Genomic DNA, 51,953 nt, shown 5'->3' with positions numbered 1-51,953 from the left:
CGGCGCCGAGGCCGAACGCGGTTTCGCTGAACTGCAATTGGTCGAGCATCTGCAGTTTGGCGAAGCCGATGTTGATCCGGTCGAGGTAAGCGGCCAGATAACAGAAGCACAGGAAGGGAATCAGCTTCCAGGTGATCTTGTGGTAAAGCGTGTTAACCGGATCGGCGACCGTGGTCGCGGGCGCTGCATTCGCAATGGGCATCGGGTGTCTCCTGGCGGTGACTTATGGTTTTTATACAGCCGCTTTTGTTTCAGCACTTCGGAATGCTGTCGAAGCGGCTTCCAAAGGCAGTGTCAGAAATGTTCTGCAGGTGCCGTGCTCTGTGGCGCGGTTGGGGGTAAGGCCTTATTGCTCCCTGAACTTGCTCATGGCCTCCTGCTTGCTCACCACGTCGCCGTACTTGCTGTCGATGTCGAACAGGTTGGCTTCATGGGGCGCCGGGTGTCGATCACCGACGCACTCACGCACGACGATGGTGCGAAACCCATGTTGCACTGCGTCCACCGCCGTCGCCCGAATGCAGCCGCTGGTGGAACAGCCGGCCAGCACCACCGTGTCGATACCCTGGGCATACAGCATCGAAGCCAGGCTGCTGCCAAAAAACGCGCTGGCGTACTGCTTGGTGATCACCACTTCATCGGCTTGGGGCAGTACCTCGGCGCAGAACGCCGCCAGTGGGTTGCCTTCGACCATGTCTTTCATTACCGGGGCTTTTTTCACCCAGATACCGCCATCGGCGAAATGGCCGGGATGGTAGCGGATATTGGTGTGCACCACCGCAATCCCGTGCTGACGTGCGGTAGCCAACAGTTCGATGCTTTCAGCCACGGCGACAACCACTTCGGGTGCATATAACGGCGCGCCTTCGGTGGTGTAGCCCTGCATGAAGTCGATCATCAGCAGCGCGGCTTTCTTGCCGAAGCCGATGCGGTTGCCCCACACGCCCTGGTAGTTGGCGTCGGCGGATTGTTCGCTCATCTTTTCAATCCCTCATTTTCGAACAGGGCTCACTTCAGTACGCACCGGAGAGCAGGGCGCCCGCACCGGGAACGATGGGTTCCAGGTCCAAAGCCTTGAGCATGGCGTAGGTGGTGGCGATGGCGGCGGTGAGCACCGGCTTGCCGGTTTGCGCCTCGACCTTGGCCACCACCGGCAGCGACTGCATCTGCACGCAAGCCGACAACACGATCACGTCGACGCCTTCCAGATTCATGCCGGCAACGATGGCCGGCAGGTTGGCCGGGTCGTGGCGGGCCACCTCGAGGTTGTCGGGGATCTCCAGCGCGCGCCAGTCCACCACCTCGAAGCCTTCTTCGCGGATGTAGTTCACCACCAGCTCGGTCAGTGGTTTCATGTACGGCGCGACAATCGCGATGCGCTTGGCGCCCATCACCTGCAAGCCTTCGATCAGCGCACCGGCGCTGGTGATCACCGGGGCATTGGCGTCGTTATCGGCGGTGGCCTTGCGCAGGCGTTGTTCGGATTTGCGGTGGTAACCCAAGCCCATGGCCATGATCGCCACCAGGCACGCATACCCCAGCACGTCGACCTTGGCGTCGGACAGTTCGACGGCGCAGCGGTCGGATTCGCCGTCCATGGCCGCCAGTTCTTCCTTGCGCACTTGCTTCATGCGCATGCGGCTGGAGTGGAAGGTAAAGCGCTCGGGGCGGATCGCCTGGCGTGCGGTGAGCATGGCCGGGATCTCGGTCTCCATGGTGGTGTTGGAGCTTGGCACTATCTGGCCGATGCGGTAGGGCTTCTGCATGGAAGTGTCCTTATTGTTGTGTGAGGAAGTCGCCGAGGGCATCGAAGAAACCTTCAAGGTCATCCCACGGAATCATGTGTCCGGCATTCGGCACGCGGACCACCTGGATGCGCGGTTGCAGGTCCTGGATCTCGGCGATGTCCTCGTCGAGGATCACGCCGCCGCGTCCGGCCACCATCAATAGGGCTGGGGCCATGAGGTGGGGCAGGTCCTGGTGGAAGTCCACCGTGTGGAAGTCATTGAAGGCGCGCACGATGGCGGGCTCAAAGCAGGTGTGCAGCCATTCGGCGCGCAGGCGCAGTTGCTCGTCGGTCCAGGTGGCGCAGAAGGCGCGCATCGCCTGTGCATCCATGCCGACCTGGGATTGACGGATCGAGTCGACGTACCACGGCAATTTGCTCGGATACTCGCGTCGGCCCGGGCCGGATGCCGGTGGGTCGATCAACACCATGCGGTTGACGCCGTGGGGATGCAGCACGGCGCTGCGCGCGGCAAAGCGCGCGCCCATGGAGTGGCCCATCAGGTGGTAGCTGTCCAGGTTCAGCGCATCGGCAAAGGCACCGACGTCCTCGGCGCAGGTATCCGCGCTGTAATCCAGCTCCGGACCCGTCGAGGACAGCCCGCGCCCGCGTACATCCAGCACGTAGGTGTCGAACTGCGCGCCCAGGCGCTCGGCCACGAAGCCCCAGGTGATCGCCGGGCTGGTGATGCCCGGGATCAGAATCAGAGCCGGGCCTTTGCCGCCATAGCGCAGGTAGTGCTGGCGAATGCCATTGGCCTGGACGTTGCCGCCGTAGAGGAAGGTACTCACGCGGCCACCCCCGATTTGAGCGGCTGGGCGTAGAGGTCATAGCCATAGACCCAGGCGGGGTCTTCCTGGGTGCGCAACCAGGTGTTGGCGTTCGATACGGCCTGCACGCGGGATGCGCGCTCCTTGCGGTTGGCTTCGTAGAGTCCAAAGGCCGTGCGGTAGTCGCTGATGCCGGTTTCCTGCAGGCAGCGGGTGAGCATCGCGGCGTCTTCGATGGCCATGCCGGCGCCTTGGGCCATGTGTGGCTTCATCGGGTGGCAGGCATCGCCCAGCAGCACCAGGCGGCCACGGCTCCACAGCGGCAACGGGTTGCGGTTGCGCAACGGCCACTTGGTCACGCTTTCGGTGCTCTCGATTAACGCCTGCACGGTGGGATGGTAGCCCTTGAAGGCGTCGAACATCTCTTCGCGGCTGCTGTCGACGAACGCGCCCTGGAAGTCCCATTCGGCATGGGGCACGCCGGTCACGTAGTAGTACTCGTCGCGCTTACCGGTGGTGTAGTAGACCATCATGTGGCGGTCCTCGGTCCACCATTTGATGCAGTCCTCGAACTTCAAGTCGTACTTGGCCAATTGGTCGCCACGGATCAGCGCGCGGTGCGCGACCCAGCCGCTGTACAACGGCTTTTCCGCGCCGAGCAGCTCCTCGCGGATCTTTGAATTGATGCCGTCGGCGCCGATCACGATGTCGGCATAGGTCACTTCGCCGTCAGCGAAGGTCAGGCGCACCTGGGTGTCGGTTTCTTCGAGGGTTTCCAGGCGCTTGTTGAAGTGCAGGGTGCCAGGCTTGAGGGTGGACATCTGCAGGGCGTGCAGGTCGCCGCGGTGCACGGTGATGTAGGACGCGCCATAGCCGGTGAGCGGGATACGCGAGAGGTATTCACCGCTTTCGCCGCAACGACTGAACCAGTACTCGGGGTGCGAGCCCATCAGGTCCAGCTGCTTTTCGATGCCCATGCGGCGGAAGATTTTCATGATGTTGGGGCCCATGTGGATCCCCGCGCCCAGCCGGGAGAACTCGGGTGCCTGCTCGTAGATGTCGACGTCGAAGCCGGCTTGCTGCAACAGGGTGGCGGCAGCTGCACCGCCCAGGCCGGCACCGACGATAGCGATTTTTTGTGTGCTTCCCATGGGGCGTGATCCTCTGTCTCTTTGATTGTCGGCGGCATCTGTCCGCGAGTTTTTTAGTGTATACGCTACTTTTTTAAAATTGGAAGCCCAGGTTAATGAAATTGTTTTTTGGCTGAATTCGTCATCTGTACTGTATTTATCCGCGTATCTGTTGGGTGTGTGTGAAAGGGTAACGTTTTTGTTCGGTGCTTGCAGTCCGCCTTCAATTCAGGTCTTATCAATATTAATTGGCGTGTACGCTATATAAATGCACCGGTGTGAGGCGCGATGCCTGAACGTGGTGCAGCCCCACAGGAGACAGGAAAATGCCGGTAAGCGATTGCGAACTGACCCAGATGTTTGAACATGTGCTGAAGCTGTCGAAGGTCGATCCGACTCAGAGCGTTGCCGTGCTCAAGAGCCATTACTCCGACCCGCGCACCGTGCGCGCCGCGATGGATGCGGCGCAGCGCCTGGGGGCCAAGGTGTATGCGGTGGAGCTGCCATCGTTCAACCATCCACGGGCGATGGGCAATGACATGACCGCCTACTGCGGCGACACCGCGCTCACCGGCAATCTCGCCGCCCAGCGCGCCCTGGAGGCGGCCGACCTGATCGTCGACACCATGATGCTGCTGCATTCGCCGGAGCAGGAGCAGATCCTCAAGACCGGCACGCGCATCCTGTTGGCGGTGGAACCGCCGGAAGTGCTGGCGCGCATGCTGCCCACCGAGGCCGACAAGGTGCGTGTGCTGGCCGCCGAGCAGTTACTGAAAAAGGCGCGTTCGATCCATGTGAAGTCCCGCGCCGGCAGTGATTTCCGCGCCGCATTGGGGCAGTACCCGTCGGTGACCGAGTACGGTTTTGCCGATGAGCCGGGGCGCTGGGACCATTGGCCGAGCGGTTTCCTGTTTTCCTGGCCCAATGAAGAAACCGCCGAGGGCGTGCTGGTGCTGGATGTCGGCGATATTCTGCTGCCGTTCAAGACCTATACCCGCGAGCAGATCACCCTGGAAATCGAGAAGGGCTTTATCACCGGCATCCACGGCGGTTTTGAGGCCGAGTACCTGCGTGACTACATGAAGTACTTCAATGATCCCGAGGTGTACGGCATCTCCCATATCGGCTGGGGCCTGCAGCCACGGGCGCAGTGGACGGCCATGGGGCTGCACGACAAGAATGACGGCATGTGCATGGATGCGCGGGCGTTCTATGGCAATTTCCTGTTTTCCACCGGGCCGAATACCGAAGTGGGTGGCACACGCAAGACGCCCTGCCATATGGATATTCCGCTGCGTAACTGCGATGTGTATCTGGATGATGAGGCGGTGGTCATTGGCGGGGATGTGGTTGCCCCAAAAGCTTCCCTGGCACGCTGAAAATCCAATGTGGGGGGTCAAGTCCCCCACATGGTTGACCGAGTTTCTTCAGTGGGAAACTTGAGTACATCCAATAACGCGGCCATCATGCCCACCCATCGCCAACCACCCACCGAGCTCGCCGTGCCTGATTCCTACGTTTTTTCTGAACAAGTTGGCCACCTGCTGCGCAAGGCCTACCAGCGCCACCTGGCGATTTTTCAGCAGAATGTCGGCGATTCCCAGCTCACCGCCGTGCAGTTCGTCACCCTGTGTGCGTTGCGCGATCACGGTGCAAGTTCCCTCACTGAACTGGTCAAGGCCACGGCCGTGGACCAGGCGACCATTCGCGGGATTGTCGAGCGGCTCAAGGCCAAGGAACTGATCACCCTTGAGCCTGACCCGCAGGACAAGCGCAAGGTGGTGGTCGATCTGTCTGCCGCCGGCGCCGAGCTGGTCGCGCAAACCACGCCCCGCGCCGCACAGATCAGCGAATTGACCATGAGCAACCTCAACCCTGCCGAACGGATCGCGGTGCTGTTTCTGTTGCGCAAGATGATCGACGATCCCCAGGAATAAAGCCGGCTGGCATCGTTTTTGCTCTGTGTTGATGTAGCAGGCACTTCATCAGTCAAGTGTGTCGTGAGACCCCAGGTTCGCGACGCTTTTTTTTGGCTTATTAATGTAGTGCCTACTTCATCAAATGATTCGGGCGAAGCAAATGATCAGCCAGCACATCACGGTAGCGCTTGAGGTCAATGGGCAAACCAGCGAAGTCAGCGCCATGGCGGATACACCGCTGTTGCTGGTACTGCGCAATGATCTGCAACTCAACGGCCCCAAGTACGGCTGCGGCCTGGGCGAGTGCGGTGCGTGCACCGTGATCATCGATGGCGTCGCTGCTCGGTCGTGTGTATTTCCGCTGTCGGGCGCGGTGGGGCGCGAGATAGTCACCCTCGAAGGCCTCGGTACCCGCGAGGCGCCGCACCCGGTGCAGCAGGCCTTTATCGATGAGCAGGCCGCGCAATGCGGCTACTGCCTCAACGGCATGATTATGGCCACCAAGGCTTTGCTCGACCGTAACCCCAGCCCCAGCGAAGCCCAGGTGCGCCTTGAGCTGGCGGGCAACCTCTGCCGCTGCGGCACCCATATCGAAATCCTTCGCGCGGTGCTGCGAGCCGCGCGCCTGATGAACGTGGATGGATCACCATGACCGACACCCCGCTTTCCCGTGACCAGTGGCTGGCCAAGACCGGCGTTCTGTTGATCGTCGATGACGTGCTGCCGCCTTCGGGGCCGGTGGCCAAGGGGGGGACGCCCAGCGTGAAGCCCAAAGAGCTGGGGCTGTTTATTGCCGTCAACGATGACGGCCTGGTGTACGCATTCAACGGCCATGTGGACCTGGGCACCGGCATACGTACCGCGCTGGCGCAGATCGTCGCCGAGGAACTCGACCTGAGCATGAAGCAGGTGAAGATGGTGCTCGGCGATACCGAGCGCGTGCCGAACCAGGGCGCGACCATTGCCAGTGCCACGTTGCAGATTTCCGCGATCCCACTGCGTAATGCGGCGGCGGAGGCGCGGCGCTTCTTGCTGGCGCGGGCGGCGGGGCGCTGGGGCGTAAGCACGGCCAGCCTCAGGGTGGAAGGCGGCATGATTCACGGCGCCGACGGGCGTACCAGCACCTACGCGGAACTGGTCAGCGGCCAGCACGACCAGTTGCGCATCAGCGGCGATGCGCCCCTCAAGGCCGTCGAGGACTATCACCTGGTGGGCAAGGGCGCTGCGCGGGTAGACATCCCAGGCAAGGCCACCGGTGAATTGACCTATGTGCACGATATGCGTGTGCCGGACATGCTCCACGGCCGGGTGATCCGCCCGCCGTATGCAGGGCTTGATTGCGGTGACTTTGTCGGCAACAGCCTGCTGCGCGTGGATGAAGACTCCATCGCCCATATCCCCGGTATCGTCGCGGTGGTGGTGATCCGCGATTTTGTCGGCGTAGTGGCGCTGCGCGAAGAGCAGGCGATCAAGGCTGCCCAGGCGTTGCAGGTGCATTGGAAACCCTGGAATACCGCGCTGCCGGACATGGGCGATGTGGAACAGGCCATCCGCGATAACCCACGGGTGCGCCGCACCGTGCTTGACCAGGGCAATGTCGACGCAGCCCTGGCCGACGCCAGCCAACGCATGCCGCGTACGTACCTGTGGCCATACCAGATGCATGGCTCCATCGGTCCCTCCTGCGGGCTGGCCGATTACTCGCCGGCCGGCAGCCGCGTGTGGTCCGGCAGCCAGAACCCGCACCTGCTGCGCGCCGACCTGGCGTGGTTGCTGGAATGCGATGAGGCGCTGATCGAGGTCATCCGCATGGAAGCTTCCGGCTGTTACGGACGCAATTGCGCCGACGATGTGTGCGCCGATGCCTTGCTGTTGTCCCGAGCGGTGGGCAAGCCGGTGCGCGTGCAATTGAGCCGCGAACAGGAGCACCTGTGGGAGCCCAAGGGCACCGCGCAGTTGATGGAGGTGGACGGCGGCCTCAACGCCGATGGCAGCATCGCCGCCTACGACTTCGACACCAGCTACCCCTCCAACGGCGCACCGACCCTGGCACTCTTGCTCACCGGCCGCGTCGAACCGCTGGCGGCGATGTTCGAGATGGGCGACCGCACCTCGATTCCGCCCTACGACATCAACAACCTGCGCGTGACCATCAACGACATGGCGCCCATCGTGCGCGCGTCGTGGATGCGCGGCGTGTCGGCGTTGCCCAACACCTTTGCCCACGAGTCCTATATCGATGAGCTGGCCTTCGCGGCCGGCGTCGACCCGGTGGAATACCGCCTGCGCTATCTGAAGGACGAGCGCGCCATCGACCTGGTGAAATCCACCGCCGAACGCGCCAACTGGTCACCGCGCACCGCGCCGATGCAGACCGCCAGTGAAGACCACCTGCTGCGCGGTCGCGGCTTTGCCTACGCGCGCTACATCCACAGCAAGTTCCCCGGCTTCGGCGCAGCGTGGGCCGCCTGGGTAGCGGACGTGGCCATCGACAAGCACACCGGCGATGTGTCGGTGACGCGGGTGGTGATCGGGCATGACGCGGGGATGATGATCAACCCGTCTGGCGTGCAGCATCAGATCCACGGCAATGTGATCCAGTCCACCAGCCGCGTGCTCAAGGAGCGTGTGACCTTTGAAGAATCGACGGTGGCGAGCAAGGAGTGGGGCGGTTACCCGATCCTGACGTTCCCCGAGGTGCCGCAGATCGACGTGCTGATGATGCCGCGTCAGGACCAGCCGCCTATGGGCGCGGGTGAATCGGCGTCGGTGCCCAGCGCGGCGGCGATTGCCAATGCGGTCTACGACGCCACCGGGATTCGTTTTCGCGAATTGCCGATCACCCCGGAGCGGGTGCTGGCGGCGCTGAATGCTGGCACGTTGGGTGAACCGGCCAGGTCGCCGGAAAAACGCCGCAAGTGGTGGTTTGGTGCGCTGTTCGCGACGTTGGGCGCGCTGCTGGCTACGGCCTGGCCGTTTCACAATGAAATCGCACCCATCGCTGCGCCGAGTGCCGGCACTTGGTCCAAGGCCACGTTGGAGCGCGGACGCTTGCTGGCAGCGGTGGGCGATTGCGCGGTGTGCCATACGGCGCCCGGTGGCGCGGTCAATGCCGGTGGTTTGGCCATGGAAACCCCCTTCGGTACCCTGTACAGCAGCAATATCACCCCGGATGTAGAGACCGGCATCGGCGCCTGGTCTTATCCCGCGTTCGAGCGGGCGATGCGCGATGGCATTGGCCGCGACGGGCGCAACCTGTACCCGGCGTTTCCCTATACGGCGTTTCGCAATATCAACGATGCGGATATGCAGGCGCTGTACGCCTACCTGATGTCCCAGGCGCCGGTCAGCCAGGCACCGACGCCGAATGCCATGGTTTTTCCGTTCAATATCCGGCCGCTGATGGCGGGGTGGAATGCGTTGAATCTGCGCCGCGGTGAAATATCGCTGCAGCCTGAGCGCAGCGAGCAATGGAATCGCGGCAATTATCTGGTGAACGGCTTGGGCCACTGCGCCGCGTGCCACTCGCCGCGCAATTTCATGGGGGCCGAGAAGGGCGGTAAGTCCTTCCTGGCGGGCGGCATGGTCGATGGCTGGGAGGCGCCGGCACTGACCGGGTTGTCGAAGGCGCCGACGCCGTGGACCGAGGACCAGCTATTCACCTATCTGAGCACCGGCTATTCCGATGCCCATGGCGTGGCGGCAGGCCCGATGGGGCCGGTGGTGAGCGAGTTGTCGAAACTGCCCAAGGCAGATATCCGTGCGATGGCGGTGTACCTGGCGTCGCTGAAGGGCGAGGCCGTTGCTGAAGTGCAGGTGGCTGCCACGGTGCCAAATCCCAATGGCCGGCGAGTGTTCGAAGGTGCGTGCAAGGCCTGCCACGCCGACGGGCTGGGGCCGAAATTGTTTGGGGTGAGCCCGTCGCTGGCAACCAATACCAATGTGTACAGCGACCAACCGGACAATCTGATCAAGGTGATCCTGCAAGGCATCAGCAAACCTGCGACCAAGGACCTGGGCTACATGCCGGGTTTCAAGGACAGTTTGTCCAACAGCCAGGTGGCGGATCTGGTGGCGTACCTGCGCGGGCGGTTTGCGCCGAATGCGCCGGTGTGGAGTGGGGTGGAACAGAAGGTCGCGCAGCTGCGCGCCAACCCTGGTACTCACTGACACGACAGGGTTAAAGCGGTGGGAGGGGGGTCACGCCGCGCACCACCAGGTCACTGATAAACCCCAGCCAATCCTGCTGCTGCCCTTTGTTCGACAAGTCTTCGCCGAGGAATGAGCTGAGGGTATGGCGGTTGGAGTTATAGAAGTAGCACAGCGAGGCGATCATCAAGTACACGTGCTTGAGGTCGACATCCTTGCGGAACACGCCTTGGGCCTGGCCGGCTTCGATGATCGGGCGCAATACGCCGACCGCTTCCCCCGACAGCCTGCGCAATTCGCCGGACTGCTTGGCGTGCTTGCCCTGGTGCAGGTTCTCGATGCTCAGGATCGCCACGAACTCCGGGTGCTTGACGTAGTAGTTCCAGATAAACGCGACCAGCTCGCGCAGGGCCTGCACCGGCGCATCCAGGTCCAGCTTGAGTGTGCTTTCGGCGTGGTTGAACTGCTCGTAGGTGTGTTCCAGCACGCAGACGAACAGGTGTTCCTTGCTGCCGAAATAGTAATAGAGCATGCGGTCGTTGGAGTCGGCTTCCTTGGAAATGGTGTCGACGCGCCCACCGGAATAGCCGTCGCGGGTGAACACCTTGACCGCCGCCTGCAGAATGCGTGAACGCGTCTGGTCCGCCTGTTGGGCACGAATTCCGGTCTTCTTGATCGCCATGTCAAAGCGCCTTGCAGGACAGTTTGGGCGCGAAATATAGCATGGGCTTTTTCCGCTCCGTTCTGTGACCGACAGGTTCTGTAATAAAAACGCCATTGCGCTGGGGATTAAATTCGGGGCGGGCTATTTTGGTGCGTCTCAATAACTAGAGTAGCCATGGATGAAATACCAACCCTTCAACCGCGCATTAATTGCAACCGCCCTGGTATTGACGGTCAGCGGCGTGCAAGCGGCTTCTCAGGCCCCGGTGGCCGGTGAAAATGGCATGGTGGTGACCGCCCAGCATTTGGCCACGCATGTCGGCGTGGATGTACTCAAGGCCGGCGGGAACGCGGTGGATGCCGCCGTGGCGGTCGGCTACGCGCTGGCGGTGGTGTACCCGGCGGCGGGTAACCTGGGCGGCGGCGGCTTCATGACCGTGCAACTGGCGGATGGGCGCAAGACCTTCCTCGACTTCCGCGAGAAAGCCCCGTTGGCGGCTACCGCTGATATGTACCTGGACAAGGCCGGCAATGTGGTCGAAGGCTTGAGTGCCAAGGGGCATCTGGCTGTCGGCGTGCCCGGCACCGTGTCCGGCATGGAGCTGGCCCTGAGCAAGTACGGCACCCTCAAGCGCGCCCAGGTGATTGCCCCGGCGATCAAGCTGGCGGAAAACGGCTTTGCCTTGGAGCAGGGCGATATCGACCTGCTGCACACCGCCACCGGCGAGTTCGAAAAAGACAAGGATATGCGGGGGATTTTCCTGCACAACGGCCAGCCGCTGCAGGTCGGCCAGAAGCTGGTGCAGAAAGACCTGGCCAAGACCCTCAAGGAAATCTCAGCCAAGGGCAGCGACGGTTTCTATAAGGGTTGGGTCGCCAAGGCCCTGGTGGACTCCAGCCAGGCCGGCAAGGGCATCATCACCCAGGCCGACCTCGACAAATACAAGACCCGCGAACTGGCGCCCATCGAGTGTGACTACCGTGGCTACCACGTAGTCTCGGCACCGCCGCCAAGCTCGGGCGGTGTGGTGATCTGCCAGATCATGAACATCCTCGAAGGCTACCCGATGGCTGACCTGGGCTATCACTCGGCCCAGGGCCTGCACTACCAGATCGAAGCCATGCGCCACGCCTATGTGGACCGTAACAGCTACCTGGGCGATCCGGATTTCGTGAAGAACCCGATCGAGCATCTGCTGGACAAGAACTACGCGGCCAAGCTGCGTGATGCCATCGAGCCGCACAAGGCCGGGGATTCCCAGGCGATCAAGCCGGGCGTATCACCCCATGAAGGCAACAACACCACCCACTATTCCATCGTCGACAAGTGGGGCAACGCGGTCTCGGTGACCTACACCCTCAACGACTGGTTCGGTGCGGGCGTGATGGCGAGCAAGACCGGGGTGATCCTCAACGATGAAATGGATGACTTCACCGTCAAGGTCGGCGTGCCGAACATGTACGGGCTGGTCCAGGGGGAAGCCAACGCCATCGCACCGGGCAAGGCGCCGCTTTCCTCGATGAGCCCGACCATCGTGACCAAGGACGGCAAGGCCGTGATGGTGGTGGGTACACCGGGCGGCAGCCGCATCATTACGGCGACCTTGCTGACCATCCTGAATGTCATCGACTACAAGATGAATATCCAGGAAGCCGTGGACGCGCCGCGTTTCCACCAGCAATGGATGCCGGAAACCACCAACCTGGAGACCTTCGCGGTCAGCCCGGACACCCAGAAGATTCTGGAAAGCTGGGGCCACAAGTTTGCCGGGCCGCAGGACGCCAACCACTTGGCGGCGATCCTGGTGGGGGCACCGTCCCTGGAGGGTAAACCGGTAGGTAACAACCGCTTCTATGGAGCGAATGACCCGCGTCGCAATACCGGCCTGTCGTTGGGCTACTAACCGCCCCGGTGTTGTAGTGAGCGGGGCAAGCCCACTCACTACAACAGCTGTTCTACCGCAGCAAACGCGGCGGTGCGGCGCTCCTCCCAACTCCCCCTGATGACCACCACCGCCTGTCGATGCGCCTGCATCCACGCCAGGCTGTCCTGGAAAAACGCCTGGCGGTCGGCCAGTTCAGGTTGGCAGCGTTGACCGTCGGCGGTCCATTCCACATCATCCGGCGACAGCAGCAGGTGCAGGTCGTACTGCCGGGCCAGCAGTTCGTCGTCGAGCCATGCCGGGTAGTCGCCGAACAGGGTCTGGCTCCACAGTTTATTGGTCAGCAGGTGCGTATCGAGAACCAGCAGGTGCGGCTGCCGGGCGCGGGCGGCATCTTCCCAGGCCAGTTGGCCGTGGGCGATGGCTGGAATATCCGCCAGGGTGGTGTCGCGCTGGTGATGGTCCATGAAATCGCGCACGTATTCACGCACCATCAAACCGCCAAAATGCGCGTGCAGCTCGGCGGCCAGCCAGCTTTTACCGCTGGATTCGGGGCCGGCCAGTACGACCACCTTCATGGTTGCAACGCCGGGTCGGCGCGCCATTCACGCCAGCCTTGCACGGCGATCACGGTGAACAGGGCATAGAGCGCAGCCGTGAGATACAAGCCCTTGTAGAGGAACAGCCCGACGAAAATCACGTCCACGGCAATCCACAGCGGCCAGCACTGCACGCGTTTCTGCGCCATCCACATTTGCGCCACCAGGCTGAATCCGGTGAGGGCGGCGTCGAGCCAGGGCTGGGCGGCATCGGTCCAGTGCGCCATCGCAGCGCCCAGCAGCAGGCTGCCGACCGCACCAATGACCATGCTGGTCATGATTGCGGGCCAACCCAGGCGGGTGACCTGGCGTCCTTGCCTGACCTCGCCGGCGCGGGTCCACTGCCACCAGCCATAGACTTGCAAGGCGGCGTAGACCACCTGCAGCAGCATGTCGGAATAGAGCTTCACGTCATAGAACACCCAGGTGTACAGCAACACCATCACCAGGCCGATGGGCCAGCACCAGGGGTTTTGCTTGACCGTCAGCCAGACAGCGATCACCCCCAGGGCGGCGGCGAACAGTTCAAGCCCGGACATGGCAGTTCCTTGGGAGAGTGGGAGAGGGCGGGGATTGTAACCAGAGGCCAGCAATCTTCAAAACACAGTAGGGCAAATGTGGGAGAGGGCAAGCCCCCTCCCTCATTTGGAGCGGTGTTAGACCTTGAACTGGCGCAAGAGGCCGTCGAGCTGCTCGCTCAGCCCGCGTAAGTGCACGCTGGCCACGTTGGACTGTTCCGCCGCCAGCGCGGTGCTGTGGGACAAGCTCGCAGCCTGGGTGACGTTCTGGTTGATGTCTTCCACCACATGGGCCTGTTGCAGGGTGGCGCTGGCAATCGACGCATTCAGGCCGTTGAGGTTGTGCAGCGCCTGGCCGATGGCGGTGAGGCTGGCACCGGCCTGGCCGGCTTGTTCGATGGTCAGTTGCGAGGCGCTGTGGCTGTCGCTGATCACCTTGACCGCGGCTTCCGAGTGACCTTGCAGACGCTCGATCATCGCCTGGATCTCGGCGGTGGATTTTTGCGTGCGCTGGGCCAGCAGGCGGACTTCATCGGCCACCACGGCAAAACCACGGCCTTGTTCCCCGGCGCGTGCCGCTTCGATGGCGGCGTTGAGCGCCAGCAGGTTGGTCTGGTCGGCGATGGAGCGGATCACTTCCAGCACGCCACCGATCTGTGTGCTTTCGCTGGACAAGGTGCGGATCACTTCCACGGCCTCGCTGATGGTGGTGGAAAGCTGGTCGATCTGCTGCAGGCTACTGTCGATATTGACCTGGCCTTGCTGGGCCTGAGCCTGGGCATCGCGCATTTCGCTGGCGGCGTGTTCGGCGTTCTTGGCCACGTCCTGCACGCCGTAGGTGACTTCATTGATGGCGGTGGCCACCAGTTCCATCTGCTGGGACTGTTGCTGGCTGCGGTCATGGGCCTGGGTCGCGTTGTTGCCCAGTTCCGTGGAGGACTGGCCCAGGGCGTTGGCGCACACCTGCAACTGGCTGACGACCTGGCGCAGCTTGGCAGTGAAACTGTTGAAGTGTTGGGACAGCTGGGTAACCTCGTCCCGGCCGTGGGTGTCGAGGCTGCGGGTCAGGTCGCTTTCGCCGCTGGCGATATTACCCATGGCGTTCACTGCGTCCTGCAAGGGGCGCACGATGCTGCGGGCAATCAGCGATACCAGCAGGGCCATTACCACGGCGATGCCCAGACCGATAAACGAGGCCTTCCACACCTGGCCGTTGAACTCGGCCTGCACATCGTCCACGTACACGCCGGAGCCGATGATCCAGCCCCAGGGTTCGAACAACTGGATATACGAGGTTTTCGCCACCGGCGCATCGGCGCCCGGCTTCGGCCAGCGGTAGTTGATGATGCCGGCGCCCTTGGCCTTGGCGAGGATCACGAACTCGTTGAACACGGCAAACCCGTCGGGATCGCGGATGGCCGAGAGGTTCTGGCCGTCCAGCTTCGGGTTGGCCGGGTGCATGATCATCACGGGGGTGAGGTCGTTGATCCAGAAATAGTCGTCGTGGTCATAGCGCAAGCCGCGCACCGCGCTCAGGGCTTGTTTTTGCGCGGCCTCGCGGGTCATCACCCCGGTGGTTTCGAGACTGTGATAAAACGTCAGGATCCCGCTGGCGGTCTGGACCACGTGCTGGGTCTGCTGGCGCTTGGCCTGGTAAAGGTCGTCGTGGATCTGCTTGAGCATCAGCAAACCCAGGGCCATCAGCATCAGCACGGCGACGATCAGGATCAACCAGAGGCGTCGGCTGATCGACATATTACGCAAACTGTTCATCGTCCTGTCACTCCGGGCTTTTTATAATTGTGGGCGTCGCATCGACTTTTACGCCTTGTCTGATAGGCTTTCGGCCTGAAATCGCAAAACCTGAGTACTGCCTGATTTTTCACAGAATTTTTGCAGACCGGCATTGACCCATGGTCAACACCGGGCCTTCAGTGCGCTCGTCAGTGAACCATTAAAAGATTGATAAGGCATGCCACAGGGCATGACCTTTGGGGGAAGCATGGATTTTTGGACAGCCATTCAGGCATTGATTCTTGGCGTAGTGGAGGGGCTTACCGAGTTCCTGCCGATCTCCAGCACCGGACACCAGATTATCGTCGCCGATTTGCTCGACTTCGGCGGCGAACGTGCCATGGCGTTCAATATCATCATCCAGCTGGGTGCGATCCTCGCGGTGGTCTGGGAATTCCGGCGCAAGATCCTCGATGTGGTCACCGGTTTGCCGACCCAGCGCAACGCTCAGCGCTTCACGGTCAACCTGCTGATCGCGTTCCTGCCGGCCGTGGTGCTGGGGGTGATCTTTGCCGACCTGATCCACCATTACCTGTTCAACCCGATCACCGTGGCCGCTGCGTTGGTGATCGGCGGCATCGTCATGCTGTGGGCCGAGCGCCGCGAGCATGAAGTGCACGCCGAAAGCGTCGATGACATCACCTGGAAAGATGCGCTCAAGGTCGGTTTTGCCCAGTGCCTGGCGATGATCCCGGGTACGTCGCGCTCCGGCTCGACCATCATCGGCGGCCTGCTGTTCGGCCTGTCGCGCAAGACCGCTACCGAGTTTTCGTTCTTCCTGGCCATGCCGACCATGGTCGGTGCGGCGGTGTACTCGGGCTACAAATACCGCGACCTGTTCCAGCCGGCGGACCTGCCAGTGTTCGCCATTGGCTTCGTCACCTCGTTCATCTTCGCGATGATCGCGGTCAAGGGCCTGCTCAAGTTCATTGCCAGCCATAGCTACGCGGCATTTGCCTGGTACCGTATTGCGTTCGGCCTGCTGATCCTGGCGACGTGGCAATTCGGTTGGATCGACTGGGCTGCGGCCAAGGCATGATGATTCAACACCCACGTCTGAAAGCGGCGATTTTTGTGCTGCTGTGCACGGCGCCGCTGCTGGGTTCGGTGTTGGTGTGGCTGCGCGGTGAAACGGTACTTCCGTTGGCGGCCTACGGCGTGGTCAGCGTGCTGGCGTTCTTCCTGTATTGGAGCGACAAGCGCAAGGCCCGCACCGACAGCTGGCGCACCCCGGAGAACATCCTCCACGCCGTGGAGCTGGCGGGCGGTTGGCCGGGGGCATTGATTGCCCAGCAGGTGTTCCGGCACAAGACGCGCAAGGTGTCTTACCAGGTGCTGTTCTGGGTGATCGTGCTGTTGCACCAGGTGTTCTGGCTGGACCAGTTGTTCCTCGGTGGCACGCTACTGTCAGTTTTCTAGCAGCAAGCCGACCTGCGTGCGCTTGGGCAGTTTGCTCACCACCAACTGGTGGGAGCGCTGCAACAAGCCGCGCAGTTCCTCGGCGCCCAGCGGGTAGGGCGTGTTCATGATGATCCACTGCGCGCGTGCCAGGTACGGCGCCGGGTGGATGCCAGGGCGGTCCACATGGCCGAGGAACAATTCCTTGTCGACCTTGAACGCCAGCGAGTCGCCGCGCAGATTTTGCAGGGCGAACATCTTGTTGCCCGCTATCGAGAACACCCGCACGCCACCCCATTTGTAGTCTTCCCGCGCGCCGGGCAGGCTCAGGCAGAAACTCGCGACGTGTGCTTCGGTCATCTTCATAGCAAGCGGTCTCCGCAGCTCTTAAAGCCTTCTTCCAGGTAATCGATCCAGGCCCGAATCGCCGGCAGCACGCCACGGCGATGCGGGTAGACGGCCTGGAGCCAGCCGCCCGGCAACGACCATTGCGGCAGCAGTTGCACCAACCGACCGTTGGCCAATTCCTCTTCGCAGTACATCATCGGCAGCACCGTAAAGCCCAGGCCCATGACGGCGCTGGCCTTGCGCACGATGAAGTCGTCGATGCCCAGGCGGGCTTCCATCGCCAGATCGTGTGGGTTGCCCTGGGGGTCAAGGATGCGCTGATGCACCAGGCGGTCTGGTTCCAGGGCGCCGAGTATAGGCAGTTGCTTGAGGTCGTCGAGGGTGTTGATCTGGCGCCCGCGCATCAGTTCGGGGCTGGCGACCAGCACGGTCTGGGCCTGGCGCAGGCGCTTGGTGACCAGCAGCGGGTCCTCATCACCGAGTTCACGCACGCGCAGCGCCACGTCGATGCCTTCGGCGACCAGGTCGACACGGCGGTTGACCAGGGTCATCTCCAGTTGTACCTGGGGGTGAGCGGCGAGAAATCCGGCGACCAGTTCCGGAAGGATGTGCTGTGCCATGCCCACCGGGCAGCTGACCCGCAGCCGCCCGCGTGGCTCGCTGGACATGCTGGCGACGGCCTCGTCGGCCATTTCCGCCTCCAGCAGCATCGCCTGGCAGTGGCGCAGGTAGCGCTCGCCAACGGCGGTCAGGGTCAGTTGCCGCGTGGTGCGTTGCAGCAGGCGCGCGCCGAGGCGCTCTTCCAGTTCGGCGATACGCCGCGACAGCCGCGACTTGGGAATACCCAAAAGCCGCCCGGCCGCCGCGAAGCCTCCGGCTTCGACGACTTTGGCGAAATAGTAGAGGTCGTTGAGGTCTTGCATGGTCAGCCTATTGTCCTGTCAGTGGGACAAACTATCGCATTTAAGGCGACTTATCGACTATTGGTTTCATGCGTAGCATCACCACCATCTGATCGCCACTGTCGATCCCACACTCGGAGATCCACCATGAAACTGTTGCACATCGATTCCAGCATCCTCGGCGACAACTCGGCTTCCCGTCAGCTCAGCGCTGGCGTAGTCAAGGCCTGGCAAGCGGCCGAGCCAGGTGTGGAAGTGACCTACCGTGACCTCGCCAGCGAAGGCATCAACCACTTCTCCGGCGCGACCCTGGGTGCCCTGAGCACTGCCGCCGAACTGCGTGACGCCGCACAACAGCACGAGGCCGACCTCAGTGCCAAGACCCTGGCTGAGTTCCTCGCTGCCGATGCCGTGGTATTGGCTGCGCCGATGTACAACTTCACCATTCCAACCCAATTGAAAGCCTGGATCGACCGCATCGCCGTCGCCGGTCAGACCTTCCGTTACACCGAAGCCGGCCCTGAAGGCCTGTGCGGTAACAAGAAAGTCATCGTTGTTTCCACCTCCGGCGGCATGCACGTTGGCCAGGCTAGCGGGGTTGCCCACGAGGAATACCTGAAAGTGATGCTGGGGTTCCTTGGCATTACCGACATCGAATTCGTACGCGCCCACGGCCTGGCCTACGGTGATGAAGTGCGCAGCAAATCCTTGAGCGACGCGAACGTACTCATCAACGAACAATTGTTCGCTGCCGCGTAAGACTTGTGTAAATTTCGCCTTCGCTCGGTTTCAATCTGAAGCCGGGCGCCTAAACTCTGTATTCTGGTCGCGTTTAAACGACCGGCGTACGGAGTTTTTTCGTTTACTCGCTGTCATTACTTTGGCCCAGGTTATGCACGCATGGGTTTATCACCCAGTGTGAGTACCTTGAACCATGGACCTTTCAAATAGACATGCCGCGGGTGTTGAACGTGGTCACGTAGCAAAGGTGGACATCCTCATGATGCGTCTTTGTGCCGTTATGGTTCTTTCCCTGCTCGGCGGCCTGATTTCAGTGCACGCCGCGCCTGCGCCGCACCCCCATTGGAGTGTGGGCTTCCATCGTATGACCTTTCTCGACCCGCTGGATCTGCAACCGATGAAAGCGGTGGCGTTCTACCCGTCCACCGACGATGAACACAGCACACAACTGGGTCCCTATCACGTCGCGGCTACCGAAGATTCCAAGATCGCCATTGGGCGTTTCCCGATGCTGATGCTGTCCCATGGCAACACCGGTACGCCGTTGGCCCTGCATGACCTGGCCACCTCCCTGGCGCGCAAAGGCTTTGTGGTGGTGGCGGTGCTGCACCCTGGTGATAACTACAAGGATCACAGCCGCCTGGGCACGGTGAGTAACCTGTACGGCCGGCCGATCCAGATTTCCGAAGCGATCACCGCGACCCTGGCCGACCCGATGCTGTCGCCGTTCGTCAACGTCGACCAGGTGGGGGTTATCGGTTATTCGGCCGGTGGCGAGACTGCGTTGATCCTGGCGGGGGCCAAGCCCGACTTCGATCGCCTGCGCCGCTATTGCCAGGAACGTCCCGAAGATCGTGATGCCTGCACCACCAAAGGCGAGCTGGTGGTGGACCGTGACGACCTGCAACCGCAATCCGACCCGCGTATCCACGCACTCATGTTGATGGCGCCGTTGAGCCTGATGTTCGGCCGCCATACCCTGGCGGATGTGCACGTGCCGGTTCTGCTCTACAGCGGCGACGGCGACAAGTTGGTGGCGGTGGACAAAAACGCCGCCGCCCTGGCGCGCAAACTGCCGGAGCCGCCGGACTTCAAGTTGCTGGCGGGGGCAGGGCACTTCGTGTTCATGGCCCCGTGTGACAGCGATCAACTGGCCGCCATGCCGGCTATCTGCACCGATGCCGACGGTGTCGACCGTGAAGGCATCCACCGCGACCTGATCTCCGAGGCCGGGCGTTTTTTCACCCACACCCTCGGTCAATCTACCCGCGCCGGCTTGCAGACCGCCGATCAGTAAGCGCGGCGCTTGAGCAGCAAGGTCACGCCCAGCGCCGTGACCGACAACAGCGCCGCGCAGAAGAAAATCCAGCTGTAACCCAGGTTCAACGCCACGGCACCCATCAATGGCCCAGCAATCGCCAGGGCCAGGTCGAAAAACACCGCATACGCACTCAGGCCCGCACCGCGGCTGCTGTTGGGCACCTGTTTGATGGCTTCCACGCCCAGCGCCGGGTACACCAGCGACAAACCAAAGCCGGTCAGCCCCGCACCGATCAAGGCCACGCCGGTGGACGGCGCCAGCCACAGTAACGTCAGGCCCAAGGTCTCGATGATCATGCACGCAATCGCTGCCCTGAAGCCGCCAAAACGGCTGATCGCCGAGATGAACACCAGCCGCGAGACGATAAAACATACGCCAAACACCGTGAGGCAGTACGCCGCGCCGACCCAGCCACGATTGAGGTAATACAGGGTGATAAAGGTGGTCAGGGTGCCGTAGCCGATGGACGCCAGGCACAGGCTGGCACCAAACGGTGCGATGCGCCCGAACACCGCCCAGAACGGCAGGCGCTCGCCGCGCACCACCGGCACCGAGGGTTTGTTGCGGATCAGCACCAGGCCCAGCGCCGCCAATACCGACAGCGCGATACCCAGGCTGGTGTAGCCATATTCGGCGACCATCACCACGCCCAGCGGCGCGCCGATGGCGATGGCACCGTAGGACGCAATGCCATTCCACGAAATCGAGCGTGCGGTATGTTCGGCACCCACCTGACCCATGCACCAACTGATGGTGCCCACGCCGATCAGGCCCTGGGCCACGCCCAGCAGCAGCCGGCCGGCAATCAGAATCCCCAGGCTCAGGCTGGGTATGCTGTCCACCAGGGTCGCGAAGAACGTCAACACACCACTGATCAGGATGCCCGCCAGCCCCAGCACAATCGCGCGTTTGGTACCGACGTTGTCGGACATGCGTCCGGCCATGGGACGGCTGAGCAGGGTTGCGAGGTACTGGGAGCCAATGGTGATCCCGGCCACCACCGCGCTGAAGCCCAGTTGCTCATGGACATAGCCCGGGATTACCGCAATCGGCAGGCCGATGCAGATAAAGGCGATGAAGGTGTAGAAGACGATGGAGACGATCTGCAGGGTGATCGACAGTGAACTGGGGGCGGCGGCAGACATGGGCACTCGTTCGCGGGCGGGCGGTGAGCGCATCATGGCAAGGGCTTGGGGGAAAAGGAAGCAGGCTAACTACTTTGACTGAGAAACCGGCTTTTGTGGCGAGCCCGCTCGCCACAAAAGCCCGCTCGCCACAACGAGCCTGTTCCCCACAGTTTCAGGTCACTACTGTTAGAACACCACGCCTTGGCTGCGCAGGTAGTCGTCGTAGGTGCCGCTGAAGTCGATCACGCCGTTGGCGCTCAACTCGATGATACGGGTGGCCAGGGACGATACGAACTCACGGTCATGGCTGACGAAGATCAGCGTGCCCGGGTAGTTCTCCAGCGCCAGGTTCAGCGCCTCGATGGATTCCATGTCCAAGTGGTTAGTCGGTTCGTCCATGATCAGCACGTTCGGCTTTTGCAGGATCAGCTTGCCGAACAGCATGCGGCCTTGCTCACCACCGGAGATCACCTTGACTGACTTGAGGATCTCGTCGTTGGAGAACAGCATGCGCCCCAGGGTGCCACGGATCACTTGCTCGCCTTGGGTCCACTGGCCCATCCAGTCGAACAGGCTCATGTCGTTTTCGAAGTCACTCGCGTGATCCTGGGCGTAGTAGCCCAGTTCTGCCGCGTCGGTCCACTTGATGCTGCCGGCATCTGGAGTCAGTTCGTTGACCAGGGTGCGCAGCAGGGTGGTCTTGCCGATACCGTTCGGGCCGATGATCGCCACGCGCTCGCCGGCTTCAACCTGGAAGCTGAAGTCCTTGAACAGCGGCTTGCCGTCGAAGCCTTTGGCCATGCGCTCGACGATGACCGCCTGGCGGTGCAGCTTTTTGGTTTGTTCGAAACGGATGAACGGGCTCACGCGGCTCGAAGGCTTGACCTCGGCCAGCTGGATCTTGTCGATCGCCTTGGCACGGGAGGTCGCCTGCTTGGCTTTCGAGGCGTTGGCCGAGAAGCGGCTGACGAAGGATTGCAGCTCGGAGATCTGCGCTTTCTTCTTCGCGTTGTCCGACAGCAGTTGCTCGCGGGACTGGGTCGCCACGGTCATGTACTCGTCGTAGTTGCCCGGGAACAGGCGCAGCTCGCCGTAGTCCAGGTCAGCCATGTGGGTGCACACGCTGTTCAGGAAGTGACGGTCGTGAGAGATGATGATCATCAGGCTGGAGCGCTGGGTCAGGATGTTTTCCAGCCAGCGGATGGTGTTGATGTCCAAGTGGTTGGTCGGTTCGTCGAGCAACAGCACTTCCGGGTCGGAGAACAGCGCCTGGGCCAGCAATACACGCAGTTTCCAGCCGGGGGACACTTCGCTCATCGGGCCGAAATGCTGTTCCAGGGGAATGCCCAGGCCCAGCAGCAACTCACCAGCACGGGATTCGGCGGTGTAGCCGTCCATCTCGGCGAACTCGGTTTCCAGTTCGGCCACGGCCATGCCGTCGTCTTCGCTCATTTCCGGCAGCGAGTAGATACGGTCGCGCTCGGCCTTGACCTTCCACAGCTCCTCGTGGCCCATGATCACGGTGTCGAGCACGGTGAATTCTTCGTAGGCGAACTGGTCCTGGCGCAGCTTACCCAGGCGCACATTCGGCTCCAGCATGACCTGGCCACCGGACGGATCGAGGTCGCCGCCGAGGATTTTCATGAAGGTCGACTTGCCGCAACCGTTGGCACCGATCAGACCATACCGGTTGCCGGCGCCGAACTTGACCGAGACGTTCTCAAAGAGCGGCTTGGCGCCGAACTGCATGGTGATGTTAGCTGTGGAGATCAATTACTTTACCTATCAATAGCTTAGGGTGCGCTTATTTGAGCTGGGACCAATTTGGGACCAATCTGGAGCTTTTCCATTTCGCTCCAGTCCGAGCTTGAGTTGATCCAACGCGCATAAGTCGAGAGCAGCATCTGCACACTATGGCCGAGCTGCTGGGAAATGAAGGCGGGGTTCATGCCAGACATAATGCATATTGTCGCATAGGTGTGACGACAGTTGTATGGCGGCCGACGACGGATATTCAGAGCTTTCAGCGTCGGAACCCATTGCTTATGCAGGTCCGACGTCTGCTTCACGTACTCCGAGTTCTTTGAAGGCGGGAAAATGAAGGGCGTTTCCAGTACTTTCCCTTTGCCATTTTTCCGACGCTCCGCGTACTCCCTGGCAAATTTCAGGGCATGCAGGGCGCGGTCATTCAACAAAACGAAGCGGTCACTGCCCGTTTTCGTGCGCTCAACCACTTCCCCCAAGGCGATCCCGCGACATACGTGGGCCGTCCTCTTCTCTTCGTCTACCGCATCCCAGCGCATCGCCAGGGCTTCAGATAGACGCATCCCTGTAAAAAACACAAACTCAAAAAATGCCGCATAAATCGTACTGGGCCAGTGGTCGTGCTCGTACATCTTCGCGATGATCTGGTCTGCTTCTTCCAGCGTGAAGGGGTCGATCTCCTTTTTGCTGCGCTTGGGCAGTTCGAGAATTGCCGCTGGGTTCTTCGGGATCAGCTCTTCGGATACGGCTGAGTTCAGGATGGTGGACAGCTTCGAGATGGCGTTGCGCTTAACGCCCGGCGACTTCCACTCATTGGCGGCCATAACCCGGCGGAGCAGCGTGGTGGTGATCAGGTCGATCCGCACCAGGGCCAGGCCGGGCATCCAGTACCTGTTCAGCGCTCCCTTGTAGTTCCCTTTCGTGCCGGCCACCACCTCACGGCTATCCAGCCAGAGCTGCGCGTACTCGCCGAAGTTGATCTTGCCGCCGGCGAGGTTGCTGGAACTGGGGAAAAGCTCGGCGTACTTGTCGTCGTCGAGCAGCCCCAGCTTGATCAGCCCCTTTACCTGATCAACAACCTGTGAGGCAGACTTGATTCCTTTCTGTGTCGGGGGATAGGGGAGCGTTTCACTCCGCCGGCTGCCGTTCCACATAAAGCGGATGCGGATCGATCCGTGGTGGAGGTCCATTCCTGCGGGCAGACCCATTGGCTTTCGAGCCATTCGTAGTATCTCCTGATGCTGTACATGACGCGGCTGCCTTGCTTGTTCCAGACGCCGAGAGGGATTTGGTTACGGGCGCGCTTTGAGCGCAGGGCGGCGAGGGTGGTGCCGAGGATCTCGGCCATCTGCGCCTCGGGCACTTTGTCGCCCGTGATCCCGTCGTTGAGTTTTTCTGATGCTGACATGGGTGGTCCTGGCCGCGCGGGGCGACGGAAAGTAGCCCACCGGCTTCCGGCAGGCTTATTCAGAGGGGGAATGGCTACATCAAGGAGGCGAGATATGCGCCTGCGATTTGCTGCCGCATATCCTGTCGCGTTTTAAGATCGATGAAGCCCAGCCGAAGCAATCTGTCTGTCCATCGGTCGTACTTGCGGAAGAAGCGATTCCTAGACTTGCGGGTTATTACGGGGGCGATTGCGATGACTGCGTCTGCGAAATACTTCATGAGAGACTCCTTTTTTTGGTGAGCCTCAATGGTTGATGTGTTGGGGTGTCGGTTTCCCGACTATTTATCTTTTTCACCCTTCATCAAGGTCATCCAGTGCGTTTTTTCGCGCTTCCCGGACTTGTGGCCAAACAACGGTTGCTCATCGGTAAGGGCAAGAATCTCGCTGACCCGGATCTGGGTTTCGTTCCACTTAAAGATAAGGAACTGGCCAGGGCGCAACACCCGGAAGCACTCGGCGAAGCCTTTGCGCAGATCGTCGCGCCAATCGTCGGTGAGGATTCCATACTTAAGCCGGAGCCAGCTTTCACGGCCGGCGCGTACCAGGTGCGGCGGATCGAACACCACCATGTTGAAGCTGGCGTCGGGGAATGGTAGGTGCCGGAAATCCATAATGACGTCGGGCTCAACCCTCAACACCCTGCCATCACACAGCACATGCTCTTCATCGCGGATGTCACCGAACAGGGCGCGCTGATCACCCTTGTCGAACCACATCATGCGGCTGGCACTGCAAGGGTCGAGGACTTGTGCATTCATGGTCTTGGCCCCTTGTAGATGAACACGTAGGCGAGCCAGAGGGTGGCGATCATGGCGTCACCCTTTCAGCCGCCTGCAATTCAGCGTGGAGTTCGGCGGCCAGGCCAACCGGCCACCAGTAGCGCGCACGCTGATGATCGGGATAACTCTCCTCTCGAATCACCAGGCCTTTGCGCCGAAGGGCCTTGAAGATGCTCAGCACTGACGGCGCCGATACGCCGAGGCGGTGCGCAACCTGAAAGGTAAGGCCGCCCATGCCGAACACGCATGCCTGGTCGCCCAGTGCCAGCTTCTCGCAATCTTTCTGATGCAGGTACGGCTGGCTGTCTCGATAGAGATGGGCGTTTTTGCGGCCGATCTTGTGCAACTCATGGAGAACGAGCTGCTGTTTCTCTGTGAGCTTCATGGCGTCACCCGCTTGAACTCGACCACCCAGACCCACGGGTTCGATTGCCAGTCGCCGCCGACGGATGACCAGAGCAGTTCGAACGATTTGCGCGGGTCGGCGCTGTATGTCTCGATCCCCTCGACGTGCCACCAATCACCCAGTTCGGCATGATCGGTATACAGCCGCACGCCCTCGGCCTTGGCTTGCTCTTCGCTGAGGTCCAGCAACCGCTCGACGCGCACTTCTGTGATCTCCAGCAGGATGCGGCTGGCCCAGCGCGGCATGTGGATTGAGGGGCGGCTCTTGCCTGGAGTGAGCATCGCGCACCCGGTTTGCCGGAAAGCCCCATCTGCCGGGTACTGGATCGGCTCACCCTGACTCAAGTCTCGCGGTGCTATCGAATCAACCTGTGCATCTGCTGCCCAGGTCTCGCGCACCCACAGCCGGTCGCCGGGCTTGCCGTAGGGGCAAGGTGCGTACACTTCCAGTTCCTTTGCGCACTCTGCTTCGGTCGATCCAAATACGCAGAAGCCATAGCGCGGGTCTCGCTGGCCTATTGCGCTCCAGCGATGACGATCGCCAGTCGGAATGGCGGTGTCCTCGGTAGGGATTTGGAAACCTTTCACTACCCGCCGCGTGACTGTCTTCCGACCTTCCAGGATGGCTCTGATCATCGGCGCCGAGAACAGAATGGGGCGTTCTTTCGGTTGCGTTGAAATGGTCATCAGCATTCGCTCCAGTTCATGGCCTGGATGTATTCGCACGGAACCATCAGGTGGTCGGGGGGCACTGTGCTTTCGGTCTTGGTATCGCCGAAATACGCAATAGCGGCCTGGGCGCGCTCAAGCGAAAGCTGGGCATGGCGCATCTGCCAGGACTTGCGCTGCTTATACGAGCGCAGCGCCAGGGCCTTATCGGTGTAGGCGAATCGCCGGCCATGCTCGCCGCCTTCCTTCAGGACGCGTTTTCGGTATTTCTTCAAATTTGCCTCGCGATGCGGTCCACCGAAGAGGTCGTTGTGAAACTCTTCCAAGATGTACCAGCACTGCTCGGTTTCGCCGATAACCACGTACTTTTTGCACGTGACTTCCAGGCCTTTTGGGTCGAGCTCGTCGACGTAGCGATAATGGTCCGGGCCGAGTTTTATCTTTTCCATGGTCGAGCTCGTCCTTGCCGCTATAGCGGCTGACTTTGGATAGGCTGGAAGTGATTAAAAAATCTTTTTGAATGGGTATATCGCTTACATTCGCCTGAGTCGCATAATCGCCGCCTTAACATCAGAGCAGCGAAAATGAGAAAAAGAGGCAATGTTTATTGGGATTGGGTTGACCCAGCACGACACACTCGTTCAGTGGATGAAAGACAGGTGGATGGCACAACCCTGAATGTGCAAGTCCGCATGTCTCTTCTTGGTAGAACTCAACTGTTTGTTGGGGTCTATGGGGGCAAAGGACAGGTAATCTCAGAAGAATCATTTGAGTCTTCACCGGGAGAGACGATGACTCAGGCTCTGGCGTGGGGGCTTGAGCGGGCGAGGTCGCAATCTCCTATTCGAACCAGCCCCGTGAAGGGCCGGAAGCCTGAGGGCTTGCCCAGAGCTGGCTCAAAGCAAGCTGAGAGGTAACTGCTCTCAGGAATTTTGGAACGTTTGTCCGGACATTTAGTCTTCCAGATGATAGGAATAAAACACGGAGCTTCCGGAGATACCTATCGAGAGGCTATTGAATGAACGATATTGACGATTTCCGCTTCGAGTCTCACAAGCTGCTCGTTGAGCTTGATGCAGCAACAACCAAAATGATGATGTTGGTCGCTTCAAAAAATGTGACCGGGCCAGAATGGCAGGAAGCAACCAACGACCATAAAGCTGCCTTCGATGCCTGGAACTCCTTTCTTAACGCCCCTTGCACCTCTTCGACGGATCAGGCCTGATCCGAGTTTCTTTCCCTTGTTAGAAGATCATGGGCATTTACAACCGTCATGCCGAGGCGTTCGGCGATCAGGACTTCCAGGCGCGCCCCCTGTGACTTCTCCCAGTCAGGCAGCAGGGCGATCACACCGCAGAGGCCCAGGCGCGTCAGGTCGTAGGCCATGTAGTCAGCCCACTGGGCGCCCTCGACGATGCCGTGGTCTGCGGGGTTCTCGACTTCGTAGCCCTTGGCGCGCAGCTGGTCGGCCACGGCGTTGAAGGCCGGGTAGTTGAAGTCGGCGATGCCGGTCATGGGCCCGGCCACATAGACGCGGTTGGCGCGGTCAGCCTGGAGCGTTACGCCGGGCTTGCTGGCGAGTTTCTTTCCCCGATCGAGGCCCATGGCGTAGGCCGCGTCCTGGAACGTCATCAGCTCATCGGAGAAGCGCTCGATCTTGCCCACATAGTTTTGGTGTAGGCGCTCGATAGCGGCGTGGTCTTCAGGGTGGTTTCGGTTTTCTGTAGGCATGGTGAGTCCTTGCCGGGCCATGCCCGGGCGGTGGAGTGGGGGAGTTACGCGGCGCGTGCTTGGCGTTGCTCAGTGCGCCACGGGTCGTTGGCCCTGGCCAGCGCAGCCATCGGCGGTGGGCTGACGCTGTTGCCGCACATGTGCACCTGTTGGGTCTTGGTGAACGGTTTGCCGTCGGCGCCGTGGCTGATGATGTAGTCGGCCGGGAAGCCCTGAGCCTTGTATAGCTCGGACGGCTTGAGCATCCGCAGGCAGATGTCGACGATCACATAGGGCGTGCCCTTCACCATCACGGTGACCATGGCCAGGCGGTCCTTGGTGGTGATCGTCGGCGCGGGCGAGTCGCAAGCGCTGATGTTCTCGGTGCCGTAGTAGCTGATCAGGAAGGCAGCGACGCGCAGGGCGCCTGCTTCATGCTCTGGCGAGAGGGTGGGCGACACTAGCGAACTCTTGCCACCGCCGCCTGCCGTGATGGTTGGCGCCGGCTCTTCCAGGCCCTGACCAACACTGCCCCCGAATGCCCGCTCCATGAATGCGCTGACCAACCCGTGGTGCTGGCCGCCGGCGCTGACGGTGTGCAGCGGGTCGTTCACGTCCCGCGCATCGCAGTTGCCGCGCAAGTGCACCAGGTTCGCCGCCACCAGCTGCTGCTGGCTACCGGTGTTCGTTACGGTGGTCATCGGGTCTTCGATGCTCTTGGCGTCGGTGGTGTTGAAGCCGCCATTCATTTGCGCCATGAACACCGTGGATACGCCCATGGCGTGAGCGGCACCGGCCGGGCGCTGATAGTTGCCGCCGCTGGTGATGGTCGGCAGTGGCTCGTCCAGCGCCTTGCCCGCGTCATCGAAGCGGAACTTCACCAAGTGTGCCGCTGCGATCGCGCGGTGGTTCTGGGTCATCAGCGTGCCCGCCGGCTGGTCCATGCCCACCGGCTTGCCCGAATACTCGGGGCCACCGGCACCAACCATCAACGGGCTGATCAGTGTCAGCTCACCGCGGTTCGCGCAAGTCACTGTCGGCAGCGGTTCGAGTGGGTCGTTGATTCGGTCGCTACCCTGGTGCGTTGCCGGTGCGATGATTGGGCTCACCACTGAGAAGGCGCCGCCCTTTGGATAGGAGGTGATTGTGCGCAGCGGCTCATCGGCAGACTGCACGGTCTCACCTGACCAGTTGGCAATCGGCACAATGAACGGCGCCGCGCTGTCGATGACAAACTTCTTCATGCCCTTGGCAACGCGGCGCAGGGTGGCCGGGGCCAGGTCCTTCTTGCGACCGAAGATGCTTTTGCCCAGGTCGGTGAAGTCGATGCAGTCAGCGGCTGTTTTCCACTTCTGCTGGCCCTTGGTCGGGTTCTTGGCATGGGTTGGCTCCGGCCACACGATCGGCTGACCGTCGCACCGGGCGATCATGAACAGCCGTTCCCGGCTGGTCGGCGCGCCGAAGTCGCAGGCCCTGATCACCTTCCATTCAACGACATAGCCCATGCCTTCCAGCAAGGCGACGAAGCGGCGCCAGGTGCGGCCGCGCTGCTTCGGGTCAGGAATCAGGAACTGCTGGCCAACCGGCACAACCTCACCAGGTGCAGCAACTTCGCCGCCGAGCTTCACCACGCGGCCGGTGGCCTTATCGCGCTTGGCGATCAGTCGGCCCCACTGCAGGATCTGTTTCACGTTCTCCAGGCTGATCACCCGGGGACGCTTCATGCCTGCCCACTTTAGGCCGATCCACGACAGGTTTCGGATCTCGCGCTTGCGCGGTTGGCCGCCGGCGGCCTGGCTGTGGTGCGTGCAGTCCGGTGACATGTGGAACCAGCCCACGGCCTTGCCGCCACACTCGGTGTCCGGGTCACCCTCGAACACGTCGGTGGTGAAGTGTTGGGCGCCTGGGTGGTTCACGGTGTGCATGCTGATCGCTTGCGGGCTGTGGTTCTTCGCCACGTTCACCGCGCGGCCCAGGCCCATTTCCAGACCCGTACCGGCGCCGCCACCACCACAGAAGAAGTCGACAACGATCTCATCGTCCTGAGGGTTGAAGCCGAGTCCGTATTGGGTTTTGAAATCGAAGGGGGGGTTCTTCTGTTTTGCGGACATGGGGGTTCCTCGCCGGGTATATTTACCGATCAAACGTCAAGGTAGGGATGAGGGATGCTGAACGATTACGGAAAAGACCTGTTTAAGCCCTGGCTATCTGTATCGAATATCCTGCTTGTATTGGCCGTACTGTTTGTAATCGCATTGTTCAAGCTCACAAGTAGTGAGCTGGCAAGCTGGGTTCAGGCTATAGGGTCAATAGCGGCAATATGGGGAGCTTTTGCAATTAGTAATAGTCAAGTAGAAAGACAGATTCAACAGGCTAATCAGCGGGTTTTGGATAAGTCAAATGCATATTTTGCTGTGGTTAAATGCGCATGGGATCATGCCAGGACCATGAGAGAGTTAGTTGAAAAGCAGCCGCCCGTTGGAGTCTTCAAGGAGAGCTGGAATCTTGTGTTTAGAGACCTATTCAACTCTTCTTTGAGTTCGCTGAAGAGCCTCCCTGCCTACGAGCTGGGTAACTATGATCTGGTTATATTTCATAATGGAATGTTGGCGGCCATGTCGAATATGTCGTCGAGAGTCACATCGTTTCTTGGGGCTGATGCGTTTATTGAACAAGAGCTTGTTTTGATGTATGAGGATCTTTTTGCTCAGTCGCAGTTAGCTGAGCACTACTGGGGTGAGTATGAACTAGTATTCAATGCGAAGTTTGGAAACGCCTAACAGAGTTATTTAACCGGCCAGTAAACCGATTTAATGGGACACTGGCATGGAGCCGGATCAAGGAGCGAAATTTGAAACGAATGTGGATTGCCTTTTGCGGGTTACTCCCGCTGGTTGTTTCTGCCAGCTAACTGGAGGAGCAATACCCCGCACCATGGGTTAAGGCCGACAACCCAGGTATCACGCGCGCGCTTTCTGAGGCGGATGTTGAGGGTTGTGGTAAATACCGATACCGCGTCAGCAGCGGGAGCAAGTCCGAATTTCTGGTCTACTGCCAGCGCGGCGGAAAAGTCACTCAGGCATTTATGGTTTGGCCCAACATCCATAAGGTGATGGGCCCATATCCGCCTGACCCGTCGCTACCGTGAATCAGCCGCCCGCCCGTTTGAGTTGCTCGGTTAGCTGGGTCGGCAGTCCACGCAAGGTCAGCGTGCCGCCGGCTTCGTCGAACTCGATCTTGTCGCCCAGCAGGTGCGCCTCGAAGCTGATCGACATCCCCTCGGCCCGGCCGGTGAACCGTCGGAATTTGTTGAGCGTCTTCTTGTCCGGCGGCAGTGCCTCGGAAAGCCCGTAGTCCTTCGCCTTGATGAAGTTGTAGAAGTTCTTCGGGCGGTCTTCGTCGATCAGGCCCGACAGCTCGTCGAGGGTGATCGGTTCGCCCAGCTTGGCCTGGGCCATCGAGTAACTGACCAAGGTGTGCGTCTTCTCGCGGGCTGACTCTTCTGGCAGATCCTCGCTTTCAACAAAGTCGCTGAACGCCTTCAGCAGTGTGCGCGTTTCGCTCGGACCGTCGATCCCTTCCTGGCAGCCGATGAAGTCGCGGAAGTACTCGTTGATCCGCCGGCCCTGCTTTCCCTTGAGGTACGAGATGTACTGCTTCGACTGCGGGTTGTTTTGCCATTCGCTGATATTGATGCGAGTGGCCAGGCGGATGTGGTCGAGGTCGAGGCGCTTCACCGTCATCAGGTGCAGTTCTTCGGTCATCGTCACCGCTTCGGTTTCCTGCACCAGGGCGATGACCAGGTAATCGGTCATGCCTTGCTGATAGTGGCAGAAGAGGGCGTGCCCACCGGTGGTGAGGTTTGATTCTTCCATGAGCCTGGTCAGGTGCTCGACGGCTGTGGTGCTGAACGCCAGGAAGTCAGTGACGCCCGCGAGATACTTGCCCAGCCAACCGCTGAATGGGTATGCACCTGACTCTTGATGGAAGAACCCCCAGCCCTTGCCGGCGGTGGCGTTGTAGCTTTCGTTGAGCTGGCTCATCAGGTCGTCGCGGGCCTGGCTTTCGACCTGCTCCGATGCGCCCAGGAACAGAACGGCAGGGCTACCGTCAGGCTTCTTGTCGATCTTGTGGATGACGCTATGGCGTACAGGCATTTCGTTTACCTCGGGTGAGCGCCGCCCTCCGGTGGCCGGTGGTGGCAATTTAGGTTTGGTTGGGGTATCACAGGTGACCGGCTTATAGTCAAATCAAGGAAATAGCGCGTGAGTGATGTCGAATTTGACTTGCAGGATCCAAGGAACGTTATTTATCAGTACGGAGGATTCGATGTTTCGATCGTGTTCGCCTGGGAAAATGTGGCTGAAATACCCAGTGCTGCGCGGTTGAAAATTACAAGGCAAGAGCCATTCGCCTATACCCAGATGGATCAGGTCACTGTCGATTGGAGTAGCTTCGAAGATGCAGTGACCCGCTTAAAGAACACTGCCAAATTCTTAGCCGATGACATGCTTATCAGGAGCTGAGATCGGTACCGCCCATATATGGGGCCTCCGGTTACCGGATGCAGCGAGTAGGGTGGGTTATGCGGGTTCGATGATCTCGTCGCCCGGGTCTTTCTGGATGGCGAGTAGGCTCTTGTTTCTGAATTCCCGCGCCACGTTTTGCGATATCTCGATTTCGTGGAGCGGCGGATTTAACAGCGGCTGGCACTTCGCGGAGCCCATCGCATGCAGGTGATGAATCATCAGCGTCATCGCCTCGCCCTGCTCAGTAATGCCTGACCACTCCATTAGGTCGGTCAGCGCCTGGCGTGTGCCGGGGCGAACCCTGAGCCTCAATTCCTCTTCGGCATTCGCCGCGCGCTTCCTGGCAGTTTTGGCCGAGCGTTCCTGCACAGTCTTTGCCATGGCCTACCTCTTCTATTCCGCTGGCCGGCAGTGCGAGCCAGGTTTGACGTTTGCGTTGCTGGGTACGGGCTATGCGGCGCATGAATCGATCTTTACCTGTCGCCATGCGCCGACGGCCTCGAAGATGCGCGCGGCGTGCGCCTCGTCCAGCGATATCGCTTTGGGAATGGCGATCCAGCCCGAAGCCACCATCTGGCTTTGATTGGCCTCGTCGCGGAGCTTCTTGTAGCAATGCTCGATCACGTCCTCCAGGTGGTCGGAGAGGTAGACGCCATCGGGCGCTACCTCCACCGACTTGTTGTAACGGTCACCGCGGGCGTCGATGCAAAGCGCGCTGAGGTAGATCGTCCACCGGTGGGGAATACCGCAGACGGCCTGGCCAATCTTCCCCGGCGCGATGTTCTTCAGCGACTTGTAGTTGATCATGCCCTGGCGGCCGCTGGGGTCGATGTTCACCACCGCGACGTGATTGGATGCCAGCAGCGAGCGGCAGGACCTGGCGATGCGTGCCTGAAGGTTATGCGGCTTGCGCTTGCTCATAAGGCCTCCGCGAGTTTGCGCAGCGCCTTACGTTCTGCCGCTGTGATAGGCGGCTTGCGGCGCTTGAGGATGGTTTCGGGATCGATCTTAGTGGAGCGCTTCGGCGGTGGCGGGTTGATCGCCGGGCTTTCGCTCAGGCAGATCGTTCCGCCGGCCGCCAGGAACTGCGCCGTGCGCTCCGCTATCGAGTCGGCGTGCTGACGCTGCTGCTCAACCAGGTTGAGGTGGTTGCTGATCATGCTGCCGCCTTGGCGAGTGTCACCCCGGCCATGCTGAAGGTTGATCCCTGCGCCGCGACCATCGCGTCGAGCGCTTCCCAGTTGACCGAAAGGACGCTGATCGGCGCTTGACCATATGCCACGGCTTTCACCAGGGCCTCGAAGTCCGTCACGTTGGCCTGCAGCGTTACCTGCTCCACCACTTGGCTCGATACTGGCTTTGCGGCCTGAGCCACGGGGGCCGTCGTCTGGATCGGCGTGGCGCGGACTGGCTCTGGTGTCGCCGCTTTCTCTACGACCGGCTCTGGCTTGATGGCTGCCAAGCGTTCCGCTTCCTGCTCTTCGGCGATACGCTTCGCTTCGGCCTTTTCTCGCTCCACCTTCTGGTGTTCGGAGATTCGGAATTTGATCAGCGTCACCAGGTCGTCATTGGCCTTGGTAACCAGTTGCTGCACATCGCTGAACAAGAAGGCGTGATCAACGGCGAGCTCAGCCAAACTGGTCAGGTTCAAACGAATGCTATCGGCTGCTTGGCTAGCGTCGATCTTCGCCCGGGCCAGCTCGGTATCAACTGCATCCTGAAGGCTGGCGATAGTGCGCTTGCTCTTCATGGCGCCGGCGAAGTCCGAAACGACATGAGGCAGCGTGACTTTGCCAAGGGTCTTGTTGATTGCGGCGATGTGATCCGCCAGGGCGAGCTCGGCTTTTTGCTTGATGTTGGTCTTCACCAGCAGCTCTTGAGCCTTCACCAGCTTGTCGACCTTCAGGCGAGTCTCGCGAGCATGGGCGCTGATGCGATCCAGCGACGAAAACAGCTCGTCGATGCTTTGGGTCTGCGACAGGGCCTGTTTCTTGGCGACAGCGACAGCTTCCTCGACATCGCCACACCACTTGACCGCTTTCTTGGCGTCGGCGAAGTCCTGATCGGTGGAGAGTGTGGTTTTCACCGAGTCGATGACAGCCAGCGCCGAGTCTTCGAACACCTTCAGGTTGCTGGCGGTGACCATGCCGGTCAGCTCGATGCGCAGGGCTGGCAGCTCATCAGGCGCCTTGCCGACTACGATTGAAGGAGCGTCGGCTATTTCGAAGTTGGCCAGGTCTGCCTCGAACTGTTTCCAACCCTCGATCAACTGGGCCGCGCGCCCGGCGACGGGCCGGTACTCCATGTGCACGAAGTTTTCCGGCGTGCCATCCGAGCAAACAAAGATCACTCGCTCGGCACCGCTCACCAGCAGTTGCTGCTCAAGCTGCCAGTAGTAGTGCGGCGCCAGATCGCCAGTTTTCACCTGGGCCACGACCGACTCATTCCACAGCTTGTGCTCGAACAGGGTCTCTCCGAGCATCGTGGCGCCGTCCATGGAGGCGAGCAGGTTGCCTTCGGTGGCAACGATCGGATAAAGCTCTTCGCCGATAAGTGCTTCGGCCAGCGGGCGAGCCATGGCTTCGGTTGCGTGGCCTTTGTCGAAGATGAACTGCTGAGACGGCGTGACATCGGGCGAGATGCCTGTCTTTTTGGCTGCCAACAGGTCCGTGCGGGTTTGGTACTTCGACGCGCCCATCATTGCTGGTGCTTCTGAAGCGGTGCGGTACTGAGCGCGGAGGGCAAGCCACTCGGCGGAGCCTTGAGCTACGTTGTGAATTTTCATGCTGCGTCTCCATCGAGGGCTTTGAGGTTCGTGATTTTTTCAATCTGCGCCGGGCTCAGCGTGTACTTGCTGCTGATGGTCGCAATGAGGTGTTCAGGGCTGGTGCGGTTCGAGTCGATCAATGGCTGCCACTTCACGATGTTCTCGGTCAGCAGGTCGTCGGAGTAGGCGGGCAGCGCTTCCGGTTCAGGCTGGGCTTGCTGTCGTGGGCTGACATCGCGCGCCGGCTCCTCGAATGCCTTGCCTTCCATCTCGTCGGCCGTTGGCGCCGATCCAACTTCAGGGAATGCTTTGCGCAGGGCCTGTGCCTCGGCGCATTTGGCGAGCTGGGCAAATGCTCGACGCTTCCACATGGCGTTGGGCGCCGCAGTGTCCTTGCTGGCTGTTGCGTAGTTTTCGATCCAGCGCTCGTTGGCCGTGTATTCGGCCACCAGGCCGTTGCTCATCTGCCGCTTGACCGTCACACGACACCATTCGGGATACGTGACTTCTACACCGCTCAACTTCGCAGTCACTGGAGGGCCATATTCTGGTTCGCTGATCCCGGCGTATTGGCCGGTGCGCGCCGCCTGAATGCGGTACAGGCCGATGCCGGGCATCACCGTGTCCTGCATCTTTTTCGTCTTGGAATTCCAGATCGGAACGATGTGCACCGGCTTCAACATCGGGTCCAGGTGCGCGGCCTGGCAGTAGGCCAGGACCATTACAACCGAGTTCTTTTCTGCGCCGGGGTAGAGGCTGCTGCTCAGCACTTCAACGAGCGCGGCCTCCGACATTGCTGGCGCGTTGTCTTCCTGCTTCATTACTGCGGACATGGGGAATCCTTGCCGCGATGCTCGCAGCGATTGAAAGTGTTGGTTATTGGGTGATCAGGCCGCCGATGGCGGGGCCCAGGAAAACGATGGTGAGGAAGGTCAGGCCTACGATGGCCGACAGGACGCGAATGGCGCGGCGCCGGTGCCGCTGGTGGGTGGTCATGGCATACACCACTGGCTGCCGCAGTAGTAGCGACCATCATCAAAGTTCGGGGGGCCGGATTTGCGCCCGCATCCGCACTCAACTTCCTCCTCGATTTCCTCCGCTGACTGATCTGACTGATCTGACTGGTCAGCCAGTTGGCAGTTGGTGCCGCCGCAGTGCGGGCATTCGGTGTGGGTCAAGTTACTGAATGGGCCAACCCAACGAATCCCGGCCTGGTTGCAGTTCCCGCAAATCATCGTCATGGCCGAACCCTCACCGCAATCCGGCCGCCCTTCATGGTTGGCGCCAGGCGCTGTGGCAGATCCCGCACCAGGTCTTCACGCTTGCGACCGATGAGGTCGTTGAAGGGAAGGCCGAAGCCCAGGATGGCAATGCGGCGCTCGATGTCGTCGAGCTGCTCGTCGATCAGCGATTTAACCGGTGCGGTGGTCATGCTGCCTCCTTACGCAGCCGGCTGATCTTCAGTAGCCAGGCGCTGTAGTGGTGGAACTCTTCGGCGTTGATGGCGCCGGTAGTGAAGTGGCGGACAATCAGGCCCTCAGTCAGTGACTCGGCAAGGTCTGTTGTGTCCGGATGCCCAAGCTCCAGCAGGGCGGTGGTTATCGCGACGTGCGGGCTCACAGGCCAGCATCCACGTCGTCTTCTGCCTCTTCCCGCTCTGCTGCTACTGCGTCGGCGGCGTAGGGCCTCAGTAGGTCCATGGCGATCTTCTCGGCGGCTTCGATGGGACGGGGTTGCCCGATCAAGTCAGCAGCGTGACCACGCGAGTCTGCCTGGCTGCCCAGGATCGACGACAGGAACAGCCTGGCGAGCGAATCGCGCTCATCCAGACCATCGATCTGGCGTTGGTTCAGGTGGCCCTGCAAGTAAGTGCAGAACCGGTCGAACGTCACCACCTGCGGCTGTCCGAAGCGGCGCTTCCACTTGATGTCGACGCCGCACACAAGGCGCTCCGCCGAATGCTCAAGCCAGTCCGTCACCACGTCGCTCTCGCTGACCTCTGGAGGCAACTGAGCGTCGTAACGCTCCTGGCATATCTTCAATGCTGCGTTCATGGGCGCCTCCAAAGTGGCGGGTTGTTCACCTGTATTCGTCAACACTCATGCCTCCCGCTGGTTGCCGATGGGCGCGGGGGAGGAGTGCTGACGCAATAGAGGTGGGGAAGGGGGTGGCAGATGGCCGGAGCTGATCCCGGCATGGCTATTAGCGGCCTTAGTGACACCGGAGTTTCACCGGGGCGAAGGTTTCAGCCGCTTATTCTTGGACTCGCCGTGGCCATCTGGGCGCTTACTCACTCTACCGGCCACGATTCCCGCGATCCCTCAGGTCTTACACTTGCCCGTCAGCCCGGGCATTCATCTGCTTGTTGCGGTGATGCAGGTGGGCGGTTATAGGCCGCAGTTTCGTCCGCATCGGAGGTGATCTTCAGTGCTGAGGCCAGGTCCGCCTTTCCGTCGCGCAGGGTTCATACCGCCCGATCAGGAACCACGCCGCATGTGTCGCCCCGTAGGACCGCGTGGCATTACCTTTCAGCTCGACGCCCTTAGACCCTTTCGGGACTGAAGATCACCTCCGATGCGCTCTCATAGAGAGGATCGGGCAGTTAACGACAGGCTGTCGTGGCGCTGGTTGTCAGGCTGCGGCCGGGATCACCACCAATACGGTGTTGACCATCGTTCCGGCTTGCTTGAATGAGGCTTCTGGAAGGGTTTCGATACTTCCGCCGCGCTGCTCTACGATCCCGCGAAAGTCCCGGGTCAGAGCGTCATCGCGGAAGGTCACACCGGAAGGCATGATCGCCACCAGTCGGCCGCCGGGCTTCAGGAACTTCAGTGCGTGAACAACGTGGTGAATATCACTGCGCTTTTTGTCGAAGGGCGGGTTCATCAGCACTCGGTCATAGATGGGTTTAGGCTCGACCTGCAAGAAGTCGCCAGGTTCGGAAACACCCGACAGCGGCAGCTTCAGTTCGATCAGCGCTCTGTGGTTGTCCGGCAGTAATTCGTGCATGTCGACCATTACGCCTACCGCTGCGGAGTTGGCGGCCACCGCCAGTGCGCCACGCCCGGCGCTCGGCTCCAGCACCAACATCCCGTCGCTGATCATTGCGAGGTCCGCCGCCTGTTTTGCAACGTGCGGCGGCGTCGGGAAAAAGCCGAAGTCCTGAGGAACAGTAACCTCGCCGGTCATCAGGATGTTTTCGATTGCGTCGGCGGCGTCACCGGCAAACAAGTGCGCTTTTGCCTTGGTGTTCCACTTGCCCCCGGCGGCCTTCAGCGTCTTGTCGAGGCGCTGGTACAGGCTCTTGTCGAGTTGGCCGCCAGTAATAAACAGCTTGTTGTCTTCGGTTCGCGAGGCGCTGAGCAGCGCCATTACTTCGTTGTCGACTTTCATGTGTTGCTCTCCGTTGATTTCCTGTCAGGCCCTGTTGCGAAGGCCTGCCAGTGAAAGCTTCACTCCGGCACCCTGATCGGATGCTGGTCGATGATCGTGATTGAGCCGCGATCAGTTACCGCGACCCTGGCCGTCAAGCCTGGGTGCATCTCCGCAAGCCTTGGGTGCGCCTTGAAGTCGGCGACCCTGCCAGTGCGATCGCCCAGGCCGAGGTAGATCACGTCACCTATTTGGATTTCGCTCCCGCGCTTCGTTGGCATTTCCGTATCTCCGGTTGTCATCCCAAGCAGCCATCGCGAGAAGGCTGCTCAGTGATGCTTTCCGCCGTGACCCGCATAGCACCTGGCGTCAGTCTCCGGCTTGAATCAAATGTTCTTCCAGCCGCGGGCCTTTCGGCTTGTTCTCCCGCTGGATAACTGTTCTTGGCGCTTTACGCTGCACGCCCGGGTCAGTTGCCAACCCTCTGAACCGTTTAGGCCGGTTCATCGCTGCCTTTGAATCTGGGCCGGTGGTGATTCGGCAAGGGTGAAGCTGTGTGACTAAAGAGCGGGTCGGGCCCTGAGGCCCTGGCGAGTCCCTGTTGGGTGACTCGATGGAGCGAACATTACCGTACGGTAATAAATCAAGTCAATACCGATTGGTAATTAATTTGTGGCACCCACAAAAAAGCCCGCTCAGTGGCGGGCTACGGATTGAGATGTGAGAGCACGGATACGGGCGGGCTTGGGTAGGTCAGTGCGGCACAGGAGAGAACAGCGCCCTTGCGACATCGTCCAGACGCCTCTCGATCTCCGTCAGGTCGGCTTGCTTGATGTCGGTCGCGCATTCGTAGGCGCAGAACAAGCACTGCAGCAGCTCAAGGTCTGAAATCTTCGCAAGCTCGTCTTTCAGGTCGGGGCGCTGGCTGAGTAGAAGCGCTCGAATCTCTTCTGCGGTTTTCGACTTTTCCATAAGTAATTCCTCCAGAGCTCGACCCGATTTTAGCCCATGAGAATGCGTAGTAATGGCCGCTGATCGCCAGATTGACTGAAGGGATGGGTCTAGATACAAGAAGCCCGGCGCTGGGCCGGGCTTGGAGTCAAGCCGCTACAGTGGCTCTAGGGATTTTCGCATCAGGCACAGAGATGCCATCTTTGAAGAACATTACCTCGTCGCCTACATATCGCGCTTGGGCGGTATAGTGCAGTCCGTAAGTCAGAGCCTCGTTCTGGCTGTACATCTCACAGATTTCTGGTGCGCTATCGTACGAGACTACCCATGGTCTCTCAAAGCTGATCGACTGCAACAATTCAGCAATTTGCAGATGATCATCGTGCTTGTAGAAGTTTCGGTACAGGCCTCGCCCTTTAACGTAGTACGGCGGGTCAAGGTAGATCAGTGATTGCTCTGGCAGAAACTCTGCTGCGCGACTGAGCAAAAGAAAAGCGTCCTCGCAATAAACTGAAATCCGATCTGCATTCAGTGCGATTCGTTCAAGCCTGGTTGCAATCATCTCCTTGCTGAATCGGGCATCGAGTTTGTAGGCGCCAGTCTGAGCCTTGCCCCCGATGACTCCACCCTTGAGGATGCCGGATCGGTTTGTACGGTTCACAAAAAGCGTAGCAAAACCCCTCTCGGCAAGGGAGAGCTCAGGGTCCTGGGCAAGCATCACGGAGCGCCAGTGATGCCATTGCTCCATGGTGATTGGCGTGTCTCGGAGTAGTTTTAAGATTCCGTCCGGATCGGTTGTCGCAGCTGACCAGAAGGCGAATACGGCCGGATCGAGATCATTGATATGAATATGCGATGCATGCCCGTCGAAAAGAAGCTCTAGGGCAACTCCGGCTCCGCCAGCAAACGGCTCGAGATAGTGCCCGTCCGCCAGGCCATTAGCCCGCATTACCTCGGCAATGAAAGGCGCAAAGCGAGCCTTACCGCCAGGGTAGCGTAGGGGGCTGTATAGCTTGTTGGAGTACATTAGATCTCATCCTTTGAGGTGCGCGCGACCTCAGTTTAACGGCCGGCAGTATACTTGGCCAGCCCTATTCCGGAACGGTAGCCACTGCTTTTTTTGCCTCAGGAGCGTCAAGAATTTTGAGCAGTGCCGAATCGATACCATGACCATTGATCATGGTGCTCCGGAGGCTTTTCCGGAGACCTTCTCTGAACGCCTCCGCAGACCCGGCGTTATGCTTAACCCAGGCTCTATAAGGATTCTTCGCTGCACCCCCATTGACCATTCCCAAAAAGGTCGCGTTTTTTGCGAAAGCTTTAAAGTGACCCCGGAGACGCTGGTCCTCTGGGCCGGATTTTTTCCGGTAGTTAGCCACGAGCTGCGCCATGTCAATGACCTCGTCGGCCGGGTCAATCTGAAGCACCTCTGAAATTTTATCGCATAACGAAATGAAAACAGGCTTGTTGAATCCAGAGGAGTTTTTCCAATAAGGATCTTCAGGTGGGAGGTTGTAAAGAAACTCAAAGATAAGCTGGTCCGGCGGTAGAGTTCCGGGCAGCTTAAGAATACTGTCCATACCTTTCACCCCCTCGACATCTCCGTCAAGGATGATAATGCTTTTACTGCAAAATTCCGGGATTTTTCGCTTAACGAGCTTTATGTACTCAGAGCAGCCGAGGGCTACATCTTTTAATGCGTTTGTGACTTTTTTGATGTTTCGATCGCTGACTATAGACGCATATAGGTCGTAAGCTTCCTTGTCCTCGAAATACAAGTTTATTTGTGGTAGAAGATTGGTATCTACTGCAATGGTTTGTACGTGGAGGTCGGCATATATTTGAGGCCAGGTTACATTTTCAAAGACTTGAATTGGTCCATAGCTGTCGCTCAAGTATATATTTTGGTAGTTTTCTTTGTCGACCAAGCTTAATTTTTGAAGGTCTTCAATCATTGTTGGTGAGTGGGATGTCATAATTACTTGTAAGTTTAAATCTTTGCATTCCTCTGTCAGGATTTTAATAAGTTGTTTTTGTGCTGCCGGAAATAGTCCTGCATCGGCTTCATCAATAAGTAAAAGCCCGCCTTTGTATTCGGCATACTCCTCTTTTAGTTTTCTAAATGAAAAGATGGCCAGCAATATTTGCCCTGCATTATCTTCGCCGGCTGAAACCGAGTCGTGATCATAGTTGTCCCCGTGCGCGGTAGCAGACTTTATCGTACCGGTGGTTGCAGTTACAGATGTCGCGGAGCGCTTGCTTAGAAGCCTGTTGCTCAGGGCTACGAAAGCACGGCGATGCTCAGATAAAAACTCTATATCATGCTCCGAATATTTCGGACGTTGCGATATGGGTGTCAAACGCTTGAGGCTTAGATAAATAACTGGGTGCGTTGCATTGCGGCTCGTGTTTTCCCCATCGGAAAGTGTATTTCCTCGGACGATAGGTCTAGGCTTGCTTCTATCTTTTGAGTCGTATAGTTTTAAAATTAAGTCGGCTTCTTCAAATGTATAGCCGTCATGTATAGATACCGAAGTTTCCATTGAGTCTGGCTTGTCGAATTTCTTCGATAATCTGAAGTGCTCTGAAACTCTTGACTCAAACTTGGCGCCTGTAAGCGTTTGGAATGAGAGAAACTCATCTTTGACGTAGTCTTTTTCGAAGCTGAAAACCTGAGCTGCAATCCCTAAGATGGAAGATTTTGAGGTGCCATTTTTCCCGCAGAGAAGTGTAATTCTTCTGCCTAGCGGGACAGTTAAATCTTTTAAGCCGCGAAAGTGGGAGATATTTATTTTTTTAATATGGGTGTATTTATCTCTGTTGTTTTTCTGTCCCACTTTAGCGTCCCTGCAATAGATAGAATTTTGGTAAGGTCTTTTAAAATGTTATGAGCGGCGTCGTTTAGGCGGTGTTATTGCTCGACCGAATAATATCTCCCGCCTTCACCTCATCCACATACGCGGCCAGCCGATCCTCGTCCGCATGAAGCACCGTGCACATCTTCAGCACGGCTTGGGCGTCCGCCTCATTCCCGGCAAGGCTCAGGCGCTCTGCAATCCTCATCAGCTCTACGGCTGACCACTTGAGGTCGGAGGCGATGCCTTGCAGGTCGCGCTTTAGGTCTTGGTTGGGTTTAGTGAGGGACATTTAGGGCTCCAAACTCAGTGCGCGGACTGCCATTCACCAGATTCCGCCTCGTACCTATCGAAAGACTCTCTCAGTGCCACAATATCCAGCGGCGACTTCGGGGTAATAGAGCCAGGCTCCTCTGGCACAATTCCATCAGCCTCCATCAATTCGACCAGCTTTTTGCCGCGAGCAATGCCCACGTTCAGATGGTGAGCAACAAAAGCTGCGCTTAGGTGTTTCCCTGTTAGGGCTGCAATAACCGCTCTGCCGTACATAGGGTCGGCAGCGTAGCTATCATGATCCAGGTAGTTTTCCAGCCAGCCAGCGAATCTGCATTCGGAAAGCAGAACGTCTAGATCAGCAATTGTTTGATCGGCGCTCGCCAGCGCCTCCGCCAGGGCATGTTCGTGTTCCTGCTCGTTGGCGGGCACACCCTTGATCAGGTGGCTCGCTGATAGGCCTGTCCCTGGAAGGCCAGCAGTTACCCTTATGCCCTTCTTGCTCTTGTTGACGCTAAGCCCTGGTGGGCCAAACGAAAAGCTGAAGCCGGATTTGCTGATGTTCAGCCAAACCCAAGGGAGGATTTGAATCCGCTTTTGAAATCTCATACCCATTCACCACCTCCTTGTGGTCGTTATAGCTTGCGAGCATTCCAGACAAGCAGAACACGAGCCTGGATATGCACCTTGGCGAGCATATCGCCCTCAATCATGATTGCCGGGTACACCGGGTTATCTGAAATCATGCGCAAGGAGCCCCCGGTCAGGCGCTGAAGCCGCTTAATGAAAAGCTCGCCCTCCAGCGTGAAGACGTAGATCGCGTCGGTACGTATTTCGGTGATGCCACGATCCACTAAGAGGGCATCACCATTACGGAAGGTGCCCTCCATGCTGTCCCCATCGCCATCAATGATGGCTAGGTTCTCAAGCTTGGAATACGAAAGCCCTTGAGTCTTGAGCCAGTCAAGGTGAACGGTAATATCCCTGATCACCTCGATATGGTCGGGCGGCACTCTTCCAGGACCCATTGAGCCGGCCACGTCCAATTGGGGAATGGTGATGAAGTCGGCGTCCTGAGACTTCCTCCGCGAAGCCATAGCAATCACGTTGCTCTCCCTGGCGTGGCCGTTGCCGATCGGCGCATCTAGCGCGTATCGGGCGAGCCCAAACTCGATCTCGATTTCCCGAGCAAAGTCTTCCCCGATGGTTTTTGCTCCATTTTTTTCTGGATCAAAAAGACATCTCGATATGAAGTTTTGAGGCTTCTTTAGCTTTTCTGCTAGGCGCGACTGTGCGCCGCGAGCGCCAACCCCGTATTCGGTGTCCATCAGCTTTTTTAGGTTGTGCCTGCGCACTTCGCGAATATCCATCTTGCGATTCTCTACGGGTCATTACTCATTGGTAAATGACCATCCGGTATTGATTAAATGGTTACCGTGCGGTAATAATTGCGCATCACAGAGGAGAACCGTGATGCGAACTAAGCACATCCAGCTTTTGGAGTGGCTCAAAAACGCTTCCGACGAGGCCGTCGAGCGCACCGGGACCTCTCGCGGCTACTTGAAACAAATTGCCTACGGCAACAAGCAAGCATCCGCTGCGCTTGCGGTTTCGCTTGAGCGTGAGTCGGCGGGCGCGCTGAGTCGCCGGTCGTTGCGTCCCGCTGATTGGAATCTGATTTGGCCAGAGCTTGCCTCCGCCGCCTGAAAACCCTGTCCGCCTTTCCATTGAAGTAATTCTGACCGCAACCGACCCAAGGAAAAACTAGGACATGAAAACGCCCGTACTAGAGACCCGCCGCCAAGTAATGGCAGCTGTGTCCAACGCTTTCCCTGGTGGGATGGATTGCGCAGCTGCTCGCCTTGGGATCAAGGACAAGCGCCTGGAAAACCAAATCTACGAAACCGCTGGATGCAAGCCGCTGAGCGATATCGAGATCCACGTGCTGGAGAGCGAAACGAAAACCGAGTATCTGCCGGACTACATCTGCGCGATGTACGGCGGTGTGTTCGTGAAGATCCCGGAAGCGGGGGAGTTGGACAACGTAGATCTGTACCAGCGCTCTCTGACGGCATCCGCGCAGCGCGGTGCACTTGACCAGATGGTGGCTGCCGCCCTGGAAGATGGCGAGATCGATTCGAACGAAGCAAAGAAGATCCGCGCTCTGCACGCCAAGTACATGTCGGCGAGCCTTGAGGCTATCGGGGCGGTAATTGAGTTGCACAAAGCCCGCGCATAAATCGCAGGCACAAAAAAGCCAGGTTCGTGGCCTGGCTCATTGCTACTTCAGCGAGGCAATAATGAATACACAATCCATCCCCGTCAATAGCCCCAACAATCTCGCGCCACGTTTTTCACAATCTGAAAACGTGGCGCGTGCAATTTCAATGACCAGTTCCGAAATTGCCGGGCTGACCAGGAAGCTGCACAAAAACGTTATTCGCGACATCAGAGAGATGCTCGACGAGCTGAGAAAGGATGGCTCAGATGTGAGCCATGTCCGGGAAGACCTGGATACCCGTGGCTACACCTCAAACTTCCATCTTGATCGCGAGCTGACAGAGCTTCTTCTGACTGGATACAGCATCCCGTTGCGCCTCAAGGTGATTCGCCGCCTCAACGAACTGGAGGCGGAAAACAAGAAGGCCGTCGCTCTCCCGTCCTACGCAGAAGCCCTGCGCCTCTATGCCGATCAGATCGAGCAGACGCAGGTGCTTCGAGTTGAAAACCACCAGCAGGCTACCAAAATCCACTCCCTGGAGAACCCCTTCAAGGAAGGCATGACCCACACCCAGTTCTGCAAGGGCCTAAATGGGGTCAACGTCATGCAGGTGGGTAATTACCTGGAAGCACGGAGTTGGCTCTACAACGAGAGCAAGTCCGGCATCCGTCACCGCGTTGGGTCGTACGCCCGCGACAAGTACATGACCGAGCACCAGGTCGAAGTCACCCCCCACGGAAAAGACCCCTTCATCTCCTACACGCCGATCCTGCTGAGGAAGGGCGCCGCACGCCTGTACGACCTGTACCTGGCCGGCGAACTGCCCATGAAGAAGACATGGGATGGTCTGTTCACCCACGATAAAGCAGTGCGAGGTGCCGCGTGAGCATGGGCCTTATGGTCGCGGCGATGAAGCTTCGCGTCGGCAATCCATTGCGCAAGCTTGTGCTGATCAAGCTGGCCGACAACGCCAGCGACGTAGGCGAGTGCTGGCCGTCTTATCAGCACATCGCCGATCAGTGCGAGATCAGCAAGCGCTCTGTCATGAACCACATCACAGCCTTGTGTGACGCAGGATTGCTGCGTAAGGAAATCCGTAAGGGTGGTCCGAAGGGAAACTCGTCGAACGTTTACTTCCTCACTCTCGATGGGGGTGGTGCACCTCCTGCACCAGGGGTAGTGCAGCAGATTCACCAGGGTAGTGCAGCAGGTTCACCCCCTAGTGAATCTCCTGCACCAGGGGGTAGTGCAGCAGCTGCACCCAGAATCAGTAACTCTTTTGAATCAGTCATAGAACCGGTCATTGAACCAATTACGCCCCAGGCTACCGCCAAGGTCGTGACGGGGCAGGTCGTGCCATTCACTCCCCAGCAACCACGAGTTGAGATTCCCGCCGACATGCCTGGCCCCAAAGACCAGGCCTGCAAAACTTTCAAGGTCTGGGCCAACTACGCCATGGCCTACCGCAAGCGCTACGGTGCCTGGCCGGTGTGGAACGCCAAGACCGGCAAGCAGACGGCGCTGCTGGTCGATCGCCTCGGCGCCGATGTCGCCCACCACGTGGCCGCGCACTTCCTGAAAACCAGCGATGCCGCCGTTCTGCGCAAGTGCCACAGCCTCAACGAACTGCTGGCCAACGCCGAGAGCTACCACACCCAGTGGGTCACTGGGCAGCGCATCAACGGCACAACCGCCCGCCAGATGGAACGGACCGAGGCAAACCTCTCCGCAGCCGAGCAGGCCGCCCAGATGGTTTTGGCCAAACGCCAAGCAGGTGACCGCAATGAATACCTCTGAAATGAACGACCAGCAGGTTGCCGGGCTGGCCGCCGCCATCTGCGCAACGGCCGAGGCCATGGGCCAGGAGATGAACCCCGGTACCGCCGCGATGATGGCCGAAGACCTCTGCGCCTACCCGGTGCCCGTCGTCAAAGCCGCGTTGAAGGCGTGCCGCTTCGAAGTGAAGGGCAAGCTGGGTATGGCTGACATCCTGCAGCGCGTCCAGTCCTCCGATGGGCGCCCAGGCAAGGACGAGGCCTGGGCGATCGCCATGACCACCAACGACGAATTTGAAACCGTGGTGCTGACCGACGAAATTCAGCTGGCTCTGGCCGCGGCGAAACCCATCTTGGATGGCGGCGACAAAATCGGTGCGCGCATGGCGTTCATCGACGCCTACCAGCGGTTCGTGGGCCAGTCCCGCGAGGACGCGAAGCCGGTCAACTGGCACGTATCCGTAGGCTTCGACGCCAACCGCCGAATTCAGGCTGTGACCAAGGCGATGGAGCTGAAGCGAATCCCACGCGAACACGCCCAGAAGTACCTGGCGGACATGAGTGTCGAGCCAATCACCGAGGATGGCCGAGCCATTGCGGGTCTGCTCACTGGCACGGTCAACCGGCCGGAACCGGCACTTCGCCAGAAACTGGAGCTCGTCAAAAGCTCGATGCTGGAGATGCGCAAAGCCAGCGCAGAGCAGAAGGACGAGATACGGATTGCTGCGGCCAACGAGTTGGCTGATCGCCGCGCGCTGCTGATTAAGCAGGCTCAGGAACTGGAAGAGAAGAGGGCGGCGCAATGACCGACAAGATCAGCGTCAACTGCCAGGCCAAGCTCACTGAGGCCATCACATGCCTGACCACCATGTACCGGGACAAGAAGTTTGTGGTGGTCTCTTTGCGCCCGGGCAAGGACCGTACCCTCGACCAGAACCGTTTGTGGTTCGCGATGTACAAGCGAATCGCTGAGATGACCCAGATCGGTGACGCTGCCGAGGCCCGCAAGTACTGCAAGCTGCACATCGGCGTGCAGATCCTGCTGAACGAGGACGCCGGATTCCAGGCCGAGTGGTACCGGGTCATGCGTCATCTGCCATACGAAACGAAGCTGGCCATGATGGGCGAATGCCATTTGTTCGGCCCTGACGGCTTCCCGGTGACCAGCCTGTTCAATCGCGCCCAAGGCGTCCAGTACACCGACCGCATCGCCAATTACTTCACCGGCCAAGGTGTGGTTTTCACTGATCTACTCAGTCAGGAGGCCGCATGAGCCAGTTCAAGCCCGGCGATCTGGCGCTTACGCTCCGCAGTGGCTTCGGCTTCCCGGCAATGACCACGGTGAAGCTTGACGTTTTTCTCCGCAGAGGTGAGACCGCGCAAGAGCCAGATGGCTGCTTCTTCACTCCAAAATTTGACGGTTGGGCCGTTTACCGCGAGGACGAGGATGGCGAGGGCTTCTTCCGGCCTGAGCACCTAATGCCGCTGAAAGGGGATTTTGCGTCAGAGCAGCAGAAGTCGTGGGAGGTGGTCCTGTGATTACTTGGTTCGATGTGATCGTTTACGCAATCGGCTGGGTTGTGCTGATCAGGCTGGCATGGGCAATAGGCAAGGCGATTCCTCGTATCGCTATCGCAATCGGTCGCGCATCCAGTGTTTGCCGATGGACGAAAGCAATCATCCGCGCGCATGGCCTTGAGGGTCGAGCGGGATTGTCGTGGATTCCGTTGTTCTTCTGGACATTCATCGGCGGCCTGAGTGATTCGCCCGACAAGCTGACTCACAAGCACGGGGTTTGGTCGGACATTGGCGATTGGACGGTGTTCCAGCCAAAGGAGGCCGTATGAAGCGCACCCCACTGCAGCGCAAGACCCCGCTCACGTCCGGAGGCCCACGCCGCAAGCGCTGCCCAGAGTGCCGTGTGATGTTCACTCCATCCAGGAACGCGCAGGCGGTATGCGGCGAGATCGAGTGCGCTATCGCTCACGGAAAGTCAGAGAAGGGGCGGGCGATCGCCGGGAAGGCCCTGGCAGAGGTGGGGCGCCGCGAGATCAAGGTCCGCAAGGAGAAGCTGAAGAGCAGGGCGGATCACCTGCGCGAAGCCCAGGCGGCGGTGAATGAATACGTGCGTCTCCGTGACGCGCACCTGCCCTGCATCAGCTGCGACTCCACGCCGAACGATAACGACCTCATGACTGGCAGCCGGTGGGACGCCGGGCACTATCGATCCGTCGGCGCCTGCCCGGAGCTGCGCTTCGAGCCTCTGAACATCCACCGCCAGTGTGTGAAGTGCAACCGCAACCTTTCCGGCAATGCCGTCGAGTACCGCATCCGCCTGGTGCAGCGCATCGGCGCCGAGAAGGTGGTCTGGCTGGAAGGTCTGCACCCAGCCTGCAAGTACACCGTGGATGAGATCAAGGCCATCAAGGCCAAATACCGGGCAATGGCCAAAGAACTGAAAAAGGAGCAAGCCGCATGACCTATCGCAACGTTGTTTCAGCAGTAGTTCGAGCCCTCGCGGCCGAGACCATCAATTCCGCTGGTGGCTGCGACTTTGAGCCCAAGGTGCAATGCGCCAAGCAGAAGGGGGAGATCGTCGGCAAGGAGGCGGCGTTTCTCCAGGACTGCTGGGTGTTCGGCCGGCTGCACAAGGCGCTCACCCCGGCGCACTGGCGAGCACTCGTGGCGAAGTATTCCACCCATGAGGAGCGTAAGCACGGCGCGATTCTGGAACTGCTCAACTCGGTGCGCACGCCTGCGCCGAAACGTTTCCGGGAGTGCGCCGTATTGACCTGGGCGATTCCACAAGTGGCCGGCGCCGAAGGCAAGCGCTCCGCCGCGGTGCTGCCTGCCGCATGGTACGACATCACAAATTGGGACAATGATGGTAAGCCAGAGTCGACCCGGTACCGTTGGCGCTCAGGGATCCGCAAGACGCTTGACGACCAGGTGAACGAGGCGCTCACTGCCGCTCAGGAACTGCTCGACGCGGAGGGATTAATCGAAAGTTGCGCGGCGTAGCAAATAGCCATTGCAATGAGTGAGAAAGTGAGAGAGTATTTACCCATCCTGTCGATCTTGCGCGTTAGGGATATACAACTAGAAGCCCGGCCATTGAGCCGGGTTTTTGCGTTATGGCTGCTCGACGTAAGTTACGTCGGTAAAACCCTCAGCAATACACATCGTTTTGAAGGTTTGTGGCGTTTTATCGTCTCTGTGCTGGTCTCTGATGGTGATATGGAATCGTGCAGCTACCAATTTCCACTCATCATTCTCGTAGAAGTGATCTGCGCGCTCTATGAACGACTTGCGCTCCCCATCTTTCGTGTAGCTGATTTCAAAAGTGCGTAGTTCTGACATAACACATTCCTTGTATTTCGCCTGACCAGTGAGGCGAAGGTGCAATTTAGTTCAAATCCCGCCAAGCGCGGGATTTTTTATACCTCAAATTCAACTGTAGCCAGGACAGCCCTCGGGAACCCCTGGACGCGGTATCGCCGGAAGTCACGCGTCACGAAAGAACACCGGCAGCTCGCGCACCCTGACCTGACTGCGCTTCCAGGGTGGCGCGAGACACGAGCAGCGCGATCGATGCATTGGGGCGTCGACGCTGTGGTTGTCTTTGGCTGACAGCGGGAAAGACCGCGCACCTATTCAGGGCCTCGACATTGATCGGGGCCTTTTCGTTTTCGGCCCCACCACACCCATCGCTATGAGCTGGGAGTGCTGCTGGGGCTGACCTATTCCAAACATGCCCCACGGAGTCGAGCGCATGGAGTATCTACAGCGCCTGCTCGACAAGATCGACAGGTTCGAATTACTGATTGCGGGCCTGATTGGGGCTGTCGTTGCGAGCTGGTGGCACAAGGACGACTTGTCCGACTGGCGCGCCTGGATGGTGTTCTTGATCACCGGGGTTGCCTGCTCGCTGTACCTGACGAGCATGGTGAGCGCTTACCTGAATGTCACAGAGCCAAAGATCGTCGCTGGGATTGGTTTTCTCCTGGGTACGTTCGGCGGTTCGCTCCTGGCAGCAATCAACCGAGCCATCAAAGCCGCTGACCTCTGGGCGCTTATTCGCCAGCGGTTCGGGGGAGGCAATCCACCATGAATCTTGAACTGATTAACTCCATCGCCTGCGGCCTTATCGCGCTGTGGGCCACCTGGTGCGTACTGAGCGGGAAGGTGAGGGACGGCATCCTCGGGAAGCTGATCTACTCGACGATCGCCATTACCGGTTTTGTCGTGATGGTGCGTAGCCAGAACATCTTCTTCGGCCCGACCACCGCGGGCCTGACACTGCATGTCGCCCTAGCCCTGGCTGGTGCTCGCCACATCTTCATGGTCACGTACTGGCAGCCGGTTAAAGCCTGGCTTTGTCGGACGCTGAACTGTGAGCACTGCCTGCACTGCGACAAGGCACCTGGTGGTGTCGAACGCCGGAGCAAGTAATGCGAGGGCCTACCAGCCCCCTGGAAACCACTGCCGGGCAAGGCTTACCGTCACGCGCAGTGCATGCTGACTTTGGTCACACTCTACCTGTCGGTCTTCAGGCGTTGCGGGCTTGCGCCACTTAAGGTTTGCCGCCAAGCCTTTGGCGTAGGTTTTTTCAAATTCGGGGCTTGCTTCCTTGGTAAGGCGCATCGCTTTCGCATAGTCAGCCTCAAGGTCATCAGGCAGCGATTCAAAAGCCAGTTTGGCTTGCTGATACCTAACGGCATACATGTAGCCGTCAGTTGGGGCTTCGTCGTAGCTGTAGCGGGATGGCTCTGAAGCGAGTGCTGGGCCAGCGAGAAGTAGCGCAGAGAGATACAGGCGTCCGTGCATGGGTTCGAAGTCTCGAAAAAATCAAAGTCAGCGGAGTATACCCGGCTCATCCGCGCCACGTTTTCGAATGCGCCAAATCGTGGCGCGCAATCATGAGGAATCACCCATGGATAACCAGCACAAGAAAATCACCGGCTACCGCGACCTGAGTCAGGCCGAGATCGACGGGATGAACTCCATCAAGGCGCTCGAAGCTGACGCCGGCGAGCTGTTCAAGCAGATCGGTCAGATTGAAGGTGTTGACCCGCGGCTGTTGGCGTTGGCCAAGACCAACTTGCAGCAGGGCTTCATGTGGTTCGTGCGTTCGATCGCCAAGCCAGCCGATCCGTTCAGCTGATGAGCAACGTCACCCGCCTGAGGCATGCGATTCCCATGGGGCAGAACATCAACGCCGCGGTGAGCGCTCTCGATAAGGCTATTGCTGATGCCGTTGATGCTGCCAAGGAAGCCGGCCTGCCCCAGGGCCTGATCGTTGGACTGCTTCACGATCACGATCACGCGCATGCAAAGACGCACCACATGGTGACCAAATGACCGCGACCATCCACGACATCGCTG

Annotated in this window: 68 protein-coding genes (2 of these 68 cut by a window edge); 28 read left to right on the top strand and 40 right to left on the bottom strand. The window is 59.5% G+C overall.

Annotated elements, in window-relative coordinates:
• From ACHPFG_RS17065 to ACHPFG_RS17045, 5 genes are all read right to left on the bottom strand, one after another.
• Positions 1–202, bottom strand: partial view of an MFS transporter gene (locus tag ACHPFG_RS17065; protein ID WP_431699911.1) — the start only. The gene continues 1,109 nt to the left of window position 1, outside the view; the window shows 202 of its 1,311 coding nt (coding positions 1–202); the start codon lies at positions 200–202; the stop codon falls past the left edge of the window.
• A gap of 144 nt (positions 203–346) precedes the next feature.
• On the bottom strand, positions 347–979 hold the full coding sequence (locus tag ACHPFG_RS17060) for an N-carbamoylsarcosine amidohydrolase (RefSeq protein ID WP_431699910.1): 633 nt from the start codon (positions 977–979) through the stop codon (positions 347–349).
• 34 nt (positions 980–1,013) lie between these two features.
• Positions 1,014–1,766, bottom strand: a complete 753-nt coding sequence (locus ACHPFG_RS17055) for a maleate cis-trans isomerase family protein (RefSeq protein WP_131696503.1) — start codon at positions 1,764–1,766, stop codon at positions 1,014–1,016.
• Between the two features lie 10 nt (positions 1,767–1,776).
• Positions 1,777–2,577: an alpha/beta fold hydrolase gene (locus tag ACHPFG_RS17050; protein ID WP_431699909.1), complete on the bottom strand. Its 801-nt coding sequence runs from the start codon at positions 2,575–2,577 to the stop codon at positions 1,777–1,779.
• On the bottom strand, positions 2,574–3,707 hold the full coding sequence (locus ACHPFG_RS17045) for an FAD-dependent monooxygenase (protein WP_145338822.1): 1,134 nt from the start codon (positions 3,705–3,707) through the stop codon (positions 2,574–2,576). The genes ACHPFG_RS17050 and ACHPFG_RS17045 overlap by 4 nt, the downstream gene beginning before the upstream one ends.
• A 305-nt stretch (positions 3,708–4,012) precedes the next feature.
• Here ACHPFG_RS17045 and ACHPFG_RS17040 point away from each other — a divergent pair, with 305 nt between their 5' ends.
• The 4 genes from ACHPFG_RS17040 (at position 4,013) to ACHPFG_RS17025 (ending at position 9,775) form a co-directional block, all read left to right on the top strand.
• Positions 4,013–5,065, top strand: a complete 1,053-nt coding sequence (locus ACHPFG_RS17040) for a 2,5-dihydroxypyridine 5,6-dioxygenase (protein WP_131696500.1) — start codon at positions 4,013–4,015, stop codon at positions 5,063–5,065.
• A 123-nt stretch (positions 5,066–5,188) separates the two neighbouring features.
• A complete protein-coding gene (locus ACHPFG_RS17035; protein WP_131696656.1) occupies positions 5,189–5,623 on the top strand; it encodes a MarR family winged helix-turn-helix transcriptional regulator in 435 nt (144 codons plus the stop codon).
• A gap of 142 nt (positions 5,624–5,765) precedes the next feature.
• Positions 5,766–6,257 carry a (2Fe-2S)-binding protein gene (locus ACHPFG_RS17030; protein WP_281113273.1) on the top strand — a complete coding sequence of 164 codons (492 nt, stop codon included), beginning with the start codon at positions 5,766–5,768 and terminating at the stop codon, positions 6,255–6,257.
• Positions 6,254–9,775, top strand: coding sequence for a molybdopterin cofactor-binding domain-containing protein (locus ACHPFG_RS17025; protein ID WP_431699908.1), 3,522 nt, complete (start codon positions 6,254–6,256; stop codon positions 9,773–9,775). The genes ACHPFG_RS17030 and ACHPFG_RS17025 overlap by 4 nt, the downstream gene beginning before the upstream one ends.
• Positions 9,776–9,785: 10 nt before the next feature.
• Here ACHPFG_RS17025 and ACHPFG_RS17020 read toward each other — a convergent pair whose 3' ends face one another.
• Positions 9,786–10,436: a TetR family transcriptional regulator gene (locus ACHPFG_RS17020; RefSeq protein ID WP_145338824.1), complete on the bottom strand. Its 651-nt coding sequence runs from the start codon at positions 10,434–10,436 to the stop codon at positions 9,786–9,788.
• Positions 10,437–10,596: 160 nt separating this feature from the next.
• On the opposite strand from ACHPFG_RS17020, the gene ggt reads away from it, so the two are divergent.
• The gene (gene ggt / locus ACHPFG_RS17015; RefSeq protein ID WP_431699907.1) at positions 10,597–12,321 is read left to right on the top strand and encodes a gamma-glutamyltransferase; all 1,725 of its coding nucleotides are present in this window, start codon (positions 10,597–10,599) and stop codon (positions 12,319–12,321) included.
• A gap of 38 nt (positions 12,322–12,359) precedes the next feature.
• Here the strand turns inward: ggt and ACHPFG_RS17010 are convergent, their stop codons facing one another.
• The 3 genes from ACHPFG_RS17010 to ACHPFG_RS17000 form a co-directional block, all read right to left on the bottom strand.
• Entirely contained in the window at positions 12,360–12,878 is a 519-nt protein-coding gene (locus ACHPFG_RS17010) for an AAA family ATPase (protein ID WP_340053071.1), read from the bottom strand.
• Positions 12,875–13,438, bottom strand: a complete 564-nt coding sequence (gene pnuC, locus ACHPFG_RS17005) for a nicotinamide riboside transporter PnuC (RefSeq protein ID WP_431699906.1) — start codon at positions 13,436–13,438, stop codon at positions 12,875–12,877. Before pnuC ends, ACHPFG_RS17010 begins: the two co-directional genes overlap by 4 nt.
• 117 nt (positions 13,439–13,555) lie before the next feature.
• Positions 13,556–15,190 carry a methyl-accepting chemotaxis protein gene (locus ACHPFG_RS17000; protein WP_339450539.1) on the bottom strand — a complete coding sequence of 545 codons (1,635 nt, stop codon included), beginning with the start codon at positions 15,188–15,190 and terminating at the stop codon, positions 13,556–13,558.
• Positions 15,191–15,419: 229 nt separating this feature from the next.
• Between ACHPFG_RS17000 and ACHPFG_RS16995 the strand changes: the two genes are divergently transcribed.
• Entirely contained in the window at positions 15,420–16,250 is an 831-nt protein-coding gene (locus ACHPFG_RS16995) for an undecaprenyl-diphosphate phosphatase (RefSeq protein WP_027607910.1), read from the top strand.
• On the top strand, positions 16,247–16,630 hold the full coding sequence (locus tag ACHPFG_RS16990; protein WP_431699905.1) for a DUF1294 domain-containing protein: 384 nt from the start codon (positions 16,247–16,249) through the stop codon (positions 16,628–16,630). The genes ACHPFG_RS16995 and ACHPFG_RS16990 overlap by 4 nt, the downstream gene beginning before the upstream one ends.
• Here the strand turns inward: ACHPFG_RS16990 and ACHPFG_RS16985 are convergent.
• Positions 16,619–16,975 carry an MmcQ/YjbR family DNA-binding protein gene (locus ACHPFG_RS16985; protein WP_431699904.1) on the bottom strand — a complete coding sequence of 119 codons (357 nt, stop codon included), beginning with the start codon at positions 16,973–16,975 and terminating at the stop codon, positions 16,619–16,621. The genes ACHPFG_RS16990 and ACHPFG_RS16985 overlap by 12 nt on opposite strands.
• Complete coding sequence (locus ACHPFG_RS16980; RefSeq protein WP_431699903.1) at positions 16,972–17,880, bottom strand: LysR substrate-binding domain-containing protein; 909 nt, start codon at positions 17,878–17,880, stop codon at positions 16,972–16,974. Before ACHPFG_RS16980 ends, ACHPFG_RS16985 begins: the two co-directional genes overlap by 4 nt.
• 126 nt (positions 17,881–18,006) lie before the next feature.
• Here ACHPFG_RS16980 and ACHPFG_RS16975 point away from each other — a divergent pair, with 126 nt between their 5' ends.
• Positions 18,007–18,618 carry an FMN-dependent NADH-azoreductase gene (locus ACHPFG_RS16975; RefSeq protein ID WP_431699902.1) on the top strand — a complete coding sequence of 204 codons (612 nt, stop codon included), beginning with the start codon at positions 18,007–18,009 and terminating at the stop codon, positions 18,616–18,618.
• 241 nt (positions 18,619–18,859) lie between these two features.
• Entirely contained in the window at positions 18,860–19,897 is a 1,038-nt protein-coding gene (locus ACHPFG_RS16970) for an alpha/beta hydrolase family protein (protein WP_431699901.1), read from the top strand.
• On the opposite strand, the gene ACHPFG_RS16965 is transcribed toward ACHPFG_RS16970, so the two are convergent.
• The 8 genes from ACHPFG_RS16965 to ACHPFG_RS16930 form a co-directional block, all read right to left on the bottom strand.
• A complete protein-coding gene (locus ACHPFG_RS16965; RefSeq protein ID WP_431699900.1) occupies positions 19,891–21,066 on the bottom strand; it encodes an MFS transporter in 1,176 nt (391 codons plus the stop codon). The genes ACHPFG_RS16970 and ACHPFG_RS16965 overlap by 7 nt on opposite strands.
• 168 nt (positions 21,067–21,234) lie before the next feature.
• Positions 21,235–22,821, bottom strand: coding sequence for an ABC-F family ATPase (locus ACHPFG_RS16960; protein WP_074846575.1), 1,587 nt, complete (start codon positions 22,819–22,821; stop codon positions 21,235–21,237).
• Between the two features lie 20 nt (positions 22,822–22,841).
• Complete coding sequence (locus ACHPFG_RS16955; RefSeq protein ID WP_092489185.1) at positions 22,842–24,035, bottom strand: tyrosine-type recombinase/integrase; 1,194 nt, start codon at positions 24,033–24,035, stop codon at positions 22,842–22,844.
• A 259-nt stretch (positions 24,036–24,294) separates the two neighbouring features.
• Entirely contained in the window at positions 24,295–24,480 is a 186-nt protein-coding gene (locus ACHPFG_RS16950) for a hypothetical protein (RefSeq protein ID WP_431699899.1), read from the bottom strand.
• A 60-nt stretch (positions 24,481–24,540) separates the two neighbouring features.
• Positions 24,541–25,020 carry a class I SAM-dependent methyltransferase gene (locus tag ACHPFG_RS16945; protein WP_431699898.1) on the bottom strand — a complete coding sequence of 160 codons (480 nt, stop codon included), beginning with the start codon at positions 25,018–25,020 and terminating at the stop codon, positions 24,541–24,543.
• Between the two features lie 49 nt (positions 25,021–25,069).
• The gene (locus tag ACHPFG_RS16940) at positions 25,070–25,426 is read right to left on the bottom strand and encodes a hypothetical protein (protein ID WP_431699897.1); all 357 of its coding nucleotides are present in this window, start codon (positions 25,424–25,426) and stop codon (positions 25,070–25,072) included.
• Positions 25,423–26,133, bottom strand: a complete 711-nt coding sequence (locus ACHPFG_RS16935) for a hypothetical protein (protein ID WP_431699896.1) — start codon at positions 26,131–26,133, stop codon at positions 25,423–25,425. Before ACHPFG_RS16935 ends, ACHPFG_RS16940 begins: the two co-directional genes overlap by 4 nt.
• Entirely contained in the window at positions 26,133–26,564 is a 432-nt protein-coding gene (locus tag ACHPFG_RS16930) for a hypothetical protein (protein WP_431699895.1), read from the bottom strand. The genes ACHPFG_RS16935 and ACHPFG_RS16930 overlap by 1 nt, the downstream gene beginning before the upstream one ends.
• A 135-nt stretch (positions 26,565–26,699) precedes the next feature.
• Between ACHPFG_RS16930 and ACHPFG_RS16925 the strand changes: the two genes are divergently transcribed.
• Both ACHPFG_RS16925 and ACHPFG_RS16920 read left to right on the top strand, forming a co-directional pair.
• The gene (locus ACHPFG_RS16925) at positions 26,700–27,032 is read left to right on the top strand and encodes a hypothetical protein (protein WP_431699894.1); all 333 of its coding nucleotides are present in this window, start codon (positions 26,700–26,702) and stop codon (positions 27,030–27,032) included.
• A gap of 101 nt (positions 27,033–27,133) precedes the next feature.
• The gene (locus ACHPFG_RS16920; RefSeq protein ID WP_431699893.1) at positions 27,134–27,340 is read left to right on the top strand and encodes a hypothetical protein; all 207 of its coding nucleotides are present in this window, start codon (positions 27,134–27,136) and stop codon (positions 27,338–27,340) included.
• Here ACHPFG_RS16920 and ACHPFG_RS16915 read toward each other — a convergent pair.
• Positions 27,331–27,846 (bottom strand): DUF4406 domain-containing protein, encoded by a 516-nt coding sequence (locus ACHPFG_RS16915; protein WP_431699892.1) that lies wholly within the window; start codon positions 27,844–27,846, stop codon positions 27,331–27,333. The two genes, ACHPFG_RS16920 and ACHPFG_RS16915, sit on opposite strands and share 10 nt — an antisense overlap.
• A gap of 44 nt (positions 27,847–27,890) precedes the next feature.
• Positions 27,891–29,936, bottom strand: coding sequence for a DNA cytosine methyltransferase (locus ACHPFG_RS16910; protein WP_431699891.1), 2,046 nt, complete (start codon positions 29,934–29,936; stop codon positions 27,891–27,893).
• Between the two features lie 54 nt (positions 29,937–29,990).
• On the opposite strand from ACHPFG_RS16910, the gene ACHPFG_RS16905 reads away from it, so the two are divergent.
• The gene (locus ACHPFG_RS16905) at positions 29,991–30,605 is read left to right on the top strand and encodes a hypothetical protein (protein ID WP_431699890.1); all 615 of its coding nucleotides are present in this window, start codon (positions 29,991–29,993) and stop codon (positions 30,603–30,605) included.
• 369 nt (positions 30,606–30,974) lie between these two features.
• Here ACHPFG_RS16905 and yejK read toward each other — a convergent pair whose 3' ends face one another.
• Entirely contained in the window at positions 30,975–31,982 is a 1,008-nt protein-coding gene (gene yejK / locus ACHPFG_RS16900) for a nucleoid-associated protein YejK (protein ID WP_431699889.1), read from the bottom strand.
• A 108-nt stretch (positions 31,983–32,090) separates the two neighbouring features.
• Here yejK and ACHPFG_RS16895 point away from each other — a divergent pair, with 108 nt between their 5' ends.
• On the top strand, positions 32,091–32,351 hold the full coding sequence (locus ACHPFG_RS16895; RefSeq protein ID WP_431699888.1) for a hypothetical protein: 261 nt from the start codon (positions 32,091–32,093) through the stop codon (positions 32,349–32,351).
• A 57-nt stretch (positions 32,352–32,408) separates the two neighbouring features.
• Here the strand turns inward: ACHPFG_RS16895 and ACHPFG_RS16890 are convergent, their stop codons facing one another.
• The 16 genes from ACHPFG_RS16890 to ACHPFG_RS16815 all read right to left on the bottom strand — a co-directional run bounded on the left by ACHPFG_RS16890 (position 32,409) and on the right by ACHPFG_RS16815 (position 43,942).
• Positions 32,409–32,735: a hypothetical protein gene (locus tag ACHPFG_RS16890; protein WP_431699887.1), complete on the bottom strand. Its 327-nt coding sequence runs from the start codon at positions 32,733–32,735 to the stop codon at positions 32,409–32,411.
• A 69-nt stretch (positions 32,736–32,804) separates the two neighbouring features.
• Positions 32,805–33,275 carry a hypothetical protein gene (locus ACHPFG_RS16885; protein ID WP_431699886.1) on the bottom strand — a complete coding sequence of 157 codons (471 nt, stop codon included), beginning with the start codon at positions 33,273–33,275 and terminating at the stop codon, positions 32,805–32,807.
• Positions 33,272–33,514: a hypothetical protein gene (locus ACHPFG_RS16880; RefSeq protein ID WP_431699885.1), complete on the bottom strand. Its 243-nt coding sequence runs from the start codon at positions 33,512–33,514 to the stop codon at positions 33,272–33,274. The genes ACHPFG_RS16885 and ACHPFG_RS16880 overlap by 4 nt, the downstream gene beginning before the upstream one ends.
• Complete coding sequence (locus ACHPFG_RS16875; RefSeq protein ID WP_431699884.1) at positions 33,511–35,139, bottom strand: YqaJ viral recombinase family protein; 1,629 nt, start codon at positions 35,137–35,139, stop codon at positions 33,511–33,513. The genes ACHPFG_RS16880 and ACHPFG_RS16875 overlap by 4 nt, the downstream gene beginning before the upstream one ends.
• The gene (gene bet, locus ACHPFG_RS16870) at positions 35,136–35,942 is read right to left on the bottom strand and encodes a phage recombination protein Bet (RefSeq protein ID WP_431703487.1); all 807 of its coding nucleotides are present in this window, start codon (positions 35,940–35,942) and stop codon (positions 35,136–35,138) included. The genes ACHPFG_RS16875 and bet overlap by 4 nt, the downstream gene beginning before the upstream one ends.
• A 416-nt stretch (positions 35,943–36,358) precedes the next feature.
• Positions 36,359–36,553, bottom strand: a complete 195-nt coding sequence (locus ACHPFG_RS16865) for a hypothetical protein (protein WP_431699883.1) — start codon at positions 36,551–36,553, stop codon at positions 36,359–36,361.
• Complete coding sequence (locus tag ACHPFG_RS16860; protein ID WP_431699882.1) at positions 36,550–36,741, bottom strand: hypothetical protein; 192 nt, start codon at positions 36,739–36,741, stop codon at positions 36,550–36,552. Before ACHPFG_RS16860 ends, ACHPFG_RS16865 begins: the two co-directional genes overlap by 4 nt.
• The gene (locus tag ACHPFG_RS16855) at positions 36,738–37,175 is read right to left on the bottom strand and encodes a hypothetical protein (RefSeq protein ID WP_431703486.1); all 438 of its coding nucleotides are present in this window, start codon (positions 37,173–37,175) and stop codon (positions 36,738–36,740) included. Before ACHPFG_RS16855 ends, ACHPFG_RS16860 begins: the two co-directional genes overlap by 4 nt.
• A gap of 577 nt (positions 37,176–37,752) precedes the next feature.
• On the bottom strand, positions 37,753–38,514 hold the full coding sequence (locus ACHPFG_RS16850; RefSeq protein WP_431699881.1) for an SAM-dependent methyltransferase: 762 nt from the start codon (positions 38,512–38,514) through the stop codon (positions 37,753–37,755).
• Between the two features lie 59 nt (positions 38,515–38,573).
• Positions 38,574–38,774: a hypothetical protein gene (locus ACHPFG_RS16845; RefSeq protein ID WP_431699880.1), complete on the bottom strand. Its 201-nt coding sequence runs from the start codon at positions 38,772–38,774 to the stop codon at positions 38,574–38,576.
• A 472-nt stretch (positions 38,775–39,246) separates the two neighbouring features.
• Positions 39,247–39,465: a hypothetical protein gene (locus ACHPFG_RS16840; RefSeq protein WP_431699879.1), complete on the bottom strand. Its 219-nt coding sequence runs from the start codon at positions 39,463–39,465 to the stop codon at positions 39,247–39,249.
• Positions 39,466–39,592: 127 nt separating this feature from the next.
• Positions 39,593–40,471, bottom strand: a complete 879-nt coding sequence (locus tag ACHPFG_RS16835; protein WP_431699878.1) for a DNA adenine methylase — start codon at positions 40,469–40,471, stop codon at positions 39,593–39,595.
• A 64-nt stretch (positions 40,472–40,535) separates the two neighbouring features.
• Positions 40,536–42,281 (bottom strand): ATP-dependent nuclease, encoded by a 1,746-nt coding sequence (locus tag ACHPFG_RS16830; RefSeq protein ID WP_431699877.1) that lies wholly within the window; start codon positions 42,279–42,281, stop codon positions 40,536–40,538.
• Positions 42,282–42,345: 64 nt separating this feature from the next.
• On the bottom strand, positions 42,346–42,591 hold the full coding sequence (locus ACHPFG_RS16825; protein WP_431699876.1) for a hypothetical protein: 246 nt from the start codon (positions 42,589–42,591) through the stop codon (positions 42,346–42,348).
• A 14-nt stretch (positions 42,592–42,605) separates the two neighbouring features.
• Entirely contained in the window at positions 42,606–43,187 is a 582-nt protein-coding gene (locus ACHPFG_RS16820; RefSeq protein ID WP_431699875.1) for a DUF4236 domain-containing protein, read from the bottom strand.
• Between the two features lie 20 nt (positions 43,188–43,207).
• A complete protein-coding gene (locus ACHPFG_RS16815; RefSeq protein ID WP_431699874.1) occupies positions 43,208–43,942 on the bottom strand; it encodes a S24 family peptidase in 735 nt (244 codons plus the stop codon).
• A 103-nt stretch (positions 43,943–44,045) separates the two neighbouring features.
• Here ACHPFG_RS16815 and ACHPFG_RS16810 point away from each other — a divergent pair, with 103 nt between their 5' ends.
• The 10 genes from ACHPFG_RS16810 to ACHPFG_RS16765 all read left to right on the top strand — a co-directional run bounded on the left by ACHPFG_RS16810 (position 44,046) and on the right by ACHPFG_RS16765 (position 49,589).
• Entirely contained in the window at positions 44,046–44,279 is a 234-nt protein-coding gene (locus ACHPFG_RS16810; RefSeq protein ID WP_431699873.1) for a hypothetical protein, read from the top strand.
• Between the two features lie 64 nt (positions 44,280–44,343).
• Positions 44,344–44,811, top strand: coding sequence for a YmfL family putative regulatory protein (locus ACHPFG_RS16805; RefSeq protein ID WP_431699872.1), 468 nt, complete (start codon positions 44,344–44,346; stop codon positions 44,809–44,811).
• Positions 44,812–44,872: 61 nt separating this feature from the next.
• Positions 44,873–45,679 carry a Rha family transcriptional regulator gene (locus tag ACHPFG_RS16800; protein ID WP_431699871.1) on the top strand — a complete coding sequence of 269 codons (807 nt, stop codon included), beginning with the start codon at positions 44,873–44,875 and terminating at the stop codon, positions 45,677–45,679.
• Positions 45,676–46,590 carry a helix-turn-helix domain-containing protein gene (locus ACHPFG_RS16795; RefSeq protein ID WP_431699870.1) on the top strand — a complete coding sequence of 305 codons (915 nt, stop codon included), beginning with the start codon at positions 45,676–45,678 and terminating at the stop codon, positions 46,588–46,590. The genes ACHPFG_RS16800 and ACHPFG_RS16795 overlap by 4 nt, the downstream gene beginning before the upstream one ends.
• Positions 46,577–47,374: a hypothetical protein gene (locus ACHPFG_RS16790; RefSeq protein WP_431699869.1), complete on the top strand. Its 798-nt coding sequence runs from the start codon at positions 46,577–46,579 to the stop codon at positions 47,372–47,374. The genes ACHPFG_RS16795 and ACHPFG_RS16790 overlap by 14 nt, the downstream gene beginning before the upstream one ends.
• Positions 47,371–47,841, top strand: a complete 471-nt coding sequence (locus tag ACHPFG_RS16785) for a hypothetical protein (RefSeq protein WP_431699868.1) — start codon at positions 47,371–47,373, stop codon at positions 47,839–47,841. The genes ACHPFG_RS16790 and ACHPFG_RS16785 overlap by 4 nt, the downstream gene beginning before the upstream one ends.
• A complete protein-coding gene (locus tag ACHPFG_RS16780) occupies positions 47,838–48,107 on the top strand; it encodes a hypothetical protein (protein WP_431699867.1) in 270 nt (89 codons plus the stop codon). Before ACHPFG_RS16785 ends, ACHPFG_RS16780 begins: the two co-directional genes overlap by 4 nt.
• Positions 48,104–48,415 carry a hypothetical protein gene (locus ACHPFG_RS16775; RefSeq protein ID WP_431699866.1) on the top strand — a complete coding sequence of 104 codons (312 nt, stop codon included), beginning with the start codon at positions 48,104–48,106 and terminating at the stop codon, positions 48,413–48,415. The genes ACHPFG_RS16780 and ACHPFG_RS16775 overlap by 4 nt, the downstream gene beginning before the upstream one ends.
• Complete coding sequence (locus ACHPFG_RS16770; RefSeq protein ID WP_431699865.1) at positions 48,412–49,047, top strand: recombination protein NinG; 636 nt, start codon at positions 48,412–48,414, stop codon at positions 49,045–49,047. The genes ACHPFG_RS16775 and ACHPFG_RS16770 overlap by 4 nt, the downstream gene beginning before the upstream one ends.
• Positions 49,044–49,589: a hypothetical protein gene (locus ACHPFG_RS16765; protein WP_431699864.1), complete on the top strand. Its 546-nt coding sequence runs from the start codon at positions 49,044–49,046 to the stop codon at positions 49,587–49,589. Before ACHPFG_RS16770 ends, ACHPFG_RS16765 begins: the two co-directional genes overlap by 4 nt.
• Before the next feature lie 111 nt (positions 49,590–49,700).
• On the opposite strand, the gene ACHPFG_RS16760 is transcribed toward ACHPFG_RS16765, so the two are convergent.
• Complete coding sequence (locus ACHPFG_RS16760) at positions 49,701–49,928, bottom strand: hypothetical protein (protein WP_431699863.1); 228 nt, start codon at positions 49,926–49,928, stop codon at positions 49,701–49,703.
• Between the two features lie 412 nt (positions 49,929–50,340).
• Here ACHPFG_RS16760 and ACHPFG_RS16755 point away from each other — a divergent pair, with 412 nt between their 5' ends.
• Positions 50,341–50,679 (top strand): hypothetical protein, encoded by a 339-nt coding sequence (locus ACHPFG_RS16755; protein ID WP_010211438.1) that lies wholly within the window; start codon positions 50,341–50,343, stop codon positions 50,677–50,679.
• Complete coding sequence (locus ACHPFG_RS16750; RefSeq protein ID WP_184742061.1) at positions 50,676–51,020, top strand: hypothetical protein; 345 nt, start codon at positions 50,676–50,678, stop codon at positions 51,018–51,020. Before ACHPFG_RS16755 ends, ACHPFG_RS16750 begins: the two co-directional genes overlap by 4 nt.
• 9 nt (positions 51,021–51,029) lie before the next feature.
• Here ACHPFG_RS16750 and ACHPFG_RS16745 read toward each other — a convergent pair whose 3' ends face one another.
• Positions 51,030–51,395 (bottom strand): hypothetical protein, encoded by a 366-nt coding sequence (locus ACHPFG_RS16745; protein WP_431699862.1) that lies wholly within the window; start codon positions 51,393–51,395, stop codon positions 51,030–51,032.
• 106 nt (positions 51,396–51,501) lie between these two features.
• Here ACHPFG_RS16745 and ACHPFG_RS16740 point away from each other — a divergent pair, with 106 nt between their 5' ends.
• The 3 genes in view from ACHPFG_RS16740 to ACHPFG_RS16730 are tightly spaced (each overlapping or abutting the next) and all read left to right on the top strand, a layout consistent with a single transcriptional unit that may run on beyond the window.
• Positions 51,502–51,732, top strand: coding sequence for a DUF7681 family protein (locus ACHPFG_RS16740; RefSeq protein WP_431699861.1), 231 nt, complete (start codon positions 51,502–51,504; stop codon positions 51,730–51,732).
• Complete coding sequence (locus tag ACHPFG_RS16735) at positions 51,732–51,929, top strand: hypothetical protein (RefSeq protein WP_431699860.1); 198 nt, start codon at positions 51,732–51,734, stop codon at positions 51,927–51,929. Before ACHPFG_RS16740 ends, ACHPFG_RS16735 begins: the two co-directional genes overlap by 1 nt.
• Positions 51,926–51,953, top strand: the 5' end (the start) of a protein-coding gene (locus ACHPFG_RS16730; RefSeq protein ID WP_431699859.1) for a hypothetical protein. 161 nt of this gene lie beyond the right edge of the window; only the first 28 of its 189 coding nucleotides appear in the window; it begins with the start codon at positions 51,926–51,928; its stop codon lies off the right edge, out of view. The genes ACHPFG_RS16735 and ACHPFG_RS16730 overlap by 4 nt, the downstream gene beginning before the upstream one ends.

Source organism: Pseudomonas sp. BR20 (assembly GCF_050780135.1).
Classification (GTDB): Bacteria; Pseudomonadota; Gammaproteobacteria; order Pseudomonadales; family Pseudomonadaceae; genus Aquipseudomonas.
Note: the sequence above shows the minus strand (reverse complement) of the source record. Positions and strands in the feature narration are given on the sequence as shown.

What these genes read in the sequence shown, in the direction of transcription:
- ACHPFG_RS16940 (WP_431699897.1), bottom strand. Translation starts at nt 25,426, where the DNA reads ATGAAGCTCACAGAGAAACAGCAGCTCGTTCTCCATGAGTTGCACAAG.
- bet (WP_431703487.1), bottom strand. Translation starts at nt 35,942, where the DNA reads ATGAAGCAGGAAGACAACGCGCCAGCAATGTCGGAGGCCGCGCTCGTT.
- ACHPFG_RS16985 (WP_431699904.1), bottom strand. Translation starts at nt 16,975, where the DNA reads ATGAAGATGACCGAAGCACACGTCGCGAGTTTCTGCCTGAGCCTGCCC.
- ACHPFG_RS16855 (WP_431703486.1), bottom strand. Translation starts at nt 37,175, where the DNA reads ATGAACGCAGCATTGAAGATATGCCAGGAGCGTTACGACGCTCAGTTG.
- ACHPFG_RS16770 (WP_431699865.1), top strand. Translation starts at nt 48,412, where the DNA reads ATGAAGCGCACCCCACTGCAGCGCAAGACCCCGCTCACGTCCGGAGGC.
- ACHPFG_RS16760 (WP_431699863.1), bottom strand. Translation starts at nt 49,928, where the DNA reads ATGTCAGAACTACGCACTTTTGAAATCAGCTACACGAAAGATGGGGAG.
- yejK (WP_431699889.1), bottom strand. Translation starts at nt 31,982, where the DNA reads ATGCCTGTACGCCATAGCGTCATCCACAAGATCGACAAGAAGCCTGAC.
- ACHPFG_RS16790 (WP_431699869.1), top strand. Translation starts at nt 46,577, where the DNA reads ATGAATACCTCTGAAATGAACGACCAGCAGGTTGCCGGGCTGGCCGCC.
- ACHPFG_RS17040 (WP_131696500.1), top strand. Translation starts at nt 4,013, where the DNA reads ATGCCGGTAAGCGATTGCGAACTGACCCAGATGTTTGAACATGTGCTG.
- ACHPFG_RS16975 (WP_431699902.1), top strand. Translation starts at nt 18,007, where the DNA reads ATGAAACTGTTGCACATCGATTCCAGCATCCTCGGCGACAACTCGGCT.
- ggt (WP_431699907.1), top strand. Translation starts at nt 10,597, where the DNA reads ATGAAATACCAACCCTTCAACCGCGCATTAATTGCAACCGCCCTGGTA.
- ACHPFG_RS16835 (WP_431699878.1), bottom strand. Translation starts at nt 40,471, where the DNA reads ATGTACTCCAACAAGCTATACAGCCCCCTACGCTACCCTGGCGGTAAG.
- ACHPFG_RS16780 (WP_431699867.1), top strand. Translation starts at nt 47,838, where the DNA reads ATGAGCCAGTTCAAGCCCGGCGATCTGGCGCTTACGCTCCGCAGTGGC.
- ACHPFG_RS16995 (WP_027607910.1), top strand. Translation starts at nt 15,420, where the DNA reads ATGGATTTTTGGACAGCCATTCAGGCATTGATTCTTGGCGTAGTGGAG.
- ACHPFG_RS16750 (WP_184742061.1), top strand. Translation starts at nt 50,676, where the DNA reads ATGAATCTTGAACTGATTAACTCCATCGCCTGCGGCCTTATCGCGCTG.
- ACHPFG_RS16740 (WP_431699861.1), top strand. Translation starts at nt 51,502, where the DNA reads ATGGATAACCAGCACAAGAAAATCACCGGCTACCGCGACCTGAGTCAG.
- ACHPFG_RS17030 (WP_281113273.1), top strand. Translation starts at nt 5,766, where the DNA reads ATGATCAGCCAGCACATCACGGTAGCGCTTGAGGTCAATGGGCAAACC.
- ACHPFG_RS16745 (WP_431699862.1), bottom strand. Translation starts at nt 51,395, where the DNA reads ATGCACGGACGCCTGTATCTCTCTGCGCTACTTCTCGCTGGCCCAGCA.
- ACHPFG_RS16850 (WP_431699881.1), bottom strand. Translation starts at nt 38,514, where the DNA reads ATGAAAGTCGACAACGAAGTAATGGCGCTGCTCAGCGCCTCGCGAACC.
- ACHPFG_RS16875 (WP_431699884.1), bottom strand. Translation starts at nt 35,139, where the DNA reads ATGAAAATTCACAACGTAGCTCAAGGCTCCGCCGAGTGGCTTGCCCTC.
- ACHPFG_RS17020 (WP_145338824.1), bottom strand. Translation starts at nt 10,436, where the DNA reads ATGGCGATCAAGAAGACCGGAATTCGTGCCCAACAGGCGGACCAGACG.
- ACHPFG_RS16920 (WP_431699893.1), top strand. Translation starts at nt 27,134, where the DNA reads ATGAACGATATTGACGATTTCCGCTTCGAGTCTCACAAGCTGCTCGTT.
- ACHPFG_RS16935 (WP_431699896.1), bottom strand. Translation starts at nt 26,133, where the DNA reads ATGACCATTTCAACGCAACCGAAAGAACGCCCCATTCTGTTCTCGGCG.
- ACHPFG_RS16970 (WP_431699901.1), top strand. Translation starts at nt 18,860, where the DNA reads ATGATGCGTCTTTGTGCCGTTATGGTTCTTTCCCTGCTCGGCGGCCTG.
- ACHPFG_RS17000 (WP_339450539.1), bottom strand. Translation starts at nt 15,190, where the DNA reads ATGAACAGTTTGCGTAATATGTCGATCAGCCGACGCCTCTGGTTGATC.
- pnuC (WP_431699906.1), bottom strand. Translation starts at nt 13,438, where the DNA reads ATGTCCGGGCTTGAACTGTTCGCCGCCGCCCTGGGGGTGATCGCTGTC.
- ACHPFG_RS16885 (WP_431699886.1), bottom strand. Translation starts at nt 33,275, where the DNA reads ATGAGCAAGCGCAAGCCGCATAACCTTCAGGCACGCATCGCCAGGTCC.
- ACHPFG_RS16990 (WP_431699905.1), top strand. Translation starts at nt 16,247, where the DNA reads ATGATGATTCAACACCCACGTCTGAAAGCGGCGATTTTTGTGCTGCTG.
- ACHPFG_RS16755 (WP_010211438.1), top strand. Translation starts at nt 50,341, where the DNA reads ATGGAGTATCTACAGCGCCTGCTCGACAAGATCGACAGGTTCGAATTA.
- ACHPFG_RS16805 (WP_431699872.1), top strand. Translation starts at nt 44,344, where the DNA reads ATGAAAACGCCCGTACTAGAGACCCGCCGCCAAGTAATGGCAGCTGTG.
- ACHPFG_RS16825 (WP_431699876.1), bottom strand. Translation starts at nt 42,591, where the DNA reads ATGTCCCTCACTAAACCCAACCAAGACCTAAAGCGCGACCTGCAAGGC.
- ACHPFG_RS16925 (WP_431699894.1), top strand. Translation starts at nt 26,700, where the DNA reads ATGAGAAAAAGAGGCAATGTTTATTGGGATTGGGTTGACCCAGCACGA.
- ACHPFG_RS16930 (WP_431699895.1), bottom strand. Translation starts at nt 26,564, where the DNA reads ATGGAAAAGATAAAACTCGGCCCGGACCATTATCGCTACGTCGACGAG.
- ACHPFG_RS16810 (WP_431699873.1), top strand. Translation starts at nt 44,046, where the DNA reads ATGCGAACTAAGCACATCCAGCTTTTGGAGTGGCTCAAAAACGCTTCC.
- ACHPFG_RS16735 (WP_431699860.1), top strand. Translation starts at nt 51,732, where the DNA reads ATGAGCAACGTCACCCGCCTGAGGCATGCGATTCCCATGGGGCAGAAC.
- ACHPFG_RS16815 (WP_431699874.1), bottom strand. Translation starts at nt 43,942, where the DNA reads ATGGATATTCGCGAAGTGCGCAGGCACAACCTAAAAAAGCTGATGGAC.
- ACHPFG_RS16880 (WP_431699885.1), bottom strand. Translation starts at nt 33,514, where the DNA reads ATGATCAGCAACCACCTCAACCTGGTTGAGCAGCAGCGTCAGCACGCC.
- ACHPFG_RS16905 (WP_431699890.1), top strand. Translation starts at nt 29,991, where the DNA reads ATGCTGAACGATTACGGAAAAGACCTGTTTAAGCCCTGGCTATCTGTA.
- ACHPFG_RS16965 (WP_431699900.1), bottom strand. Translation starts at nt 21,066, where the DNA reads ATGTCTGCCGCCGCCCCCAGTTCACTGTCGATCACCCTGCAGATCGTC.
- ACHPFG_RS16910 (WP_431699891.1), bottom strand. Translation starts at nt 29,936, where the DNA reads ATGTCCGCAAAACAGAAGAACCCCCCCTTCGATTTCAAAACCCAATAC.
- ACHPFG_RS16840 (WP_431699879.1), bottom strand. Translation starts at nt 39,465, where the DNA reads ATGGAAAAGTCGAAAACCGCAGAAGAGATTCGAGCGCTTCTACTCAGC.
- ACHPFG_RS16785 (WP_431699868.1), top strand. Translation starts at nt 47,371, where the DNA reads ATGACCGACAAGATCAGCGTCAACTGCCAGGCCAAGCTCACTGAGGCC.
- ACHPFG_RS16915 (WP_431699892.1), bottom strand. Translation starts at nt 27,846, where the DNA reads ATGCCTACAGAAAACCGAAACCACCCTGAAGACCACGCCGCTATCGAG.
- ACHPFG_RS16800 (WP_431699871.1), top strand. Translation starts at nt 44,873, where the DNA reads ATGAATACACAATCCATCCCCGTCAATAGCCCCAACAATCTCGCGCCA.
- ACHPFG_RS16955 (WP_092489185.1), bottom strand. Translation starts at nt 24,035, where the DNA reads ATGGCTCGAAAGCCAATGGGTCTGCCCGCAGGAATGGACCTCCACCAC.
- ACHPFG_RS16865 (WP_431699883.1), bottom strand. Translation starts at nt 36,553, where the DNA reads ATGACCACCGCACCGGTTAAATCGCTGATCGACGAGCAGCTCGACGAC.
- ACHPFG_RS16980 (WP_431699903.1), bottom strand. Translation starts at nt 17,880, where the DNA reads ATGCAAGACCTCAACGACCTCTACTATTTCGCCAAAGTCGTCGAAGCC.
- ACHPFG_RS16820 (WP_431699875.1), bottom strand. Translation starts at nt 43,187, where the DNA reads ATGGGTATGAGATTTCAAAAGCGGATTCAAATCCTCCCTTGGGTTTGG.
- ACHPFG_RS17045 (WP_145338822.1), bottom strand. Translation starts at nt 3,707, where the DNA reads ATGGGAAGCACACAAAAAATCGCTATCGTCGGTGCCGGCCTGGGCGGT.
- ACHPFG_RS17060 (WP_431699910.1), bottom strand. Translation starts at nt 979, where the DNA reads ATGAGCGAACAATCCGCCGACGCCAACTACCAGGGCGTGTGGGGCAAC.
- ACHPFG_RS16950 (WP_431699899.1), bottom strand. Translation starts at nt 24,480, where the DNA reads ATGAAGTATTTCGCAGACGCAGTCATCGCAATCGCCCCCGTAATAACC.
- ACHPFG_RS16765 (WP_431699864.1), top strand. Translation starts at nt 49,044, where the DNA reads ATGACCTATCGCAACGTTGTTTCAGCAGTAGTTCGAGCCCTCGCGGCC.
- ACHPFG_RS17010 (WP_340053071.1), bottom strand. Translation starts at nt 12,878, where the DNA reads ATGAAGGTGGTCGTACTGGCCGGCCCCGAATCCAGCGGTAAAAGCTGG.
- ACHPFG_RS17025 (WP_431699908.1), top strand. Translation starts at nt 6,254, where the DNA reads ATGACCGACACCCCGCTTTCCCGTGACCAGTGGCTGGCCAAGACCGGC.
- ACHPFG_RS16890 (WP_431699887.1), bottom strand. Translation starts at nt 32,735, where the DNA reads ATGGCAAAGACTGTGCAGGAACGCTCGGCCAAAACTGCCAGGAAGCGC.
- ACHPFG_RS16845 (WP_431699880.1), bottom strand. Translation starts at nt 38,774, where the DNA reads ATGCCAACGAAGCGCGGGAGCGAAATCCAAATAGGTGACGTGATCTAC.
- ACHPFG_RS16945 (WP_431699898.1), bottom strand. Translation starts at nt 25,020, where the DNA reads ATGAATGCACAAGTCCTCGACCCTTGCAGTGCCAGCCGCATGATGTGG.
- ACHPFG_RS17055 (WP_131696503.1), bottom strand. Translation starts at nt 1,766, where the DNA reads ATGCAGAAGCCCTACCGCATCGGCCAGATAGTGCCAAGCTCCAACACC.